This is a genomic window from Microbispora sp. ATCC PTA-5024, assembly GCF_000511135.2.
Taxonomy (GTDB): Bacteria; Actinomycetota; Actinomycetes; order Streptosporangiales; family Streptosporangiaceae; genus Microbispora; species Microbispora corallina.
This window is the reverse complement of sequence record NZ_KI866526.1, coordinates 634,433-691,289: the sequence shown is the minus strand read 5'-3', so window position 1 is coordinate 691,289 and position 56,857 is coordinate 634,433. Positions and strand designations below refer to the sequence as shown.

Annotated in this window: 47 protein-coding genes and 2 pseudogenes; 23 read left to right on the top strand and 26 right to left on the bottom strand. The window is 72.3% G+C overall.

Going from position 1 to position 56,857, the window contains the following annotated elements:
• Positions 1-4: 4 nt before the first annotated feature.
• The 4 genes from MPTA5024_RS33830 to MPTA5024_RS33815 are packed head-to-tail and all read left to right on the top strand — an operon-like array spanning position 5 to position 7,636.
• Positions 5-952 carry a carbohydrate ABC transporter permease gene (locus MPTA5024_RS33830; protein ID WP_036331815.1) on the top strand — a complete coding sequence of 316 codons (948 nt, stop codon included), beginning with the start codon at positions 5-7 and terminating at the stop codon, positions 950-952.
• A complete protein-coding gene (locus tag MPTA5024_RS33825; protein WP_036331814.1) occupies positions 949-1,806 on the top strand; it encodes a carbohydrate ABC transporter permease in 858 nt (285 codons plus the stop codon). The genes MPTA5024_RS33830 and MPTA5024_RS33825 overlap by 4 nt, the downstream gene beginning before the upstream one ends.
• A 50-nt stretch (positions 1,807-1,856) precedes the next feature.
• Positions 1,857-4,580, top strand: coding sequence for a glycosyl hydrolase-related protein (locus MPTA5024_RS33820; protein ID WP_036331807.1), 2,724 nt, complete (start codon positions 1,857-1,859; stop codon positions 4,578-4,580).
• A gap of 35 nt (positions 4,581-4,615) precedes the next feature.
• Positions 4,616-7,636: a glycoside hydrolase family 2 TIM barrel-domain containing protein gene (locus MPTA5024_RS33815; protein WP_442922110.1), complete on the top strand. Its 3,021-nt coding sequence runs from the start codon at positions 4,616-4,618 to the stop codon at positions 7,634-7,636.
• Here the strand turns inward: MPTA5024_RS33815 and MPTA5024_RS33810 are convergent.
• The 10 genes from MPTA5024_RS33810 to MPTA5024_RS33770 form a co-directional block, all read right to left on the bottom strand.
• A complete protein-coding gene (locus MPTA5024_RS33810) occupies positions 7,633-9,345 on the bottom strand; it encodes a right-handed parallel beta-helix repeat-containing protein (protein WP_051458983.1) in 1,713 nt (570 codons plus the stop codon). The two genes, MPTA5024_RS33815 and MPTA5024_RS33810, sit on opposite strands and share 4 nt — an antisense overlap.
• Positions 9,346-9,419: 74 nt before the next feature.
• Complete coding sequence (locus tag MPTA5024_RS33805) at positions 9,420-11,084, bottom strand: extracellular solute-binding protein (RefSeq protein WP_036331806.1); 1,665 nt, start codon at positions 11,082-11,084, stop codon at positions 9,420-9,422.
• Between the two features lie 64 nt (positions 11,085-11,148).
• Positions 11,149-12,090, bottom strand: coding sequence for a carbohydrate ABC transporter permease (locus tag MPTA5024_RS33800; protein ID WP_051459040.1), 942 nt, complete (start codon positions 12,088-12,090; stop codon positions 11,149-11,151).
• Positions 12,087-13,022, bottom strand: a complete 936-nt coding sequence (locus tag MPTA5024_RS33795) for an ABC transporter permease (RefSeq protein WP_051459039.1) — start codon at positions 13,020-13,022, stop codon at positions 12,087-12,089. The genes MPTA5024_RS33800 and MPTA5024_RS33795 overlap by 4 nt, the downstream gene beginning before the upstream one ends.
• 74 nt (positions 13,023-13,096) lie before the next feature.
• Entirely contained in the window at positions 13,097-13,252 is a 156-nt protein-coding gene (locus MPTA5024_RS41570; RefSeq protein ID WP_157099867.1) for a hypothetical protein, read from the bottom strand.
• A gap of 432 nt (positions 13,253-13,684) precedes the next feature.
• Positions 13,685-14,755: a vanadium-dependent haloperoxidase gene (locus tag MPTA5024_RS33790; protein ID WP_198167545.1), complete on the bottom strand. Its 1,071-nt coding sequence runs from the start codon at positions 14,753-14,755 to the stop codon at positions 13,685-13,687.
• Between the two features lie 463 nt (positions 14,756-15,218).
• Entirely contained in the window at positions 15,219-15,704 is a 486-nt protein-coding gene (locus MPTA5024_RS33785; RefSeq protein WP_036331803.1) for a hypothetical protein, read from the bottom strand.
• An 85-nt stretch (positions 15,705-15,789) separates the two neighbouring features.
• Positions 15,790-16,386 (bottom strand): GNAT family N-acetyltransferase, encoded by a 597-nt coding sequence (locus MPTA5024_RS33780; protein WP_051458981.1) that lies wholly within the window; start codon positions 16,384-16,386, stop codon positions 15,790-15,792.
• Positions 16,383-17,855: an APC family permease gene (locus MPTA5024_RS33775; RefSeq protein ID WP_036331801.1), complete on the bottom strand. Its 1,473-nt coding sequence runs from the start codon at positions 17,853-17,855 to the stop codon at positions 16,383-16,385. Before MPTA5024_RS33775 ends, MPTA5024_RS33780 begins: the two co-directional genes overlap by 4 nt.
• Before the next feature lie 34 nt (positions 17,856-17,889).
• Entirely contained in the window at positions 17,890-18,531 is a 642-nt protein-coding gene (locus tag MPTA5024_RS33770) for a GOLPH3/VPS74 family protein (RefSeq protein WP_084370209.1), read from the bottom strand.
• Positions 18,532-18,963: 432 nt separating this feature from the next.
• On the opposite strand from MPTA5024_RS33770, the gene MPTA5024_RS33765 reads away from it, so the two are divergent.
• The gene (locus MPTA5024_RS33765) at positions 18,964-19,536 is read left to right on the top strand and encodes a DUF6461 domain-containing protein (RefSeq protein ID WP_051458980.1); all 573 of its coding nucleotides are present in this window, start codon (positions 18,964-18,966) and stop codon (positions 19,534-19,536) included.
• Positions 19,537-19,555: 19 nt separating this feature from the next.
• Here MPTA5024_RS33765 and MPTA5024_RS33760 read toward each other — a convergent pair whose 3' ends face one another.
• The 4 genes from MPTA5024_RS33760 to MPTA5024_RS33745 form a co-directional block, all read right to left on the bottom strand.
• Positions 19,556-19,936, bottom strand: a complete 381-nt coding sequence (locus MPTA5024_RS33760; RefSeq protein WP_036331797.1) for a barstar family protein — start codon at positions 19,934-19,936, stop codon at positions 19,556-19,558.
• A gap of 8 nt (positions 19,937-19,944) precedes the next feature.
• Positions 19,945-20,358, bottom strand: a complete 414-nt coding sequence (locus MPTA5024_RS33755; RefSeq protein WP_036331794.1) for a ribonuclease domain-containing protein — start codon at positions 20,356-20,358, stop codon at positions 19,945-19,947.
• Positions 20,359-20,566: 208 nt separating this feature from the next.
• The gene (locus MPTA5024_RS33750) at positions 20,567-20,902 is read right to left on the bottom strand and encodes a YnfA family protein (protein ID WP_036331792.1); all 336 of its coding nucleotides are present in this window, start codon (positions 20,900-20,902) and stop codon (positions 20,567-20,569) included.
• Positions 20,903-21,118: 216 nt separating this feature from the next.
• A complete protein-coding gene (locus tag MPTA5024_RS33745) occupies positions 21,119-21,889 on the bottom strand; it encodes a pirin family protein (protein WP_036331790.1) in 771 nt (256 codons plus the stop codon).
• 154 nt (positions 21,890-22,043) lie between these two features.
• Here MPTA5024_RS33745 and MPTA5024_RS33740 point away from each other — a divergent pair, with 154 nt between their 5' ends.
• Positions 22,044-22,559, top strand: coding sequence for a MarR family winged helix-turn-helix transcriptional regulator (locus MPTA5024_RS33740; protein WP_051458979.1), 516 nt, complete (start codon positions 22,044-22,046; stop codon positions 22,557-22,559).
• A 22-nt stretch (positions 22,560-22,581) separates the two neighbouring features.
• On the opposite strand, the gene MPTA5024_RS33735 is transcribed toward MPTA5024_RS33740, so the two are convergent.
• Entirely contained in the window at positions 22,582-23,907 is a 1,326-nt protein-coding gene (locus MPTA5024_RS33735; protein WP_051458978.1) for an MFS transporter, read from the bottom strand.
• Positions 23,908-24,081: 174 nt separating this feature from the next.
• Between MPTA5024_RS33735 and MPTA5024_RS42955 the strand changes: the two genes are divergently transcribed.
• The 3 genes from MPTA5024_RS42955 (at position 24,082) to MPTA5024_RS33720 (ending at position 26,239) form a co-directional block, all read left to right on the top strand.
• Positions 24,082-24,594, top strand: coding sequence for a VOC family protein (locus tag MPTA5024_RS42955; protein ID WP_051458977.1), 513 nt, complete (start codon positions 24,082-24,084; stop codon positions 24,592-24,594).
• A gap of 92 nt (positions 24,595-24,686) precedes the next feature.
• On the top strand, positions 24,687-25,115 hold the full coding sequence (locus MPTA5024_RS33725) for a Zn-ribbon domain-containing OB-fold protein (protein WP_036331789.1): 429 nt from the start codon (positions 24,687-24,689) through the stop codon (positions 25,113-25,115).
• Positions 25,112-26,239: a thiolase C-terminal domain-containing protein gene (locus MPTA5024_RS33720; RefSeq protein WP_036331788.1), complete on the top strand. Its 1,128-nt coding sequence runs from the start codon at positions 25,112-25,114 to the stop codon at positions 26,237-26,239. Before MPTA5024_RS33725 ends, MPTA5024_RS33720 begins: the two co-directional genes overlap by 4 nt.
• 66 nt (positions 26,240-26,305) lie before the next feature.
• On the opposite strand, the gene MPTA5024_RS33715 is transcribed toward MPTA5024_RS33720, so the two are convergent.
• Both MPTA5024_RS33715 and MPTA5024_RS33710 read right to left on the bottom strand, forming a co-directional pair.
• Positions 26,306-28,420, bottom strand: coding sequence for an acetate--CoA ligase family protein (locus MPTA5024_RS33715; protein ID WP_036331787.1), 2,115 nt, complete (start codon positions 28,418-28,420; stop codon positions 26,306-26,308).
• Between the two features lies 1 nt (position 28,421).
• A complete protein-coding gene (locus MPTA5024_RS33710) occupies positions 28,422-29,591 on the bottom strand; it encodes an acyl-CoA dehydrogenase family protein (RefSeq protein WP_036331786.1) in 1,170 nt (389 codons plus the stop codon).
• A gap of 139 nt (positions 29,592-29,730) precedes the next feature.
• On the opposite strand from MPTA5024_RS33710, the gene MPTA5024_RS33705 reads away from it, so the two are divergent.
• On the top strand, positions 29,731-30,360 hold the full coding sequence (locus MPTA5024_RS33705; RefSeq protein ID WP_036332156.1) for a TetR/AcrR family transcriptional regulator: 630 nt from the start codon (positions 29,731-29,733) through the stop codon (positions 30,358-30,360).
• A 9-nt stretch (positions 30,361-30,369) separates the two neighbouring features.
• Here the strand turns inward: MPTA5024_RS33705 and MPTA5024_RS33700 are convergent, their stop codons facing one another.
• Complete coding sequence (locus MPTA5024_RS33700) at positions 30,370-31,209, bottom strand: MaoC family dehydratase (RefSeq protein ID WP_036331785.1); 840 nt, start codon at positions 31,207-31,209, stop codon at positions 30,370-30,372.
• Position 31,210: 1 nt separating this feature from the next.
• Positions 31,211-32,134, bottom strand: a complete 924-nt coding sequence (locus MPTA5024_RS33695) for an SDR family oxidoreductase (RefSeq protein ID WP_036331784.1) — start codon at positions 32,132-32,134, stop codon at positions 31,211-31,213.
• Between the two features lie 121 nt (positions 32,135-32,255).
• Between MPTA5024_RS33695 and MPTA5024_RS33690 the strand changes: the two genes are divergently transcribed.
• On the top strand, positions 32,256-33,695 hold the full coding sequence (locus MPTA5024_RS33690) for an MFS transporter (RefSeq protein WP_232326755.1): 1,440 nt from the start codon (positions 32,256-32,258) through the stop codon (positions 33,693-33,695).
• 18 nt (positions 33,696-33,713) lie between these two features.
• Here the strand turns inward: MPTA5024_RS33690 and MPTA5024_RS42950 are convergent, their stop codons facing one another.
• Both MPTA5024_RS42950 and MPTA5024_RS33680 read right to left on the bottom strand, forming a co-directional pair.
• Entirely contained in the window at positions 33,714-35,369 is a 1,656-nt protein-coding gene (locus MPTA5024_RS42950) for a cellulose binding domain-containing protein (protein WP_051458976.1), read from the bottom strand.
• A 190-nt stretch (positions 35,370-35,559) separates the two neighbouring features.
• Positions 35,560-36,266 (bottom strand): annotated as a pseudogene (locus tag MPTA5024_RS33680) (RraA family protein).
• Between the two features lie 116 nt (positions 36,267-36,382).
• Here MPTA5024_RS33680 and MPTA5024_RS33675 point away from each other — a divergent pair.
• The 4 genes from MPTA5024_RS33675 (at position 36,383) to MPTA5024_RS33660 (ending at position 40,585) form a co-directional block, all read left to right on the top strand.
• The gene (locus MPTA5024_RS33675; RefSeq protein WP_036331782.1) at positions 36,383-37,150 is read left to right on the top strand and encodes a thioesterase family protein; all 768 of its coding nucleotides are present in this window, start codon (positions 36,383-36,385) and stop codon (positions 37,148-37,150) included.
• A gap of 39 nt (positions 37,151-37,189) precedes the next feature.
• Complete coding sequence (locus MPTA5024_RS33670) at positions 37,190-37,912, top strand: VOC family protein (RefSeq protein WP_036331781.1); 723 nt, start codon at positions 37,190-37,192, stop codon at positions 37,910-37,912.
• Positions 37,913-38,070: 158 nt separating this feature from the next.
• Entirely contained in the window at positions 38,071-39,390 is a 1,320-nt protein-coding gene (locus tag MPTA5024_RS33665) for an FAD-binding oxidoreductase (protein WP_036331780.1), read from the top strand.
• Positions 39,391-39,475: 85 nt separating this feature from the next.
• Entirely contained in the window at positions 39,476-40,585 is a 1,110-nt protein-coding gene (locus MPTA5024_RS33660) for an FUSC family protein (RefSeq protein WP_232326754.1), read from the top strand.
• Positions 40,586-40,734: 149 nt separating this feature from the next.
• On the opposite strand, the gene MPTA5024_RS33655 is transcribed toward MPTA5024_RS33660, so the two are convergent.
• Positions 40,735-41,595 carry an aldo/keto reductase gene (locus MPTA5024_RS33655; RefSeq protein WP_036331779.1) on the bottom strand — a complete coding sequence of 287 codons (861 nt, stop codon included), beginning with the start codon at positions 41,593-41,595 and terminating at the stop codon, positions 40,735-40,737.
• A gap of 174 nt (positions 41,596-41,769) precedes the next feature.
• On the opposite strand from MPTA5024_RS33655, the gene MPTA5024_RS33650 reads away from it, so the two are divergent.
• The 7 genes from MPTA5024_RS33650 to MPTA5024_RS33625 all read left to right on the top strand — a co-directional run bounded on the left by MPTA5024_RS33650 (position 41,770) and on the right by MPTA5024_RS33625 (position 49,907).
• Positions 41,770-42,969 (top strand): FAD-dependent monooxygenase, encoded by a 1,200-nt coding sequence (locus MPTA5024_RS33650; RefSeq protein WP_036331778.1) that lies wholly within the window; start codon positions 41,770-41,772, stop codon positions 42,967-42,969.
• A 64-nt stretch (positions 42,970-43,033) separates the two neighbouring features.
• Entirely contained in the window at positions 43,034-43,174 is a 141-nt protein-coding gene (locus MPTA5024_RS42945; RefSeq protein WP_198167544.1) for a hypothetical protein, read from the top strand.
• A gap of 82 nt (positions 43,175-43,256) precedes the next feature.
• Positions 43,257-44,387 (top strand): carboxylate-amine ligase, encoded by a 1,131-nt coding sequence (locus tag MPTA5024_RS33645; RefSeq protein ID WP_051458975.1) that lies wholly within the window; start codon positions 43,257-43,259, stop codon positions 44,385-44,387.
• Between the two features lie 3 nt (positions 44,388-44,390).
• Positions 44,391-46,178, top strand: a complete 1,788-nt coding sequence (locus tag MPTA5024_RS33640) for an N-acetylglutaminylglutamine amidotransferase (protein ID WP_036331777.1) — start codon at positions 44,391-44,393, stop codon at positions 46,176-46,178.
• The gene (locus tag MPTA5024_RS33635; protein ID WP_036331776.1) at positions 46,178-47,968 is read left to right on the top strand and encodes a S9 family peptidase; all 1,791 of its coding nucleotides are present in this window, start codon (positions 46,178-46,180) and stop codon (positions 47,966-47,968) included. Before MPTA5024_RS33640 ends, MPTA5024_RS33635 begins: the two co-directional genes overlap by 1 nt.
• A gap of 104 nt (positions 47,969-48,072) precedes the next feature.
• The gene (locus MPTA5024_RS33630; protein ID WP_036331775.1) at positions 48,073-49,269 is read left to right on the top strand and encodes a cytochrome P450; all 1,197 of its coding nucleotides are present in this window, start codon (positions 48,073-48,075) and stop codon (positions 49,267-49,269) included.
• On the top strand, positions 49,269-49,907 hold the full coding sequence (locus tag MPTA5024_RS33625) for a TetR/AcrR family transcriptional regulator (protein WP_051458974.1): 639 nt from the start codon (positions 49,269-49,271) through the stop codon (positions 49,905-49,907). The genes MPTA5024_RS33630 and MPTA5024_RS33625 overlap by 1 nt, the downstream gene beginning before the upstream one ends.
• 4 nt (positions 49,908-49,911) lie before the next feature.
• On the opposite strand, the gene MPTA5024_RS33620 is transcribed toward MPTA5024_RS33625, so the two are convergent.
• From MPTA5024_RS33620 to MPTA5024_RS33610, 3 genes are read right to left on the bottom strand one after another with little or no spacing between them, the layout of a single operon-like run.
• Positions 49,912-50,748, bottom strand: coding sequence for a transglutaminase family protein (locus MPTA5024_RS33620; RefSeq protein WP_036331774.1), 837 nt, complete (start codon positions 50,746-50,748; stop codon positions 49,912-49,914).
• Positions 50,733-51,686 carry an alpha-E domain-containing protein gene (locus MPTA5024_RS33615; RefSeq protein WP_036331773.1) on the bottom strand — a complete coding sequence of 318 codons (954 nt, stop codon included), beginning with the start codon at positions 51,684-51,686 and terminating at the stop codon, positions 50,733-50,735. The genes MPTA5024_RS33620 and MPTA5024_RS33615 overlap by 16 nt, the downstream gene beginning before the upstream one ends.
• Before the next feature lie 37 nt (positions 51,687-51,723).
• A complete protein-coding gene (locus tag MPTA5024_RS33610) occupies positions 51,724-53,247 on the bottom strand; it encodes a circularly permuted type 2 ATP-grasp protein (RefSeq protein ID WP_051458973.1) in 1,524 nt (507 codons plus the stop codon).
• 166 nt (positions 53,248-53,413) lie between these two features.
• Between MPTA5024_RS33610 and MPTA5024_RS33605 the strand changes: the two genes are divergently transcribed.
• Positions 53,414-56,314: a beta-galactosidase gene (locus MPTA5024_RS33605; RefSeq protein WP_036331771.1), complete on the top strand. Its 2,901-nt coding sequence runs from the start codon at positions 53,414-53,416 to the stop codon at positions 56,312-56,314.
• A gap of 9 nt (positions 56,315-56,323) precedes the next feature.
• Here MPTA5024_RS33605 and MPTA5024_RS42940 read toward each other — a convergent pair.
• Positions 56,324-56,857 (bottom strand): annotated as a pseudogene (locus tag MPTA5024_RS42940) (hypothetical protein); the annotation flags it as partial.

The window sequence follows — 56,857 nt, the reverse complement described above, 5'->3', positions numbered from 1 at the left end:
CGGCATGACCGACATCGCGACCGGCACGACCGAAGCGGTGGCCGCGCCCGGGGACCTCCGCCGTCACAACGGCGGCGGCCCCCGGGCGAGCACCATCGTCGCGTTCCTCCTCCCGTTCTTCCTCCCGTTCGTGCTGTTCTACCTGGTGCCGATCGCCTACGCGGTCTGGCAGAGCCTCCTCGTCGTGCGCCGCACAGCCGGCCAGTACGGCACGTCGTACACGGCCTTCGGCGGTGTCACGCAGTACGCGCAGGTGTTCCAGAACGGCGAGCTCTGGGCCAGCATCGGGCGCATCGCCCTGTTCGGCATCGTGCAGGTGCCGGTCATGCTGTTCGTCGCGCTGACCATGGCGCTGCTGCTCGACACCCCCCTCCTGAAGCTGAAGGCGTTCTTCCGCGTCTCGGCGTTCATGCCGTACGCCGTGCCCGGCGTCATCGCCGCGATCATGTGGTCGTTCCTCTACTCGCCGCAGCTCAGCCCCGTGGTCGACGTGCTGAAAGGCATCGGCCTCCAGGCCGACTTCCTCGGCCCGGGCGCCGTGCTGTGGTCGGCGGCGAACGTCTCCACCTGGCTCTGGACCGGCTACAACATGCTGATCATGTTCTCGGCCCTGCAGTCGATCCCGCAGGAGCTCTACGAGGCCGCCAAGATCGACGGCGCGAGCAACTGGGCGATCGCGTGGCGGATCAAGGTCCCGATCATCGCCCCCTCGATCATCCTCACCACGGTGTTCTCGATCATCGGCACCCTGCAGCTCTACGCCGAGCCGGCCGTGCTGCGCCAGATCTCCTCGAACATCTCGAGCACGTTCACGCCGAACATGCTCGCGTACGCCGTGGCCTCCGGGAACAACTACCAGCAGGCGGCGGCGATCTCCGTGGTCATCGCCGTCATCACCTTCGTCTTGAGCTTCGGGTTCATGCGACTGACCGCGAAGAGGGCCGGACTGTGAGCACCCAGACCGCGATCCGGGAGAGCCGCGTCAGCCGCACGGCCGCCACGGCCCTGATGCTCGTCCTGGCGGTGTACTTCCTGCTCCCGATCTACTTCCTGCTCGTCGCGGCGACGAAACCGCAGGGCGACCTCGCCTCCACCTTCGGGCTGGCGTTCTCGCACTTCGACCTGGCCGAGAACCTGGGCACCCTGTTCACCCGCAGCGACGGCGTCTTCGGGCGGTGGGCGCTGAACAGCGTGATCTACGCGGTGCTGGGCGCCGCCGTCGGGACGCTGATCTCCGCGCTGTGCGGCTACGCGCTCGCCACGTTCACGTTCCGGGGCCGCGAGTTCCTGTTCAACGTCATCCTCGGCGGCGTCCTCGTCCCCACCACCGCGTTGGCGCTCCCGCTGTTCCTCCTGTTCTCCGCGACCGGGATCGTCAACACCTATCTCGCGGTGTTCCTGCCCAGCATCGTGAGCCCGTTCGGGGTCTACCTCGCCCGCATCTTCACCGTCGCCGCCGTCCCCCGGGAGATCGTCGAGTCGGCCCGGCTGGACGGCGCCGGGGAGTTCCGCACGTTCTTCTCGGTGGCGTTCAAGCTGCTGACGCCGTCGCTGGTGACCATCTTCCTGTTCCAGTTCGTGGGCATCTGGAACAACTTCTTCCTGCCGATGGTGATGCTGCAGAAGGAGTCGCTCTTCCCGATCACGCTCGGCCTCTACGAGTGGAACGGCCAGACCGCCCGCGTCTCCCTCCTCCAGGAATCCGTGATCACCGGCGCGCTGGTCTCGATCGTCCCCGTGATCATCGTGTTCGTCCTCCTCCAGCGGTTCTGGCGCACCGGGCTCGCCTCCGGCGCCCTCAAGTGACCCCGCCTCCCCGCTCCCCCGTCTCCCACCAGCAGAAGGTCCCTCTCCTCATGCAGAACTCCGCCGTCTTCGTGCCCCATTTCCACTGGGACCGGGAATGGTATGAGCCGTTCCAGGTGTTCCGGCACCGGCTCGTCACCGCTCTCGACACCGTGCTGGAGACGGCCGAGGCGGATCCGGACTTCCGGTTCACCGTCGACGGGCAGATGGCCGCGATCGAGGACTACCTGGAGATGCGGCCGGAGAACCGCGACCGGGTGGCGGCCCTGGTCGCCGGCGGCCGGCTCGCCATCGGGCCGTGGCTCATCCTGCTGGACGAGTTCCTCTGCTCGGGCGAGACCATCGTGCGCAACCTGCAGATGGGATGGGCGGCGGCGGCGGACCTCGGCGGCTCGATGCCCATCGGCTACCTGCCGGACATGTTCGGCCACGTCGCGCAGATGCCGCAGATCCTGGCGCGCGCCGGGTTCGAGCACGCGGCTCTGTGGCGCGGCGTTCCCGGCTCCGTCGGCGGTCACGCCTTCCGCTGGCGCGCCCCCGACGGATCCGAGGTGCGCACCGAGTTCCTCTTCGACGGCTACGACAACGGTCTCGACGTGCTGCTGGTGCCCGACCAGATCGGGCGGGCCCTGCGCGAGTACGCGGAGATGACGGCCGAGCGGTGGGGCGGCGACCCGGTGCTCGCGATGGCCGGCACCGACCACAGCGCGCCCGACCCGCGGCTCGCGACCTGGCTGCGGCGCGCGGCCGGCGAGGGGCGCGCCATCACCATCGCGACGCTCGACGAGTACATCCGCGAGCACGTGCGCGACGAGGTCTCCACCGTCGTCACGGGCGAGCTGCGCAGCCACGTGCGCGGCAACATCCTCCCGGGCGTGCTCTCCGTGCGGCTCCGGCTCAAGCAGCGGATGGCCGTGGCCGAGCGCACCGTCGACCACGCCGAGCGGGTGAACGCCCTGTGGTCACGGCGCGACGACTCGCCGTTCCTCTCGCTCGCCTGGCACAAGATCATCGAGTCGAGCGCGCACGACTCGGTCGTCGGCTCCGGCACCGACGAGACCGCCGACCAGGTCGAGGCGCGTCTCGCCGAGGCCACGCACGCGGCCCGGGCGGTGCGGGACGCGGCCCTCGCCGAGCCCGCAGCTCTGGTGCCGAGCGACGGCTACCTGGTCGTCAACCCGCTGCCGTTCCCGCGTACGGCGCTGGTCGAGGTGGACGTCGCGGCCGCGCCCGAGGGAACGGTCCTGGTGGCGACCGCCGGCGACGGCTCCGCGCGTCCCGTGCAGCCGACCGCTCAGGCCCCCACCGTGCTCGGCGACGAGCGCGTGGACGCCTCCCAGCTCGAACGCGTGCTGCGCCGCATCCACCGCCGGGAGCTCTTCGGCCGCCTGATCGACCACTACGAGCTGACCCCGGGGTCGCTCGTCTTCCACCTGGCCGAGGTGCCGTCCGGCGGACCGTTCGACCTGCTGATCCTGCGCCGGGAGGTAGCCGCCGCGGCCGCCGCGCATCCGGGTGAGTGGAGGGTGCTGACGCTCCAGGAGGCCCGCGCGACCGCGCTGGTGCCCGTCGACGTCCCCGCCTCCGGGCTCGCGAGCGTCCGGGTCGCGCCGGGCGACCGCGCCGCCGCCCTCTCGACGACGCCCGCGACGGCGACGGCCCGGACGCTCACCAACGGACTGGTCCAGGTCGAGATCGCCGCTGACGGCACCCTGGACGTGACCGGCGCCGACGGCACCGTGCTGCGCGGAGCCGGCCGGCTCGTCGACGGCGGCGACCGCGGCGACAGTTACAACTACGCTCCGCCGGGACAGGACGTCTTGGTGTCGGAGCCCGTGGAGGTCTCCGTCGAGCTCCTCGAGGACGGCCCGCTGCGATCGCGGACGCGCGTCACCCGCGTCTACGAATGGCCCGCCGCGCTCTCCTCCGACCGCGACCGGCGCAGCGGCCGGACCGTGACGACCCCGGTGGAGACGCTCGTGGAGGTGCGCGCGGGCGAGCCCTTCGTCCGGGTCTCCACGTCGTTCCTGAACCACTCCGCCGACCACCGGCTGCGCTTCCACGTGCCGCTGCCCGAGCCGGTCGCCGTGTCCGCGTCCGCCGGGCAGTTCGCCGTCACCGAGCGCGGGCTCACGGCCGAGGGCGGCTGGGGCGAGTACCCGATCCCGACCTTCCCGGCGAGCGCGTTCGTGTCGGCCGGGGCCGCCACCGTGCTGCTCGACCACGCCACCGAGTACGAACTCGTCGGCGACGGCTCGGAACTGGCGGTCACCCTGCTGCGGGCGATCGGCTCGATCAGCGTCAACATCCATCCCCTCCGCGACGAGCCGGCGGCGGCCGAGATCCCCGCGCCGGGCGCGCAGGACCTCGGCGTGCGCGTGGAGAGCCGTTTCGCCATCCTGCCCTCGGCGGCCGGCTGGAGGGGCGCGAACGCCGTGGCCCTCGCCGAGGTCTTCCGCAACGACGTGCTGGTCACCCGCGGCACCGCGCCGGCCGGAGGTCACCTCCCGCCGGACGCGGCCGGGCTCCGGGTCGAGGGCACGGACGTCCTCGTCTCGAGCATCCGCCGGGTCGGCGACGCCGAGCGCGGCGCCGGGATCGAGGTGCGGGTGGCGGCGATGAGCGACACGGGATCGACCGTACGGGTGACCGGCGCGTTCACGGAGGCCACCACGGTCGACCTGCTCGGCCGGCCGCTGTCCGCGACGCCGGTGGCGGACGGGCTCGAACTCGCGCTGGGCCCGTGGGAGATCCGCACGGTCGTGGTCCGGTAGACGACGGCATCCGTACGGAAGGGATGATGACGCTCGTGGCATCTCACGTTCCCCCCTATGTCGCGGACCCCGCGCCGTGGCACGGCGCGCTGCGGCCGGCGCGCTCCTGGCTGCGCTCCGACGCCCCCGCTCGATCACTGAACGGGCAGTGGCGGTTCCGCCTGTCGCCGACGGCCCGGGTGCCGGAGGACTTCGCGGCCGAGGGCTTCGACGACAGCGGGTGGGACCTCATCCCGGTGCCCTCCCACTGGGTGCTCCAGGGGGACGGCGCCTACGGACGGCCGATCTACACGAACGTGCGGTACCCGTTCCCGATCGACCCGCCCCACGTGCCGGACGAGAACCCCACCGGCGACTACCGCCGCCACTTCGACGTGCCGGTCGACTGGTCGGGAGCCGAGCGCGTCGTGCTGCGGTTCGACGGCGTCGAGTCGCTCTTCAGGGTGTGGGTGAACGACGACGAGATCGGCGGCGCCGCCGGCAGCCGGCTCGCCCACGAGTTCGACGTGACATCGTCCGTACGCCCGGGGGACAACGTCGTCGCCGTGCGCGTCCACCAGTGGTCGGCGGCCGGCTACGTCGAGGACCAGGACCAGTGGTGGCTGCCCGGCGTCTTCCGCGACGTCACCCTGATCGCACGGCCGGCCGGGGGCATCGAGGACGTCTGGCTGCGGACCGGGTTCGACAACGGGCGCGGACGCGTCGAGACGGAGGTCGTCGCCGACGCGGCGGCGTTCCCCGTCACCCTGCGCCTGCCCGAGCTCGGCGTCGAGCGGGTCTGGGCGACACCGGACGACGTGGCGCCGTTCGACGTGGACGGCGTGGAGCCCTGGTCGGCCGAGCGGCCCCGTCTGTACGACGTCACCGTGTCGTCGGTGGCGGAGAGCGTCGCCCTGCGGGCGGGGTTCCGCACGGTCGAGATCCGCGGCGACCGGTTCCTGGTCAACGGCCGCCGCGTCGTGTTCCACGGGATGAACCGCCACGAGACCCACCCCGAGCGCGGCCGCGTCTTCGACGAGCGGCACGCCCGCGAGGATCTGGCCCGCATGAAGCGGTTCAACGTGAACGCGATCCGCACCAGCCACTACCCGCCGCATCCGCGGCTGCTCGACCTCGCCGACGAGCTGGGGTTCTGGGTCGTCCTCGAATGCGATCTCGAGACCCACGGCTTCGCCCAGCTCGACTGGGCCGGCAATCCCAGCGACGACCCCGCGTGGCGGGACGCGTACCTCGACCGGATCCGGCGCACGGTCGAACGGGACAAGAACCATCCCAGCGTCGTCATCTGGTCGCTCGGCAACGAGGCGGGGACCGGCGCCAACCTCGCCGCGATGTCGGCCTGGGTCCGCGCGCGCGACCCCGGACGGCCCGTGCACTACGAGGGCGACCACGCCGGCGACTACACCGACGTCTACTCCCGCATGTACGCGTCGGTGCCCGAGACCGAGCAGATCGGCACCGACGGCTCGCGCTCCCCGCTGCCGGGCTGCACTCCCGCCCAGGCGGCCCGGCAGCGCGCCAAGCCGTTCCTGCTGTGCGAGTACGCCCACGCGATGGGCAACGGGCCGGGGGCGCTCGACCAGTACGAGGCGCTCGTGCACCGGCATCCGCGGCTGCACGGCGGCTTCGTGTGGGAATGGCGCGATCACGGCATCCTGACGACCACCCCCGACGGCACGCCCTACTTCGCGTACGGCGGCGACTTCGGCGAGGTCGTCCACGACGGCAACTTCGTCATGGACGGCATGCTGTTGAGCGACGACGTCCCGACCCCCGGCCTCCACGAGTACAAGGCGGTCGTGCAGCCGATCCGGTTCGCGTTCGAGGACGGCGACGTCGCGATCGCGAACCTGCGGCATTTGGCCGACACCTCCGACCTGCGCTTCCGCTGGCGCGTCGAGCACGACGGCACGGTGGTGGACTCCGGTGACCTGGAGGTTCCCGTCGTCACGGCGGGCGGGTCGGCGCGGGTGCCGCTCCCGCCGATCACGATCGCGGCGGACGCGGAGACGTGGCTCACCGTGGACGCGGTGCTGGCCGCGCCCACGGCCTGGGCGCCGGAGGGCCATGTGGTCGCGACGGCCCAGCTGGACCGCTCCGCGCGCCGTCCCGTGCCCGCCGTCCGGCACAGAACCGGGTGGCGGCCGGGCGACGGAACGACGACCCTCGGCATCGCCGAGTTCGCCGAGGGGTCTCTCGTGCGCCTCGCCGGCCGCGCCGTGACGGGCCCGCGGCTGGAGCTGTTCCGCGCCCCGACCGACAACGACGAGGGCGCGTCCGAGGACGTCGAGGGAAGCGACGCCAGTGTGGCCGGGGTCTCCAACGCCGGCCTGTGGCGTCGCGACGGTCTCGACCGGCTGACCACGCGGCTGCTGTCGGTGGAGCAGGCCCCGGACGCCCTGCGGACCGTCTCCAAGGTCTCCGCGGCGAACTCCGCCCTGTCGGTGATCGTGGAGTCCGTCTGGTCGCTGGAGGGCGGCTCGCTGGAAGGCGGCTCACTTCAAGGCGGACCACTGCAAGGCGGCGAACTCGAGCTGCGGGTGGAGATCGAGCCGTCGCGCGGCTGGCGGACGGTGTGGCCGCGGATCGGGATCCGCTTCGAGCTGCCCGACGGCACGGCTCCCGTGGACGGCGCCGAATGGTTCGGCCTCGGCCCGTTCGAGTCCTACCCCGACAGCCTCCGCGCGGCGCGAACCGGCCGCTTCTCCTCCGCGATCCGCGACCTCTCGGCCGAGTACGCGCGCCCCCAGGAGACCGGGCACCGGTCCCAGCTCCGTGAGCTGACGCTGACGAGTGCCGGCACCGCGGTGCTGCGCGTCGTGGCGATCCCGGACACGCGCGGCCGTCGCCCCGGCTTCACGCTCAGCCGCCACACGCCGCAGCAGATCGCCCAGGCGAGGCACCCGTACGAGCTGCCGGACTCGGCGACGAGCCATCTCATCGTCGACGCGGCCCAGCACGGGCTCGGCTCCCGGGCCTGCGGGCCGGACGTGTGGCCGGAGTTCTCGCTCCGCCCGGAGGCGCGCACGATCAGGCTCCGCATCGCGGCGGGCTAGGTCTCGCTCCCGGCGTCGTCCTGGTCGATGCGCACATCGGAGCAGGACCGCAGGACGACGTCGGGTGTGTCCTGCCCGCGCCGCACGATGCGGTTGCCCCGGAGGCGGATGCCGTGCGTGCTCCGCGCGTCGAGCGCGGGCACGCCGTCGAGCGTGAACCGGTTGCCCGCCACGACCACCCCGCGGTGGACCGGACGGCCCTCGTCGCACCGGGTGGTCCCCGGATCGAGCAGGATCGCCGGTCCGCCGGGGTCGAGGAACTCGTTGCCGCGGATCGTCAGGTCGCGCACCGGCCCGGACTCCCACCACTCCTGGGCGTCGCAGGAGACGTAGATCGCGGCCATCGCCGTCCGTTCGAAGCGGTTGTCCTCGATGAGCACCGGGCGCCGCGTGGTCACGAGGACGCCGCGCGTGGGCACGTTGCGGAAGACGTTGCCCGCGATCCGCACGCTCGGCGTCCGGGTGACGTTCTCCACCGCGGTCCAGCCGGCGAGGCCCTCCGCGAGCTCGGCGTCGACGGTGACGACGAGGGTGCGCAGCGGCCCGTCGTGGTCGCGGCCGCTCGGCTGCAGCGCGCTGCGCACCGTGGCGGAGCCGACCGCCCGGAGCGTGGCGCGGTCGACGAGCTCGACCTCGTCGCCCGGCGAGAACTGGGGGAACCCCGCCGTCTCCCGGTGCGGGTACTCGAGTTCGAGCGTGCGGCGGTCCGGCTGACCGGTCACCCGCAGGTACGTGCCGTGCACGTTGATCGGGTCGTCGTGCGGGCCGTCGAAGAGGCAGTCGCGCACCACCACCTGTCCTGAGCAGCCGGAGAACTGGAGGAAGTCGGCGAAGCCGGCGCTGTGCCGCCCGCTGTCCGGCGGCGGCCGGAACTCGCACTCCTCGACGGCGACGTCCCGGCTCGTCTGCGCGACCACGCCGAATCCGTGCAGGAAGCGGAACCGCAGCCGCGACAGCGTCACCTCGGAGCTGTCGAGCACGAGCCCGCCCGGGTGGTCGCGGGTGGTCGGCCGCATCGAGTAGACCAGCCCCAGGTCGGCCGGTTCGCCGTCGTGCTCGTAGTCGATCCGGATGTCACGCTCCCCCACCCGCTCGAGCGACCGTACGCGGTCGAAGAGGGGGTTGGGGCCGCGCCACGTCCGCCCGGCGGCGGGGTCGTGGATCTGGGTGTACTCCAGGCCGTCGCGCCCCGACCAGTCGATCGCGCCCGAGCCGAGCGCCTCCCCCTGCCAGCGGATCGAGGCGCCCTCGGCGGAGAAGAGCGTGGCCGCGGGCACCCGGATCACCCGGTAGGCCCGGCCCGCCGCGACGCCTGCGGCCACCACGGTGGCGTCGACGACCGTCGGCACCGCCATGTCGAACTCCAGCCCCTCGACGCGTACCCGCCGCGAGTCGACGACGGCGAAGGTCGTCTGACGCCCGTGCAGGACGAGACGGGCGCCCTCCCCCGCGATGACGAGGTCGTCCGCGGCCTCCACGAGAAGCGCGATCGACTTGTCGCGGTGTCGCGGGTCGTCCCCCACCGTGTTGGAGACGTACAGCTCGCGGCGCTGCGCGCCGTCCCGCCACAGGTGGTAGTCGCCGGGCGGGAAGCGGAGCAGCACCGGGCCGGCGGCGGCGCCCGCCGCGCGCAGCGCCGCCCGGACCGCGGGCGCGGCGTCGAGGTCGGGCCGGCCGGGGACCGCCCCGAAGCCGGTGACGTCGAGCACTGCCGGCGGACGCGGTGACGCCCAGCCGGCCGGACGCGGCGGCTCCGCCCCACGACGGCCGGCTGGGCGCGGGGTCACTGCCCGGCCTTGTACTTGTCGTAGGCCTGCTGGTTCAGCTCCAGGTACCGCTTCATGCCGACGCCGTCGAGGCCGCCGACGTACGCGTCCCAGTCGGTGTCGATGTTCTTCGACCCCGTGATGAAGGCCAGCTCACCCTGGGTGACGTAGCTGTCGATGTTCGTCTTCAGCGTCGCCATCTCGGAGCTGACGCTCGGATCGATCCAGACGGAGACCGTCGGGAAGAACTGCGCCTTGTCCTCGTGGCCCTCGTACAGCTTCGTCGCCTGGAACAGCCGCCGCTCGTACCCGTCCTCCGAGTAGATGTCCTCCGGCGTCACCTGGGCGTTGCGGTAGGCGAGCGTCAGGTTGTACTGCGCCATGGCGTCCCAGGAGAGGTTCTTGGGCGCCTGCGAGCCGGGCGTGCGCTTGTAGAGCGGCTGGACGCCGGTGTCGAGCGCGACGTCGCCGGGCCCCGGCTTGGTCCAGCCCACGCCCTCCGGACCCATGACCGCGGTCTCGGTGCCCTCGGTCGTGTAGATGTAGTCGAGCATCTTGATCGCCGCGACCTGAGCCTCCTTGCTGGCCTTGTTGGTCAGCATGAAGGTGAAGGTGCTGGAGCTCGGGTAGTTCATGCCGCTGTAGCTCTTACCGGACGGCCCGGTCAGCGGCGGCGCGGCGTCGTACTGCTTGTCGCGGCCGTCCTTGGAGCCCAGCTGCACGAAGATGGCCGGGTGCAGGAGCGGCGACGAGCCGATCATGACGGCGTCGGGGTTGTTGCCGGTCGCCTGCAGCGCCTCCGCGTTCTGCGTGAACGAGGCCGGGTCGATCAGCCCCTCCTGGAACAGCGAGTGGATGTACTTCAGGCCTTCGCGCCACTCCGGCTTGTCCACCGGGGTGGTGACCTTGTCGCCGTTGAGGGTGAGCAGCCCGATCCCGCCGTTGTTCGCACCGGCGGGCGGATAGGCGAACGCGCCCATCAGGTAGTCGATCAGGTGGCCGTCCTGCACGTCGGCGGTCATCGGGATCTCGTCGGCCTTGCCGTTGCCGTTCGGGTCCTTCGTCTTGAACGCCCGCAGGACCGTGCGCAGCTCCTCCGTGGTCTTCGGCATCTGCAGGTGCAGCTTCTTCAACCAGGCGGTGTTGATCCAGAGCTTGTTCGGATACGTGCAGTGGAAGCAGTCCGACCACTGCGGCAGGGCGTAGATGTGCCCGTCGGGCGCGGTCGACATCTCCTTGAGCGTCTTGTTGGAGTCCAGCGCCTTCTGGATGTTGGGCGCGTTCTCCTTGATCAGGTTCTCCAGCGGCACCGCGACGCCCTGCTTGCCCAGCTTCAGCACCTCGGCCTGCGAGAACCCGTCAACCCAGGGGATCAGCAGGAACAGGTCGGGGTAGTCGCCGCTGGCGAGCGCGATCTGCCTCTTCTCCTTGGCCGGGCCCGCGTCGAAGGTGGTGGTCTGCCAGCGGAACTGGATCTTGAACTTGTCGCTCATCAGCTTCGTGACCGGGTTCGTGGCCAGATCCAGGTCGGCGTTGGCGGGCGCGAACGTGTCGATGACGACCTTGCCGCCGGAGAACTCGGGCTTGACGCCGTCGCCGTCCCCGGAGCCGGAACTGCATCCCGCCACAGCCAGCGTCGTGGCGCTCGTCAGTACGGCGACCGTTTTCTTGATGGAACGCATGTGCACTGTTCCCTTTTCCTTGGTGGAGCCCGTTTCCGGAGGTGATTTCAATCGAGAGGTGCTGCTAGCCCTTGACGGCGCCGACCATCACGCCCTTGGTGAAGTGGCGTGCGATGAACGGATAGATGATCAGCACGGGCACGCTCGAGACGACGATGAGGGCGTACTTCAGGACGTTGGCGAGCTGCTGCTGGGCCATCTGCTGGGCCATGTTCGTGGCGCCGACGCCGCGCGTGTTCAGGACGAGCATGTTCCTGAGCACGATCTGCAGCGGATAGAGATCGGGGTCCTTGAGGTAGACCAGGGCGTCGAAGTAGGTGTTCCACTGCCAGATGACGTACATCAGCGTGAGGACGGCCAGCAGCGGCTTCGACAGCGGCAGCACCACCGACCGGAGGTAGCGCAGTTCGCTCGCCCCGTCGAGCATCGCCGCCTCGTGCAGTTCCTCGGGGATGGAGTTGGCGAAGAACGTGCGCGCGATGATCACCTGCCAGACGCCGATGGCGTTGGGGATCAGCAGCGCCCAGCGGGTGTTCAGCATGCCGAGGTCCTGGACCACCATGTACGTCGGGATCAGGCCGCCCGAGAACAACATCGTGAAGATCAGGCCGGTCATCAGCACGTTGCGCCCGAAGAACCGCTTGCGCGACAGCGGGTAGGCGATGGCCACGGTCAGCGTGACGCTGATCAGCGTGCCGGCCGTGGCGTAGAACAGCGAGTTGTAGTACCCGCGGAGGACCTGCGGGTTGCTCAGAGCCTCCTTGTAGGCCCGCAGGGAGAACTCCACCGGCCAGAAGCTCACCCGGCCCGCCGACACGGCGCTCGCGCTGCTGAACGAGCTGGCGACGATGTAGATCAACGGCAGCAGCACCAGCGCCAGGATCACCACCAGCATGATCGTGACGACGATCAGGAACACGCGGTCGCGGAACGGCTCGCGGACCCTCTTCACCACGGGGGTGTCCGGCCGCAGCCTCGACAGCACCGACGACGTCAGCGCGCTCATCCCCACAGTCCCTTCCCGGTGACCCGCTTGGCGGCGACGTTGACGAAAAGCAGCAGGCAGAGGTTGACCACCGAGTTGAACAGGCCGACGGCGGTCGCCGTGCTGAAGTCCGCGTTGATCAGGCCGGTCTTGTAGACGTAGGTCGGGATGATCTCCGACTGCGCCAGGTTGAGGTCGTTCTGCAGCAGGTAGGCCTTCTCGAACCCGATCGCCATCATGTTCCCCACGCCGAGCACGAGGATGATCACGGCGGTGGGCATGATCCCCGGAATGTCGACGTGCCGGATCCTTTGCAGCCGGGTGGCGCCGTCGATCTTGGCGGCCTCGTGCAGCGCCGGATCGATGCCCGCGAGCGCGGCCATGTAGATGACGGCCGAGTAGCCCGTCGTCTGCCAGACATCCGACCACACGTAGATGTGGCGGAAGTAGTGCGGGTCTCCGAGGAAGTCGACGGCCGGGATCCCGAACAGGCCGAGCGTGTCGTTCACGAGCCCGATCCGCGGCGACAGGATGAGGATCGTCATCGAGACGACGACGACCGTGGAGATGAAGTAGGGTGCGTAAGTGATCATCTGCACGGACCGCTTGAACCAGCCGTCGCGGATCTCGTTCAGCGCGATCGCCAGGATGATCGGGATCGGGAAACTCGCCAGGACCAGGTAGAACGCCAGGATGAAGGTGTTCTTCAGCAGGGTCCCGAAGACCGGGTTGGCGAAGAACATCTCGAAGTTCTTGAACCCGACCCAGTCGCTGCCCCAGGGCCCCTTGATGACGTTGTAGTCCTTGAACGCGATGACGGCGTTGCTGATCGGGACGTACTTGAACACGACGAAGTACAGGACCGGCAGGATCACCAGCAGGTAGAGCTGCCAGTACAGCCGCCAGGACCGCCGCGCCTCCGTCCAGCGGCTGTGCCAGTAGCGCGCGAACACGTTCCGATCCTGGGGGGACCCGGCGGGTTCGGCCGCGCCGGCCGGCGGGCCCGGACGCCGTGTGGTGACCGCCATCAGCCCACCCGCAGGTCGCGGGCGGTGAGGCCCGGCTCGCCTTCGACGCCGGGCGCCCGGTGGTTCCCGGCAACCGCTCCCCGCCGGGTGACCGCGCCCGGCCCCGGGGTGCGCTCGACGTGGCAGCCGTCCGGTACTGCACGGGCCGGGCTCACGTGCGGCTCCGTCAGCGAAAGCGGTGACCTCAAGTCACACCTCCTGGTCGAGGGGGTTGGTGATGCCTGTTGCGATGTGACCGGCCGATGCCGGATTGAGGCCTCTGGGGCCGCCGGTGCCACGGCCGCGAGGCCGCGCCGTGGCGTGAAACATAGGCGAAACGTAGGATCAATATTTAACTTCGTCAAGTATTGATTTGGTCTCGGACGAGTCCTACGCTCAGCGGCACCCATGGGCCGCGCTCCGCAGAACCGAGGACCTCATGCCCCCGTGCCGTTCGACCCCGATCCCCGAACCTGACCGCCGCCCGGCCCCGCCACCGTCTCCGTACGGCTTCGCCACTCACGACGAAGGCCCGGGTCCGGAGGGAGATCCGGACCCGGGCCCATGCGCCAGGGGTGCGTTCGTCGGTTATGCGCGGTGCGGGACCGTCACCGCCTGGGCTTGAAGTAGTGCGTCACCATGTAGGCGGTGACCTGCGCGCCGATCTTCGCGCCCTGCAGGTCGGCCGTGCGCGTGTGGATGCCGCCCCAGACGCGGGCGTTCACGACCTCGGCGAGCGCCTGCGAGAACCCGCGGAAGTACCTCGTGGTGCCGGAGTCGGCGCTGTACCCGCTGAACGGAATGTCGTCCCGGCCGAAGAAGTACGCCAGTGCCGACATGCTCGCCGCGGTGAAGCAGGTGTGCCCGGACGTGAAGTCGGGGTGCGGCGGCGTGACGAGCAGCGGCATCCACGCGGGGTCGGCCACCGTCTTCGGGTTGCCGTCGGTGTCGGCGAGCTGGATCGCGGTGACGGGGCGCCAGAAGTTCCACGCCGCCTTCTCGTTGTAGCAGGCCGTCGTCGCGTCGGCCTCGGCCAGGTCGACCATCGCGAACATGCGGGCCGCCTGGAGGGGGTTCAGCCGCCGCGTCGTCGCGAGCTGCCGCTTGATCTCCCATTCGGCCAGGTGCCTGTCGTGCCACCAGATCGCGGCCTGCGTCTGGTCGGCCGTCCTGATCGTGCTGGTCGCCGAGCCGATCGCCTTGACCTCGTTGATGTCCCTGGCGTACTGGGCGCTGGTGAGCGCCGGCGGACCCGACGTGCGGAACATGGACGCGCTCGGGATGAGGAACGGCTTGAGGTGGGCGACCCACGCCCCGTCCGAGGCGAACGTCGGAGGTGTCGGCCGCCACTGGCCGGGCTGCGTGCCGACGGGCCAGGTCTGGCTGCCGAACGCCCCGTCGTCCCGCCGCGCGGCGATCATCGCGTCGGCCGCCTGCGTGCCCACGGTGATTCCGCGCTGCTCGGCGGTGCCGTCGGGAATCGCGGCCAGCGCGTCGTCGTACTGCGTCCGCAGCCTCGCCTGCTGGTCGGGGAACAGCGCGTTCAGCACGAGGAAGCTCGCGGTCGCGACGGCCGCGTCCACCGACTCGGTCCCGTCGGCGGCCGGCGCGACCAGGTACGGCTGGTAGGGCCTGCCGGCGATCGCGTTCACCGCGTCGTAGACGGCTCCGTGCACCATCGCGAAACTGCGTGCCTGGACCTGTGGCTGCTGATGGGCGTTGTCCCAAATAGCCGTCTGGGCGTTGCGGTCCCACACGACGACGGCGTTCTCGGGCGTGCCCGAATCCGACGCGAATGACGAGCCTTCGAGCGCGACCGGGGACCCTACCGTGACGATTGCGGCGACGGCCAGAAAAACGGCCTTCCGCCGGAGGACGGTTGCCCGGCCCGTTTCACCTGAAGCAAGCATGCCAGCAAACTACTCAACAGATCACAACCGTCACAGTGGCCCACAATCGGCAGGGCGATAATGCCCTGGCCGAAAACGAGCCCCTCTGCCGGCGCGAGGTCCGGTCATATCCTCCGGCCACGCGGCCGACGTCACACGATCACCGGAACGCCACCGTCAGGCGGCTTTCCTGGACCGATCCACAGTGCGAATCGCCCGATGCCCGGACGGCGAAACGAGCCGCGGGGCGAATTCACATGCAGCGGAAATCCCAGAGGGAGCCGAGGTCGCGGTCCTGGATCTCGACGATGACCCGCTGTCGGCCGAACACGTCGAGCGAGGCCGGCGTTTGCGGGAGCGTCCACACCATGACCGTGAAGGAGTCACTTCCTCCCGCGACCGGTGGTATCGCCGCCGTCTCGTAGTAATGAGTGATCTCGTCGGCCGAGAGCTTCGTCGTCATGTCGAAGCGGAGCCGGTAGGTGCAGGTGTCCTTCATGCCGTACGCCGCGACCGAGGCGGAGAACTCGTCCGTGGCGAAGCCGGTGGACGGGGGCGGGGGATAGCTCAGGATCCGGCCGGCGAGGTCGTCCATCTGCCGGTTGTGCATCCACTCCGGCAGTTTGGCGAACGCGTACAGCAGGGGCAGGACCAGCACGACCGCCACCGCACGGGCCCACCGCCGCCGCCCCCGCGTCGCGGATTCCGGCACCGCGTCCAGGTCACCGGCCGTCGACATGAGCTCCGTCCTTGTGCCGTCTCGCACGCGAGACCTCCGATGAGACGGGCGCCCGCCGGAGCGGCTCTCCGGCGGGCGCCCCGGCTCACGACGACGACGCCGAGCGGGGCTCGCGCCACATGGGATACATGACGGGGCCGCCCGGGAGCCGGACCAGTTCGAGCATGTCCACGTACCCGTGCCGCAGGTAGAGCCGGCGGCTCGCCTCGCTGCTGGCCTCCAGGTAGGCGGGCATCCCTTCGGCGTCGAGCTTGCGGTGGTGCTCCTCCAGCAGGAGGGTGCCGAGCCCCCGGCCGGTCCTGCCCCGGACCAGGGCGATGAACGCAAGGTAGTGATGGGGCTCGTGCGGGTGGAGCTTGTCCATCAGCTCGCCCAGGATGCCGTAGCGCTCGGCGTTCTCCCCCGCGAAGGAGGCGATCGCCTCCTCCTGGCCGGGGATCTCGGGGAACGGCGCGGTGAACCAGACCGCGACCCCGGAGAGCTCGCCCGACTCGTGGATCCCGTAGACGGTGCCGTGCTCGAGCGCGTGCGCCACCTGCATGGTGAAGAACCGCCTCTGCATCGGCAGGCGGTCCTCCACCGCCGGGACCAGCCAGGCCGTGATCTCGTCCGTGCCGAACGTGTCGGCGATGACGCCGCCGGCCACGGCGGCGTCCGTCATGAAGGTGATCTCGGCGCTCACTTGCGGCCTCCGCCGACCGCCTGGGCGCCGAGGCCGATGTTGGCGTACACCTCGGGCCTGGTCGCCTGCAGCACCCGCGCCCACACGACGCCGAAGACGATCGCCACGACGAAGAGGCTGGGCAGGATCCAGCGGAGGACGGAGTCGGGCGCGACCCCGAGCACGGTGTCGAAGTTCATCAGGGTGAGACCGATGATGACGAACAGCGCCAGGGTCGCCAGGGCCGGCGCGACACGCGTCCGCCACGCCGTCTCGCCCCGGGAGTCGCGGGCGAAGTAGGCGATGACCGCGATCGAGGTCGCCGCGAGCAGGGTCAGCAGCCCGAGGCCGCCGAAGGCGCCGAAGGTGAAGAACAGCTTCGTGACGGGATCGAGGCCGAGGGCCGCGTAGACGACGATCACGATCAGTCCGAGCGCCGTCTGCAGCACCGATCCGGCCACCGGGGCGGCCGTGCGGGCCGAGGTGCGCCCGAACACCGAGGGCAGCACGTTCTCCCTGCCCAGGGCGAAGATATAACGGGCCGTGGTGTTGTGGAAGGCGATCATGCAGGCGATGCTGCTCGTCATGAACAGGACGGAGCCGAGCGTCGCGACCGTGGAGCCCAGGTGGTCGGCCGCCTGGGCGAAGACGAACCCGGTCCCCTGGTCGGTCGCCGCCTTGACGACGCCTTCCGGACCGGTCGGCACCGCCTGCGCCCAGGCCGAGATCGCGTACAGGATCGCGATGATGGCGATGCCGAGGTAGGTGGCCACCGGCACGGTCCTGTCGCGGTCCTTGGACTCCTCGGCGAAGACCACCGACGACTCGAACCCGGCGAAGCCCGCGACGACCGTGGCCAGCGCGGCGCCCACGCCGGGCACGAACAGGGAGCCGGGGCTGAAGCCGGTGAAGCTGACGCCGCTCGGAGCCGCGTTGAGCAGGTCGCCGAGGTCGAACAGCAGGACGACGGCGATCTCGCTGACCAGCAGGACCGACAGGACCTTGCCGTTGACGTCCACCCGCAGCAGGCCCAGCACACCGGTCAGCGCCCACGCCACCAGCGCGATCACCCACCACGCGGGCGACAGGCCGAACCAGTCGCGCAGCAGCGGCTCGGCTGCCGACCCGATGATGCCGTACAGGCCGAGTTGGAGCGCGTTGTAGGCGAGCAGCGCCACCCATGCGGTCGCCACCCCCGCCGTACGGCCGAGTCCCTGGGTGGCGTAGGCGTAGAAGGCGCCCGCGTTCACCACGTGCCGCGCCATCGTCACGTAGCCGACGGCGAAGAGCGCGAAGATCGCGCCCAGCAGCAGGAACGCGAACGGCACGCCGAGGACGCCGGTCACCGCGTACGCCGTGGGGACCGAGCCCGCGACGACCATGAGCGGCGCCGCGGCGGAGATGACGAAGAACACGACCGATGGGACGCCGAGCCGATCCTCGGCCAGGGCTGCGGACACGGCGCTGGGCCGTTGCTCTGTGAGTGACATACCGGGACTCCGTGAGAGGGGGGCGGGAAAGGGGTCAACGACGGCTGATGACGACTTCGCCGATGGCGACCTCGGTCTGGACGACGAGTCTCCGAAAGGGCACGGGGAGGGTGGCGGTCGCGGCGGCCTGGAACTCGCGGTCGTGCTCCCACAGCGCCTGCTGGTCGCATCCGGTGGCCACGCAGAGCCCGTAGAGGACGCAGTCCCTCAGCGCGGGCGGCCTGCGCCGCTGGATGGCGAGGGTGAGACGGGCCCGGGGCCAGGCGGCCGTGTTCGAGTCCACGGGGGCCGGCGGCTGCTGTTTCAACAGGGACCGTCCCGGCGGGTGGAGCAGGTTCGCGGCGATCATCCTGCTCCTGAGATCGGCGTAGATCGTGCGGGCGAAGAACAGCAGCCAGGTGTGGAGGGGGTGCTGCGGCTCGGCGACGATCTGGTCCAGCACGTTCTGCGTGAGGGGCTCGCCGGTGGCGTCCGGGGCGAGGACGTGGAGGCGGTCCTGGCCCGAGGCGAGCTCGACCGTGACGCGTTCGGCGAGCATCAGCTCACCGAGGACGGCGCCCGCCAGCCCGATGCTCGCGAGCCGGGGATGCAACCGCGGCTGACCTGTTCCGTTGTCGTGCATGACGAAGTACAGATCGTCGGCCAGCGACGGGCTCGAAAGATCACCTTCAGCCACGAACGGCGATGATATAGGCGAATTGTTAAATCTGTCATCGAGGAAAGACGGCAGTGCCGGATTACCTATGACCAGGCATGTACAGTCGCCACGCTCCTTACGGATTTCTGCACTCCGCTATTTCGGCTAACCATTTCCCGCCGAGCAGAACAGAACGCCTTTCGGAACGATCCAAAGCCGCGCGTTACGCGCCGACGCCGCCGCGGACCTGTTCCCGCCGGTACGGCCCGCCGTTCCGGCCTCGCAGCGATTCCCCCGTCTTCGGCACGTTCCATGAATGGTTTCCGGCAGCCGAAACAACGCCTTCATGAGTGACACGAAATGGCGATGCGCTGGATCGCCCTTCGCCGCGCATAGGCGGGGACGCGGTTTTGTCGGAGGCGTCGGGCACGATCGTCCCTGCCGGTGCCCCCCACCCGAGAGGAGACGTCGATGAGCGGCGCGACGGCCGACGACTACGCCTGGTTCGACGAGCACGACGAGGGGCTGACGGTGGCCTTCTGCGTCACCTTCGTCGGCGGCCTGACACCCCGGCAGGCCTTCGAACGCCTGGGGATCGCGGCCATCGCGGACGTGGACGACCTCTACTTCGACGGAGCCATCGCGGCCGCCGAGGTGGACGGAGGCACGATCCTCGTCGAGCCCAACGGGTTCGCGTGCACGCTCGACGACGTCGCCAAGAGGCTCTCGGCCGGCGCCGTGACCGCGTCGGTCTTCCTGAACGTCAACGCCGACCAGCAGTTCGTCCACGCCGCGGACGGCCGGATCGTGACCCGTTTCGAGCCCGACTACCCCATGGACCGCGCGGGCGGCGACGAGGATCGCCTCCTGCCGCACATGATCGAGCTCGGCATGCCCACGGAGGATGACGGCGACGAGGACGACGACTGGGGGGACCCGATCCACACGGCGTTCGCGCTGGCCGAGAGGGTGACCGGGGTGCGGATGACGCCCGAGGCGCTCGACGAGCCCGTGCTCGTCGGCTCCACCCGCGGTCTGCTCTAGAGCGGCCGCCGGTCGGAGGTCAGGGAAGGGCGTCCGACAGCCGTTCGCGGAGCGGGGACTCGTGGGCGGGGCCGGTGCAGAGGGTCACCGTCAGCCCGGAGTCGGCCGCCGCCGCGCCCAGGACGGCCAGCAGCGTGGCGAACTGCTCCGCGGGCTCCTCGATGAGCAGGTCCTCGGCGTGCCGTACGACCAGGGCGACGCCGCCGGCCCCGGTCGTGTCACGCAGCGCGTCGGTGAGCGCGTCCCAGTTGCGGCCGAAGTAGTCCGGGAGGGCCAGGGCCCGCGCCACCTCCTCGAAGAAGGCGGCGCGGGTCCGGCAGGCGCGCCCGTCGACGACCGCCGGAGCCGGTCCGGCGGACACGGTCAGCCACTGCGGCAGCGGTCGTTCGGCGGATGCCATGGGAGTCCTCAGAGCCTGTAGAAGTCGGTGTAGTGGTTCGGCGAGAACCAGACGGCGCCGGTGCTGCGGTTCACGACGATCCGGTAGGCGTCGCGGGCGGCGCCCTTCGCCCGGGAGTACACGTCGTACTCGTAGTACGTGGCGCCGCTCGGAAGCTCGCCTTCGCGGTTGTAGAAGCGCCCGCCCGTGTAGTTGTACCTGCCGTCGGGCCAGGAGTACCAGCCGCTGCTGGTGGGGTAGCCCTTGGAGGCCCACACCGAGTTCGCGTAGCGCGCGTCGGAGCACCGGGAGATGGTGCAGGAGCTGTAGACCGAGGCGCCGGCGGGAGCGACGCCGACCAGGACGGTCATGGACGTGATGGCGGCGATCAGGACGGCCAGTCGGGCCGGCCAGGAAGGACGACGGCGGGGCGGAGTGTGCACGAAGCCTCCTTGCGGGGGTGCCAGGCGGACACCAGTAAGGATCACCGTCAGAACGGGTCAAATAAAGCCATAGATCGCCAAAGGTACGGTGAACTCTTCCGCCCACTCTCCCGGACGCGCGGATCGCGACGGCACCGCCCGCGTGAGCCGGCACTGATGCACACGCTGGAGGAGTACGCGACGACACAACGGTCACTACGAGGGGCTCTCAGTGGCCGCGGGGCACGTACATGATGACCGCGACCCCGGCGAGGCACACGAGGGCCCCGAGCACGTCGTACCGGTCGGGCCGGTAACCGTCCATCACCATGCCCCAAGCCAGCGAGCCGGCGACGAACACCCCGCCGTACGCCGCGAGGATGCGCCCGAAGTGCGGGTCCTGCTGCAGGGTCGCGACGAACCCGTACGCGCCGAGGGTGAGCACGCCGAACCCGATCCACGCCCAGCCACGGTGCTCGCGCACACCCTGCCACACGAGCCACGCGCCCCCGATCTCGAGGACGGCGGCCAGGACGAACAACACGACGGAACGCACGACGGTCATGCAGGCGAGGCTATTGGTCGGGGACCCGAGCGCCGAGTTCGTGCCCCTGGTCGAAGCCCCGCGGGCTCCAGCGCTCGGCGAGCAGCGGGTGGACGGGGACCGAGGTGGTGGCGGTCTTGACGGAGTTCATCGGGGCTTTCCTCTCCCGTCCGCGGGGCGGTCGCCCTCGCGGACGTCGTCGCCGGTTATGGCCGCGGACGCTGCCGCGGGGGGTGCTCAGGCGGCGATGGTGGCGTGCATCTCCCAGACGAGGATCTCGGCGGGCTCGGTGGCGGTGACCCGCTGCCCGCCGGTGGCCGTGAAGCGGACGGCGTCGCCGGTGTTCAGCGGGCCGGCTCCTTCGAGGGTCACCGCGCCGCGCGGCACGAACAGGTGGAGGAACGGCGCCTCCGGCAGTTCGACGCTCTCGCCGGCCTGCAGGCGGGCGGCGTGGAGCGCGGCGTACCTGTTCTTGATCCGGATGGCCGAGACGCCGTCGTGCTTGTCCATGCCGCTCGCCACGGGCACCAGACCGCCGGCCAGGAGGTCGCCCTCGATCTCGAGCTGCTCGTACCCCGGAGTGATGCCGGCCTCGTCCGGGACGACCCACATCTGCACGAAGTGAACGGGCTCGTCGTGCTCCGCGCCCCCCTGCAGCCGCCAGGAGTCGTTCTTCTCGGAGTGCAGGATGCCGGTGCCCGCGCTCATCCGCTGGGCGAGGCCCGGGTAGATGACGCCGGAGTGGCCGGTCGAGTCCTGGTGCACCAGAGATCCGCGCATGACCCAGGTCACAATCTCCATGTCCCGGTGCGGGTGGGTGTCGAACCCGGTGCCGGGCCGGACGATGTCGTCGTTGTTGACGAGCAGGACGCCGTGGTGGGTGTTGCGCGGGTCGTGGTGCCCGCCAAAGGAGAACGAGTGCTTGGAGTCCAGCCAGGCGATCCTGGTGGTGAAGCGGTCCTCGGCACGGCGGACGTCCACCTTCGGGGCCGGCATCGTGGCGGTCATGGCACTCCCCTTCGTCGAGATCGGTCGCCTCCGGGACGGACCCGGCGGCGCCTCTGGTAGATGACCCATCATCTACGCGCCTCACAACATAGATGATGCATCATGCATTCCGCCATATCCATGATGCGTCATCGAAGGACGTAGGCTCGGGTACATGAGCACTCCCCGGTGGCTCGACGAGGACGAGCAGCGAGCCTGGCGGGCCTACATGCGGATGCAGGGCCGGTTGACGGCCCACCTCAACCACCGGCTGCAGGCCGACTCCGGTCTGTCCCTCGCCGACTACGAGGTGCTCGTGCTGCTGACCGACGTGCCGGACGGGCGGCTGCGGCCGTTCGAGATCCAGCGCGGCCTCGACTGGGAGCAGAGCCGCCTGTCCCACCACCTGAGCCGGATGCAGCGCCGGGGCCTGATCGCCCGGGAGGAGTGCGCCGAGGACGGCCGGGGCGCGCTGGTCGTGCTGACGGACGAGGGCCGCCGCGCGATCGGCGCGGCGGCCCCCGCTCATGTCGAGACGGTACGGCGGGTGGTCTTCGACGGGCTCTCCGAGGAGGAGGTCACGGCGCTCGAACGGCTGTCGTCGCGGGTGCTCGACCGGATCGAGGCAACCGGCACCCCGGCTCCCCCGGCGGCCGGCCACACGTCCCGCGACCACGGGCGGGACGGCTGACGGCCGCCTGGAACGGCGCCCGTCATTCGGCCTCGGCCATGGCGACGGGGGCGGCCCGGCCCACCGAGCCGGTCCGCTCGCGCCGCCACGGCCCCTGGAAGAGGAAGACGGCGGGGGCGAACAGGACGAGGCAGACGAGGCTGACGATCAGCCACACCTGCCAGCTCGTGGCCTCGACCACCTGCGGGATGACCAGCAGCCCGATCACGGCGATGGCCTTGGTGAGGAACCCGAACAGCCCCCACGCCGTGCCCTGCAGGCGCGGGTCCACGTCCTCGGCGTCCTCGGAGTAGTTGGCCATCCAGGGCGCGTACGCCACGCCGAGCGAGCCGCCGAGCAGGGCGCCGGTGATCATGAGCGTGCCCGTGGAGACGTTCTCCTGGCCGAGGCAGTACGCGAGGTAGGCGGTGATGACCACGGCGGCGACCGTCCCGCCGAGCGCGAACGGCTTGCGCAGGCCGGTGCGGTCCGAGACTCGGCCGGCGGCGATCACGGTGATCAGGTTCAGACTCCAGAAGACCGCCATGATCGTGGACGCCTCGGCGGCGGAGATCCCGAGGGCGCCCACGAGCATCGTCTGGCCGAACAGGGAGAGCGTGATGTAGAGCACGAGCCACAGCGAGATGCCGACCACGTGGGCCCAGATCGTGCGGCGGGCGAACAGCGCGGAGACCCGGGCGGGCCGGATCAGGTCGACGACGCGGGCCGCCCTGCGCTCGGTGAGCTGGATCCGGGCCCGCAACTCCGGCGACAGGTCGGCGATGTTGAGGGCGATGACGATGGAGATGACGAGCGAGAAGCAGCCCATGATGACGAACTGCGACCGCCAGGACTCGTGGAAGATCGGCAGCGTCCAGCCGGCGACGGCCGCGGCGAGGAAGTTCGCCCCCACGGGCCCCCACGTCCAGAAGCCGAAGGCCTGCGCGCGGCCCACGCGAGGCGAGAAGTCGCGCACGAGGGGCGCGGTGCTCGCCATCGCCACACCGTCGACGAACGCCAGCAGGATCCGGGCGATCAGCAGGTCGCGCGGGCTGTGCACGAGCGTCATGACGAAACAGCAGACGGCCGTGAGCATCATCAGCGGGACCAGCAGGCGGACCCTCCCCACCTGGTCGGTGAGCCTGCCCCCGACGGCCGAGGCGAGGGCGCCGGAGACGGCGGCCACCCCGGAGACCGCGCCGTACGTCGCCAGGGACATGTGGAGGTCCTTCAGGAGCAGGGGGACCACAGGGGCGATCTGCGCCTCGTAGGAGCCGATGAGGATGGCCAGGACGGCCATCGTGAGGATCTTCATGCGGCGGGCACCGGTCGGGTACTCGTCCAGTTCGCGTACGTAGGACAGGCTCATCGAACGCCTTTCTCCTCAGTCCCCCCGCCGGGCAGTCGAGTTCTAGAAGTTAGCTCTAGAATTCATTTCCACGAATGCTCCGCCCTCTCACCGTCCACGTCAAGGGGTCGTGAGCAGGTCCCGCGGCCCGGCCGGTCGCTAGAATGGCGTTCTAGGATTACGACGAGGAGTGCCGTGGACATCACCCAGGAGCTCGCCGGACTGAACGCCGCCTTCGACCACACGGCCGTCGCCGCACCCCGCATCAGGGACCTGCTGCCCGTCTACCTGGACCTGCTGGGAGGGGCGTATGTCGGCGGGGGCGACAACACGGCCAACGGCTACCGCACGCTGCAGCTCCGGTACGCGAACGGAAGCAAGATCGAGCTGATGGAGCCGCTCGCGGGGTCGTCCTTCTTCGACAGCTTCTTCGAGCTCACCCGGGGCAGGGGCGGCGTCCACCACCTCAACTTCCACGTGTCCGACATCCACGCGGCCGTGGACCTGCTGCGCGAACGGGGCTACCGGCTGTTCGGCCTCAACCTGGCCGAGCCGCGCTGGCGCGAGGTGTTCCTCCACCCGAAGGAGGCGCACGGCGTGCTGATCCAGCTGGCCCAGCCGGGTCCGCGCAACCCCGAGCCGCTGCCGTCGCTGGCCGACCTGCTGGCCGGGCACGGCCGGCGCGGCACCGGCATCCCCAGCCCCTGACCCCGGGCAGCCGGGGACGGTCGCGTCTCGCCAAACTCTAGATTCGGGTTCTAGAATCTAACTCTAAAAGCTGCCGCGCCGGAGGAGAACGCATGGCCGCCCCGTCGAAGCCCGTACCGAGACCGACCCCGGACACCCAGCCGTTCTGGGACGGCACGGCCGCGGGCGAGCTCCGCGTCCAGCGCTGCCGCGCGTGCTCGCGGCACTACTTCTATCCCCGGCCCGGCTGCCCCCACTGCGGGTCGGGCGACGTCGAGTGGGTGACGGCGAGCGGCCGGGCGACGCTGTACTCGTACGTGATCAGTCACCGCCCCGCGCCCGGGTTCGAGGACGACGGGCCGTACGCCATCGCCGTCGTGGAGCTGGAGGAGGGGGTGCGGATGATGACCAACATCGTCGGCACCGAGATCACGCCGGCGAACCTGCCGCTCGACATGGGCCTCCGGGTGGTCTTCGAACGCCGAGGGGACGTGCACGTCCCGCTGTTCCAGCCCGAGGAGCCCGAGGAGGCCGCCCGATGACCGTCGTGATCGCCGGAGCGGCCGAGACGGACGAGGTCGGCAGGCTGCCCCACCTCTCCACGACCCAGCTCCACCTGGAGGCCGCCCGCAACGCGCTCGCCGACGCCGGGATGACCAAGGATGACATCGACGGCGTCGCGACCGTGGGGGTCCCCGGGCCCGTCCAGATCGCCCACGCCCTCGGCATCACCCCGTCGTGGCTCGACGGCACCGGCGTCGGCGGCTCGTCGTTCCTCTTCCACGTGCGGCACGCCGCGGCGGCCGTCCGCGCCGGGCTGTGCACCACCGTCCTGATCACGCACGGCGAGTCGGGCCGGTCCCGCGTCGGCGCGGCCCGCCCCGCGCTCGGCCCCGACAGCCTCGCCGGCCAGTTCGAGCTGCCGTACGGCGTGCTGGGGCCGGCCACGATGTTCACGCTGACCGCGCTGCGCTACATGAAGGAGACCGGCCTCACCCACGAGCAGCTCGCCGAGGTCGCCGTCGCCCAGCGGCGCTGGGCCCACCGCAACCCGCGGGCGATGTACCAGGACCTCGTCACGGTCGAGGACGTCCTCGCCTCGCGGATGGTCGCCTACCCCTTCCACCTGCTGGAGTGCTGCCTCGTCACCGACGGGGGCGGGGCCCTGATCGTCACCTCGGAGGAGCGCGCCCGGCGGTCGCCGGTGTACCTGCTCGGGTCCGGCGAGTCGGCCGAGTCGCCGATCATCTCCCAGATGGCCGACTTCACCACCTCGCGGGCCTTCCGGGTGTCGGGAGAGGCGGCGTTCGCCGAGGCGGGGATCGCACACGACGACGTCGACCACCTCATGATCTACGACGCCTTCGCCCACGTCCCGCTCTACGGGCTGGAGGACCTCGGCTTCGTCAAGCGCGGCGAGGCCGGCCCCTTCGTCGCCGAGGGGCACACGTCCCCCGGCGGCCGCCTGCCCATGAACACCAACGGCGGCGGGCTGTCCTACACCCACACGGGGATGTACGGCATGTTCGCCATCCAGGAGTCGGTGCGGCAGCTCCGCGGGGAGGCCGCGGCGCAGGTGCCCGGCGCCGAGGTGAGCGTCGTGCTCGGCAACGGCGGGATGTTCGCCTCGGCCGCCACCCTCGTCCTGTCCGGCCACCGGCCCTGACCCACGCGGAACGCCCCGGGGTCGTACGGCCCCGGGGCGCTCGGCCTGGACGCGGCGATCGGCCGGTCAGGCGCGCCAGGTGACCAGGGCGTCCAGCGCCTCCACGCGGGATCCGGCCACCAGCAGGGGGTTGATCTCCAGGGACTCCAGACGGTCGCCGAGGCTCTCGGCGACGGCGGCGACGCGGGCCACCACGTCGGCGACGGCGTCCAGATTGGCCGGTTCGGTGCCCCGGGCGCCCTCGAGGAGACGGCGGCCGCGCAGCTCGCCGAGGGCCCGGCGGACCTCCGCCGCGTCCACCGGCAGGACGCGCAGCGCGGTGTCGCGCAGCACCTCGACCCAGACCCCGCCCAGGCCGACGGCGAGGGTGAGGCCCCAGGCGGGGTCCCGCACGACGCCGACGAGCAGCTCGACGCCGCCGCTCCGCTGGGGCTGGACCAGCGTGGCGCCCGCGGCCACCCCGGCGGACTCCAGGGCGCCCATGACGGCCCGGAAGGCCGCCCGGACGTCCTCGGGACCACGCAGGCCGAGCCGTACGCCGCCGATGTCGCTCTTGTGCCCCAGCCCCTCGGCCGCGGCCTTGAGGACCACCGGGTACCCGAACTCGCCGGCCGCGGCCACGGCGGACTCCTCGTCGTCCACGAGCCGGGACGGCACCACGGGCAGCCCGGCCGACGAGAGCAGGGCGGCGGCGCGGTGCTCGGCCCAGACGCCGCTCGCCCCCTCGACACCGGCTCCCGGGGGCGCGGGCGCCGCGGCGGGCTCCGGCCCGGCGGCGCGGGCGAGTGCCTCCCGGTGCCACCGCGACCACCGCACCGCCGCGCCGATGGCGTGCATCCCGTGCTCGATGCCGCCCACGACGTACGGGAAGCCGGTCCTCTCCTGGACGGTCCGGCCGAACTCGGTGACGTCGGTCAGCACGTTGCTCACCACGACGACGGGCACGGGGGACGCGGCGATGCGCCTGGCGCTGGCCGTGAACAGGGTGAAGGTCGGCTCCGGGTCGGGCGGGGCCAGGCGCGGCGGCTCCGACAGCAGCATGACCGCGTCGACGCCCGGGTCGGCGGTCACCGCCTCCAGCGCCCGTCCCAGCAACGTCCTGTCGATCAGGATGTACCCGGTGACGTCGAGCGGGTTCTGCACGGTGCCGAAGGACGGCACGATCGTCTCCAGCCGGGCGACCGTCTCCGGCGCGAACGGCGGCAGTTCGAGCCCCTCGTCCTCGGCCCGGTCGGCGATGATCTCCGAGGCGCCGCCCGAGGGTGTGACGACCCCGATCCGCGGGCCCGGCAGCGGACCCGACGCGGCCAGCAGCCCGGCCGTGATGATGAGGTCCTCCAGCGAGCGCACCCGGACGATCCCGAGCTGACGGAAGACGGCGTCGATGACGGCGTCGTCGCCCACGAGCGCCCCGGTGTGGGCCTGCGCGGTGCGCGAGGCCAGCCCGCTGCGCCCGATCTTCAGCGCCACGATGGGCTTGCCCGCGAGCAGCGCCCTGCGCGCCACCCGGGAGAACTCGGCGGGGTCGCGGACCGACTCCAGGAACAGGGCGATGGCCCGGGTCGCCGGGTCGTCCACCAGGTGGTCGACGACGTCGGTGACCGTGACGAGCGACTCGTTGCCCATCGAGGTGAGCAGGCTGACGCCGACGTTGCGGGCCTGCGCGAAGCCGAGGACGGAGCTGGCCAGGGCGCCGCTCTGCAGCACCACGCCCACCGACCCGCGCAGCAGCGGCGAGGGGATGGGCAGGCCGTACGGGGTGATGCCGGCGGCGGCGTTGATGAAGCCGTTGCCGTTCGGCCCGAGCACGGTCAGGTGGTTCTCCCGGGCGAAGTCGACGACCTCCCGCTCCAGCTCCGCGCCCTCCGGGCCGGCCTCGGCGAAGCCGGCCGTGAGGATGACGTACCCGGTGATGCCCAGCTTGGCGCCCTCGCGGAGCACCGACAGCACCGCGGCGGTGGGAACCATCACGTACGCGAGGTCGACCATGCCGGGGATGTCGGACAGGCTCCGGTACGCCGGTTCCCCGTGCACCACCCCGCCGCGCGGGTTCACCAGGTGGACGGGGCCGGAGAAGCCGTGCGTGCGCAGGTTCGCCAGCGTGCTGATCGACCAGCCCGACTTGTCGGTCGCGCCCACCAGCGCGATGGAACGCGGGTTGAACAGCGTGTCGAGCGACATCTCACTCTCCGATGGTGCCGAGACGGGCGTGACCCCTGATCAGGTTGCGGGCGATCGTGCGCCGCTGGATCTCGTCGGTGCCCTCGAAGATGCGCAGCAGCCGGAGCTCCCGGTACCAGCGCTCGATCGGGAGCTCCTTGGTGTAGCCCATCCCCCCGTGGATCTGCAGCACACGGTCGACGACCTGGTTGGCCATGACCGCGCCGTTCAGCTTCGCGATCGACGAGGCGTGCCGGGCGTCCATGCCTTGCTGCACGCGCCAGGCGGCGTGGAGCGTCAGCCACTTGGCCGCCTCGATCTCCACCTGCGAGTCGGCGATCATCCACTGGATCGCCTGGTACTCGGCGATGGGCCGGCCCATCGACGTACGGATCTTGGCGTAGTCGACGGCCATCTGGAGCATCCGCTCGGCCGAGCCGACGGCCCTGGCGGGGATCATGTACCGGCCCTGGCCGATCCACTGCATGGCGAGGTCGAACCCCTTGCCCAGTTCGCCGAGGATGTTCGCCTCGGGCACCCGGACGTCCTCGAACACCAGCGAGGCCGGGCCCCACTGCCCCATCGTCGGGATCGGCTCGGACTTCCAGCCCATGTCGCGGTCGACGAGGAAGCAGGTGACGCCGCCGTTCGCCCCCTTCTCGGGGTCGGTGACGGCGAACACCATGACGAAGTCGGCCTCGTTGCCGCCGGTGATGAAGGTCTTCTCGCCGTTGACGACCCACTCGGCGCCGTCCTTGACCGCCCGGGTCCGGATGTTGCGCGCGTCGGATCCGGCGCCGGGCTCGGTGATGGCGAAGCAGGACCGGCGCTCGCCCTCGATGGTGGGGATGAGGTAGCGCCGCTTCTGCTCCTCGTTGCCGCCGTAGAGGATGTTGTCGGCCGAGCCGCCGAAGCTGAACGGCACGAAGGTGCGCCCCACCTCCATGGCGATGATCGCCGACATGACGGGCCCGAGGGCCGCCCCGCCGTACTCCTCGGGGGTGTTGATCCCCCAGAAGCCCATCTTCTTCGCCTTGAGCCGCAGGTCCCGCAGGATCTCGGGGTCGAGAGCGGGACGGCCGGCGCGCTCGTTGCGCAGCACCTCGGCTTCGAACGGCATGACCTCCCTCTCGACGAAGGAGCGGATGGTGTCGCGGATCTGCCGTTCCTCCGGGCTGAGGGAGAAATCCATACCGCACTCTTTTCTAGAATGAGCCTCTAGTATTGCGGCTTCCAGCGTCGGCTTTCGTGGCGGTGCTGTCAACCCTGCCGCCGAACACAATTCTAGAATTCGAAGGATTAGGATGAGGGGCGTCGACCCGAGGAGCGAGATGGCACGCAAGGCAGGCGGGAGGGGCGGATCCTGGGAGTGGAGCCGCACCGCCGAGACCCGCAGGAGCATGCTCCAGGCGGCTCGCGAGGTCTTCTCCGAGCACGGCTTCGCCGACGCGAACGTGTCCGACGTCGTCGAGCGCGCCGGCTCCAGCGTGGGAAGCCTCTACCACCACTTCGGCGGCAAGACGGAGCTGTTCCTCGCCCTGTGGGAGGAGCACCAGGCCGCGCACGAGGAGGCCGCCGCCTCGACCGTCGCCGCCGCCAGGCAGGCGGGCGTCAAGGACCCGGTCGAGCTGTTCATCGCCGGGGCGAAGGCCTTCCTCGAAGGGTCCTGGAAGCGCCGCGACCTGGTCCGCCTGTTCATGGACGGCCACGGCCCGCCGGGGTTCGAGCTCATGCGCCGCACCCGGGGCAGGGCGTGGGTGCGGCAGAACGCCGTGCTGCTCGGGGCGGGCAGCACCCCGGCCGACCGTCTCATGGTCTCGGTGCTCACCAGCGTGATCGGCGAGGCGGGCCGCGAGGTCGCCACCAGCGAGACCGAGGAGGAGGCCCTGGAGGTCGTCGACGCGGCGGTCGAGCTCATCCGCCGCTTCGGCGCCCCCTGGCCGGCCGCCTCACCGTCGTGACAGCGGGGATCACACGGGGCGGACGGTGGCCCTGCCCCGGTCGATCACCACGGTCCCGTCGTCCTTCGCCGTCCGGAACAGGACGGACGGCCCGTCCACCCAGATCGACACCGTCAGCGGCTCGCCCGGCAGGACCGGGCGGCTGAACCGGCCCGACATCGCCACGAGCCGGGCGGGGTCGGAGCCCGCCACCGCGTGGAGGAGCGCCCGCCCGGTCACGCCGTACGTGCACAGGCCGTGCAGGATGGGCCGGTCGAAACCCGCCCGCGCGGCGAACGCGGGGTCGGAGTGGAGCGGGTTGCGGTCGCCGGACAGCCGGTAGAGCAGCGCCTGGTCGGGATGTGTGGGGTAGGTGACCTTGTGGTCGGGCGGCCCCTGCGGCTCGGCCCACTCGTCGCGCGGTCCGCGACCGCCGCCGAAGCCGCCCTCGCCGCGGATGAAGACCGCGCTGCGGGAGGTGACCATCGGCTCTCCCGTCTCGGCGTCGACGGCGCGGGCCTCACTGGTCACGAGCGCGCCCGACCCCTTGTCGTAAACGCCGGTCACCGTCGAGGTGGTCCTGACCCTGCCCTCGGGCGGGATCTCGCGGTGCGCCTCGAAGCTCTGCTCGGCGTGCACCAGCATGGCCGGGTCGAAGTCACCCAGGCGGCGGCCGGCCGGGGCCTGGGCGACCAGCACCGCGAAGGTGGGCAGCACGCGCTGCCGGAGCCCGGCGCTGTTCTCGGTGGTGAAGGCGAGCTCGGCGGTTCCGGCTCCGACGCCCAGCGCGTACAGCAGCGTGTCCTTCGACGTCCACGACCGCTCGTACGGCGGGCTCTCCAGGCCGATCACCCCGTGGTCGAGGGGCATGTCAGTCCTCCCCGTTCGGGATCCGGCCGCTGGTGAGGGCGTTCGGGGCGGCCTTGTCCACCAGGGCGGGGACGACCTCGCCCAGCTCGGCCGGGTCCCATCGGGCGCCCTTGTCGACACCGGGGCCCGCGTGCCAGCCCTCGGCCACGCTGATCATGCCGCCGCGCACGTTGAACACCCGTCCGGTGATGCCCCGGGACTGCGCGCTGCCCAGCCACACGACCAGCGGTGCGATGTTGTCCGGCGCCGAGGGGTCGAACCCGTCCTCAGAGGAGGGCCGGCGGCCCGGGACGAGGTTCTCCGTCATCCGGGTGAGCGCGGCCGGGGCGACGGCGTTGACCGTCACGCCGTACCGGGCGAGCTCCTTGGCCGCGATGATCGTCAGCGCGGCGATGCCGGCCTTGGCGGCGCCGTAGTTGGCCTGGCCGGCGTTGCCGTAGATGCCGGACGACGACGTGGTGTTGACGACGCGCGCGTCGACCGGCTCGCCGTCCTTCGCCCGGGCCCGCCAGTACGCGGCCGCGTGCCGCAGCGGGGCGAACGTGCCGCGCAGGTGCACGCCGATCACGGCGTCCCACTCCTCCGGCGTCATGTTCACGATCATGCGGTCGCGCAGGATGCCCGCGTTGTTGACCAGGACGTGCAGGTCGCCGAAGCGCTCGATCGCGGTCCTGACCAGCCGCCCGGCGCCCTCGAAGTCGGAGACGTCCTCCCCGTCGACGACGGCCTCGCCGCCCATGGCCCTGATCTCCTCGACGACCTCTCCGGCCGCCCCGGTGGAGGAGCCCGTGCCGTCGACCTCGGCGCCGAGGTCGTTGACCACGACCCTGGCGCCCTGGCGCGCGAACTCCAGGGCGTGCCCGCGCCCGATGCCCCGCGCCGCTCCCGTGACGATCACCACGCGGCCTTCCATGATCCCGCCCATGCGCCCCTCCCTTGACCCGACCTCGGTGTGAATATGATTCTAGTATTGAAGTCTAAAAATTGACCAGGGAGGGGCCGGTCATGATCCAGCTCGCCGGGCGATGACGACCACGTCGGGAACGGTGACGACACAGATCGGCGAGCGGGAACGGCTCCGCCACGCCTGGCGGACGCTGTCAGTGGTGAGCATGGCGAGCGTGCTCACCGCGCTCGGCGGCAGCGCGCTCAACGTCGCCCTTCCCCAGGTCGTACGGCAGACGCACGCGAGCGCCGACGCGGCGAGCTGGATCCTGCTCGCCTTCCAGCTCACGACCACCGTGCTCATGGTGGTGTTCGGGCGGCTCGCCGACCTGTTCGGACGGCGCGCCATGTACCTGGGCGGGCTGGCCACCTACACCGCGGCCAGCCTGCTGGCCGGGTTCGCGCCGGACGCGTGGCTCATCGTGGGGCTCCGGGTGGTCCAGGCCGCCGGGGGCGCGATGCTCCTCACCAACAGCGCGGCGCTGGTCACCGACGCCTTCCCGAGGTCGCGGCTCGGCGAGGGCATGGGCGTCTACACCGCCTCGTTCTCCATCGCCCAGCTCGCCGGGCCCACGCTCGGCGGCCTGTTCAGCGAGCACCTCGGCTGGCGCTGGGTGTTCTGGTACAACGTGCCGATCGGCGTCGCCTGCCTGGTCTGGGGAGCGGTCGCGCTGCACCCCGGCCGCCCGGCCGTTCGGGACAGGGGTCTCGATCTGCCCGGCAACGCGCTCATCCTGGCCTGCCTCGGCGGCCTGCTGCTCGCGCTGTCGGAGGTCACCAGGCTCGGCTGGGACCACCCCCTGGTGGTCTCGGGCCTCGCCGTCTTCGCCGTGACGCTCCCGCTCTTCGCCGTACGTGAGCTGCGCGCCCGCCATCCGGTCGTGGACCTGCGCATGTTCCGCGACGCGCCGTTCGCGCTCGGCACGCTCGCGTCCTTCCTCAACTCGGTCGCCCGGGTCGGGGTGGTGTTCCTCGTGTCGCTGTTCTTCCAGGCGGTGCACGGCGAGGACCCGGTGCGGGCGGCGCTGAAGGTGCTCCCGCTGTCCGTCGCCGCCATGGGCGCGTCGGTGGCGTCCGGCTTCCTGCAGCGCCGGCTGAGCGCGCGGACCGCCGCCATGATCGGCACCGCGCTGACCACGACAGGCCTGCTCGCCCTCCTCGCCGTGGTCTCCCCGGACGCCTCGTACGTCCCGATCTCGGCCGCCCTCGTGCTGGTGGGGGTGGGCTCGGGGCTGTTCCTCCCGTCCAACACCACGGCGATCCTGCACGGGCTGCCCTCGAACCGGCTGGGGATCGTCAACGCCATGCGGCTCATGCTCCAGAACACCGGCGTCGTGGTCGGCACGGCCCTGGTCCTGTCGATCATCACGGTGCCGCTGCCGGCCGCCCTGCACGAGTACGTCTTCGCGGGCACGCTCTCGCACGTCTCGCCGGCCGGGGTCGCGCAGCTCGTGACCGGCTACCGATGGGCACTCGGGTGCATGACCGCCATCTCCGCCCTGGCCGTGCTCACCTGCGTGACGCGGAGGCGGGCGGGCTGACCCCGCCCGCCCGCCGGGTCACCGGCGCACGCAGGGGGCGCCGTTGAGGGTGAACGCCGCAGGGGCCGGATTGGAGCCGCTGTAGCTCGCCTGGAAGCCGACGCTCACCGTGCCGCCGTTGGCCCCGATCACGCCGTTCCAGCTCGCGTTCCTCACCGTGACCTGCGAGCCCGACTGGGTGGCGACGCCGTTCCAGGCATTGGTGATCTTCTGGTTACCGGCGAAGGCGAACGCCAGGGTCCAGCCGTCGACCGGGCCGCCCAGGCCGTTGGCGATCGTCACGTCCGCGGTGAACCCGCTCCCCCAGTCGTTGGTCTGGTACGTCACCGTGCACGGCGGGGACGTCGGGCTGGGCGACGGCGACGGCGACGGGCTCGGGCTGCGGGTCGGCGAGGGAGACGGCGACGGGCTGGGGCTGCGGGTCGGCGAGGGAGACGGCGACGGGCTCGGGCTGCGGGTCGGCGAGGGGGACGGGCTCGGGGTGCCGCCGCTCTTGGCCGCCATCCGGGCGGAGTGGGCGCGGAACACGGCCAGCGCCGGGTCACCGCTCTTCACACTGTGCTGGTCACCTCCGGCGTTCTTGTCGGGGTACCACCAGAACGCCGACCCGTCGCCGTCCCTCGCCTCGAAGTCGGCGTAGAGCTGGGTCCACCAGGTGACCCGGTCGGCGTTCCCCTCGGTGTTGAACTCGCCCATGAAGAACGGCTTGCCGACGACGTCGTGGGAGTCGGAGATCCACCGGCCGATGAGCGCCTTGGTCTGGTCGAGCGTGAGGTTGGCCCAGCCGGCGTTCGGATAGGGGTGGGCCGAGGTGAAGTCGACGTACGGCGACTGGTGGATGTAGACGAACGGGTTGCCCTCGTCGCCGCCGAAGCCGTACCGGGACTCGTGGCCCTCCATGCCGGTGCCGAGCAGGTGGTTGGGGTCGATGCCCTTGACGTACGCCCCCATCTCGTCGACCCACTTGCGCAGCGTGGCGCCGCTCTTGTTCTCGTCGGCGCTGACGTCCTGGTAGCGCGGCTCGTTCATGAGCTCCCAGGCGAAGATGGCCGGCTCGTCCTTGTACTTGACGCCGCTGTAGTGGTTGGTCCGGTTGAGGGCGTAGCTGACGTAGTTCTTGTACTGGGTGAAGCAGCCCGGGCACTTCGTCTTGTCGAAGAAGACGGCGCGGCCGGGGTGCCCGCCGCTCAGTCCCTCCCACGCCAGCCGGGTGTCGATGCCGCCGTACGCCTCCCAGTAGTTCTCGAACACCGGGATGAGCCGGATGTCGTGCGCCTTGGCCGACTCGATGACGTAGTCGAACAGGGCGAACTGCTGGTCGTTGTACACGCCCTTCGCGGGCTCGAAGCCGTGCCAGCTCTCGTGGCTGAACATCCACAGCCGCAGCACGCTCACCTTGTCGGCCTGCAACTCGGCCATGTGGGCGTCGATGCGCGCCTTGTCCATGTACTGCGTCTCGGTGTCCCCGTAGCTGCCGCCGTAGGTGAACACGTCGTAGGTGTTGGCCCCGGCGAAGTAGTAGGTCCTGCCGTTCAGGCAGAAGTGGACGCCGCAGCGTTGCACGAAGCCCGAGATCGCCGCCTGCGCGGCCGAGTGGGACAGCGCCACCGTGCCGGCCGCGAGGGCCAGAACCAGCGACACCAGCAGATGGACCGGCCGGAAGCGTCGTCTCATGGGACTTCCTCATCGCGCGGCGGCGTACGGGAGCGGTTCGCACGAAATACGCCGCGCGCCCCCTCCCGCAACCACCCCCGCCGCCGGCGCGTCCCGCGCCCGCTCCGACCTGCGTGAAGGCGGTCGCGAGCGGGGACGGCCGGTGAAAGTTACACCCGCGCTTTACCGGTCAAGCCGCGCGGGAACGGGGTCACTCCTCGATGGCGCCGCCCACCGCGCGCAGGTGGTCGCGGAAGGTGAGGGACGGCTCCTGTCGCCGCCGTTCGAGGTAGGCGCCGAACCCGACCTGGTCGCGCAGTGTGCCGCCCTCGCGGATCCGCTCGGCCTGGCGGCGCTCGGTGTCGCGGATCGCCTCCGCCCGCGTGAGCACCTCGCCGGCGCGGTCGGCCGGCACGAAGAGCACGCCGTCGTCGTCGCCCAGCACCAGATCCCCGGCGCTCACGGTCCAGTCACCCACGACGGCGGACTCCAGGGCGCCGGGACCCCGCGGGTCCAGGCGGAGCGGTCCGGTGGGGAGCGCGCCGAGGCTGAAGACCGGCAGCCCGATCGCCAGGATGTCGGCGGTGTCGCGATGGAGGCCCCAGATCACACGCCCTCCAGGCCGGCCGCGCGCGCCTCCAGGACGACCAGGTCGCCGACGCACGCCTCGTCGAGCCGTCCGCCGTTGTCGACCACGAGCACGTCCCCCGGCGCCGCCCCCTCGAACGCCTCTAGGAAGACGTCGACGCTGCCGGCGTGCCGCGCCGGGCACACCCGGCCCGCCACCCGGCCGCCCGTCACCACCGGCCGGACGCCCGCGGGAGCGCAGCGCACCGGGACGCCGCAGCGGACGCACCCGTCCGCCACGTGCGCCGTCGTCAGGCCCGCGAACCGCTTCCGGAGCTCACCGTGATCCATGCCGTGCCGCCTCTCGCTCGACTCCTCCGCGCGTGCGACGTCGCGCGCGTCGCCGACACCGAGGCTCGCACGAAGGGATCCGTCCGGCGGCGGGAGGGCCTCTAGAATGATGTTCTATGGCGATGTACGTCCCCCTCGGCCCGGGGCGCTACCGGGCGACCGAGCACACCCAGGGCCCCTGGGATCCCCGGCAGCAGCACATGGGACCGGTGACCGCGCTCATCGCGCACGAGCTCGAACGCGCCCCCGGCCTGCCGCCGGCGAAGCTCGCCGTGGAGATCCTCGCCCCCGTCCCGGTCGGCGACCTGGAGGTCCGTACGGAGACCATCAGGGACGGCCGGCGCGTCCGGTGTGAGGGCGCGACCGTGACCGCCGGCGGTCGGGAGGTGGTCCGGGCCACGGCCTGGCGGATCAGGGAGGACGCGACGCCGGCCGCCGGCGTCTCGCCCCTGCCCGCGCCGGTCCCGCCGCCCGGGCAGGGCGACGGCTCGTGGCTGTCGCGCGGGTTCGGGTACGGCAGGGCGATGGACTGGCGCTTCGTCAAGGGCGGCCCGGACGAGACCGGGCCCGCCCTGGTCTGGGGGCGCTGCCGCGTCCCGCTGGTGGAGGGCGAGGAGATCACGCCGCTGGAGCGGCTGGCGGTCTTCGCCGACAGCGGCAACGGTGTGAGCGGCGCGCTCGATTTCGCGACGCACCTGTTCGTCAACGTCGACCTCACGATCTCGCTGTTCCGGGCGCCCGCCGGCGAGTGGTTCTGCCTGGACGCGAGCACGACGATCGGGCCCTCCGGCCGGGGGCTGACCCGCTCCACGCTTTTCGACGAGGACGGGGAGGTCGGCGCGGCGTCCCAGACGCTGTTCGTCGCCCCGCGGTCCGCAGGCTGAGCCGGCCCTCGCCGCGGGCGCTCGGGTAGCTTGCCGTCCATGGTGCGTTGGATCTGGGTGTTCGTCGACCGGCCGCGGGAGAGCTTCGCGGAGAGCGCGGCGTTCTGGACGGCGGTCACCGGAACCCGGCTGTCGGCCCGCCGGGGGGACGACCGGGAGGTCGCGACGCTGCTGCCGCCGGAGGGCGACGCGTGCGTGAAGCTCCAGGGGGTCCGCGAGGGGGGCGGGGCCCATCTCGACCTGGAAGTGGACGACGTCCGCGCGGCCGTGGCGGGCGCCCTCGACGCGGGCGCCGCCGTCGTCGCCGACCACGGGGAGTGGGCGGTCCTGCGCTCCCCCGGCGGCCAGGCGTTCTGCCTCGGGCCGTGGTCGGGAGCCGCCCGGCGGCCCTCCCCGGTGGAGGCGAGCCGGCTCGACCAGATCTGCCTCGACATCCCGCCCGCCGCGTACGACGACGAGGTCGCGTTCTGGACGGCGGTGACCGGATGGCCGGTCCTCACAGGCGCGCATCCCGAGTTCAGGGCGCTCAGGGGGCCCGGCATGCCGGCGCGCGTCCTGCTCCAGCGGCTCGGGGACGACCGGCCCGCCTCGGCCCACGTCGACGTCGCCTGCGCCGACCCGGAGGCCGCCCGCCTGCGGCACGAGGCCCACGGGGCGAAGCGGGTGGCCGGCGGGCCGTCCTGGATCGTCATGCGCGACCCGGCCGGCGGCCTCTACTGCCTCACCCACCGCGACCCCGTGACCGGCTCCCGGCCCTCCTGACGAGGCCCCGGCGCGCGGGCGAAGAGCCCCTGTGGCCTCACCCGCCGCGACCTCCTGAAGATTTTCCCCGGGGCCTGTCGAGAATCCGTGCACCTCTCCGACCTTTCTGTGAACGCCGCCAACGGCGGCGCCCCACACGGACTGGAAGGACGCGAACCATGACGCTCGACCACGCACCCGCCCTGACCGGTGAGGTCGTCCAGCCGGGCGACGACGCATACGAAGGGCTCCGCCGCACCCTCATCCGAGTCGGCAGCCCCGCCTATGTCGTGCGCTGCCGCGACGCCGCCGAGGTCGCGGCGGCGGTCCGCTTCGCCCGGCGGGAGGGGCTGACGCTGTCGGTGCGCAGCGGCGGCCACAGCACGGCCGGTTTCGGCACCAACGACGGCGGCCTGGTCGTCGACGTCTCCCCCATCGACGGCGTCGAGGTGATCGGCGGCCCGGACGACCTGGTGCGGATCGGCACCGGCGCCCGGTGGGGCGAGGTGGCCCGGGCCCTCGCGCCGTACGGGCTCGTCCTGTCCTCCGGCGACACCGCCTCCGTGGGGGTGGGCGGGCTGCTGCTGGGCGGCGGGATCGGCTGGCTGGTCCGCAAGCACGGCCTCGCGCTCGACCACCTGGTTGCCGCCGAGGTGGTCACGGCCGACGGGCGGATCCTGCGCGCGTCGGCCGACGAGAACGCCGACCTGTTCTGGGCCCTCCGCGGAGGCGGCGGCAACTTCGGGGTGGTCACCTCGTTCGAGGTGTCCGCCCGGCGCCAGGGCGACGTCACGGTCGCCCGCGTCGCCTACCCCGCGAGCGAGGCGGCGGAGGTGCTCCGGGCCTGGCGCGACGTCGTGCGTTCCGTGGGCGACGACCTCACCTCCACGGCCCACCTGTTCCCCGCGTTCGGCGACGACGCCCCGGCCACCCTCATGATCACCTCCTGCTACGCGGGCGACGACCCAGCGGCGGTCGAGCCGCTCACCCGCCTCGGCACGGCGCTGAGCAAGGACGTCGCCACCGTCCCGTACGCCGAGGTGCTGGAGGAGATCTCGGAGCTGCCGCCGGGGTGGCGGCCGATCGTGCGCAACCGGTTCGCCCGGTCGCTCGGCGACGCGCTGATCGACACGGTGACGGCCCACGCCGGCGACGTGCCGATGACGGTCTTCGAGTTCCGGATGATCGGCGGCGCCATGAACCGCGTCCCGTCCGGCGCGACGGCCTTCGCCCACCGCGACGCCGAGATCATGCTGACCACGGTCGTCCTCGGCGGGCCGGCGGAGCACGCCCCGATCCTCGGCGACTTCGAGGCGCTGTGGCGCAGGCTCGCGCCGCACACCTCCGGCGCGTACGTCAACTTCCTCAGCGACATCGCCCCCGGCGACCTCGCCGCCGTCTACCCGCCCGGCACGTACGAGCGGCTCGTCGCCGTCAAGCGCGCCTACGACCCCGGCAACGTCTTCGACCAGAACCTCAACGTATCGCCGGACGCCTGAGAAGGGACCTCCGTCTCTGGTCATCACGGCCCCGATAATGGACACTCGACACGTAAAGCCAGAAAGGAGCACTCGCGTCGAGGTCATGAGGTGGCGTAAGGGCTGGGGACGCGAGGAGTTCCACACGAGACGGCGGCGGCTGGCCGCCATGGCCCCCACGATCGCCCAGTGCGCGATCGGCGCGGCCCTCGCCTGGCTGGTGGCGCGGCACGCCCTGGGGCACCCCCGCCCGTTCTTCGCCCCCATCGCGGTCGTGATCTGCATCGGCGTGTCGCTCGGGCAGCGGCTGCGCCGCCTGGGGGAGCTCGTGGCGGGCGTCAGCCTCGGCGTCGGCGTCGGTGACCTGCTCGTCTCCCGGATCGGCTCCGGCGCGTGGCAGATCGCGCTCGTCGTCGCCCTGGCCCTGGCGGCGGCGGTGATCCTCGACACGGGCTCGCTGATCCTGATCCAGGCCGGCTCGTCGGCCGTCCTCGTCGCGACCCTGCTGCCGCCCACGGGCAGCGGCGGCTTCGACCGCATGATCGACGCGCTCACGGGAGGGCTCGTGGGCATCGCGATGGTCGCCCTGCTTCCTCCGGACCCGCTCGCCCTCGCCCGGCAGCACGCCGCGGCGATCTTCGACGCGCTGGCCGGGGCGCTGGAGGCCACGGCCGAGGCGATCGAGAGCAGCGACCCCGCCCACGCCGCCGACGCCCTGGAGTCGGTCCGGGGCAGCCAGGGCTCGGTCGAGGCGTTCCAGCAGGCGCTCGAGACCGGGCGGGAGGTGGCGGCCATCTCACCGCTGCGCTGGCGCCGCCGCCGGTCGCTCGACCGCTACCTGTCCGCCGGCACGCCGCTCGACCACGCCCTGCGGAACGCGCGGGTGCTGGCCCGCCGCACCCTGGCGGCCCTCCGGGACGGCGAGCGGATCCCGCCGGAGGTGGTCGAGGGGCTGCGCCTCATGACGGGCGCGGTGCGGCTGCTGGAGGAGGAGCTCGCCGGGACGCGGCCCCCCGGCGAGTCCCGGCGGGTCGCGCTGGCCGCCGCAGAGGCCGTGGGCCCCGTCCTGACCGGCGGCGCGGGGCTGTCCACCCACGTGGTGGCCGCCCAGGTGCGGTCGATGAGCGTCGACTTCCTCAGGGCCACCGGAACGGACACCGCCGCCGCCACGGCCGCCCTGCCCCCGGTCTCGGCGGCCGGCGCCCCCGACGCCTGAACGCGTACGCTCCGCTCTGGTTCGGCAGCCCCGGCGCGCTGCCGGCGCCGCTGCTCACGGCCCGCGCGGCGGCTCCGCGTCCCGGCGGGCCGGGGCGAGCGGCGCCGCCGGGACGGACGTGACGACGCGGCAGGGTGTCCCGTCGCCCGTCAGGCGGCGTCGAGGCGGGCGAGTTCCTCGGCCGAGAGCTCCAGGTCCACGGCCTTGACCGAGTCGCGGATGGTCTCCGGACGCGAGGAGCCCGGAATGGGGATCACGACGGGCGCCTTGGCCAGCATCCAGGCCAGGCACACCTGCTGCGGGCTGACCCCGTGGTCGCGGGCCACCTCCGCGAACGGCGCGAACCGGGAGCCCAGCTCGCCCGCCTGGGAGATGCCGCCCAGCGGGCTCCACGGCAGGAACGCGACGTCCATCTCCGCGCACAGCTCCAGCTCCGGCTCGCTGGAGCGGAAGGCCGGCGAGAACTGGTTCTGCACACTCACCAGGCGGCCGCCGAGGATCTCGTTCGCCTGCCTGATCTGGTCGGGGTTCGCGTTGGAGATGCCGGCGAACCGGATCTTGCCGGCGTCCAGCAGGTCACGGATCGCCCCGACCGACTCGCCGTACGGCACCCGGGGGTCGGGCCGGTGGAACTGGTAGAGCCCGATGGCGTCCACGCCCAGCCGCTTGAGCGACTCCTCGCACGCCTCCTTCAGGTGCTCGGGTGAGCCGTCGAGCGTCCAGGAGCCGTCGCCGGGCCGCAGGTGGCCGCCCTTGGTCGCCACCAGGACGTCCGAGGTGTCCCCGCCGTAACTCGCGAGCGCCCGCGCGATGAGCGCTTCGTTGTGGCCGACCTCGTCGGCGTGAAGGTGGTAGGCGTCCGCCGTGTCGATCAGCGTGACCCCTTCGTCCAGGGCCGCGTGGATCGTCGCGATGGACCGCTGCTCGTCGGGCCGCCCCTCGATGGACATCGGCATTCCCCCGAGGCCGATCGCCCCGACCTGCACGTCGCCGATACGCCGCGTCCGCATGAGTTCCTCCCACTTACAGGACATAGTTCGGTTTCCATCCTCGGAGCCACCCCTTCAGCCCGTCCAACACCGCCTGATGATCGGCGCCAGCACGGTTCGTGATAGCTCCTATAGTTGACATCAACTATTCAGGAATGGATAGTCAGGAGCAACCACGACGAAGGGGACAAGAACATGGCTGCTGTCCGAACGGCTCTGGTCATCGGCGGCGGGATCGCCGGCCCCGTCACGGCGCTCGCCCTGCGCCGGGCCGGCATCGAGGCGACCGTCCACGAGGCGTACACGGGGACGGCGGACGGCGTGGGCGGCCAGCTCACGATCGCCCCGAACGGGCTCGCCGCGCTCGCGGCCATCGGAGCCGACGAGCCCGTGTGGGCGGCCGGGCAGCCGATGGACCGCACGGTCATGGCCGACGGCCGGGGCAGGCCGATCGGGGAGTTCCCCGGACTGCCGGGCCTGCCGCCCAGCCGCGCGATGTGGCGGTCGGACCTCTACCGCGCGCTCCGCGACCACGCCACGGCGCACGGCGTCCCGATCGAGCACGGCAGGCGGCTCGTCGGCGTCGACGAGGACGCGGACGGCGTCACCGCGCGCTTCGCGGACGGCGGCACGGCCAGGGCCGACGTGCTCGTGGGGGCGGACGGGGTCGCCTCGACCGTGCGCACGCTGATCGACCCCGCGGCTCCCGCGCCCCGCCACGTGCCACTGCTGAACTTCGCGGGGGCTGCCGACGTCGCCGTGCCCGCCGAGCCCGGCACGGCGTACTTCACGTTCGGACGGCGCGGGTTCCTCGGCTACTGGCTCGAGCCCGGCGGCCGGACGTCCTGGTTCGGCAACCTGCCGCACCGCGAGCCCATGACGATCGCCGAGGCCCGCCGGGTGCCGCCGGCGGAGTGGCTGCGCCGCCTGCGCGAGGCCTACGGGGACGACGTGCCGGCACGCGACCTGCTGCGGCACACCCCGCCCGAGCGGCTGGCCGCCCTCGGGACGCTGCAGATCATGCAGAGCGTCCCCCGTTGGCACCGCGGCCGCATGGTGCTCGTCGGCGACTCGGCGCACGCGCCGTCCCCGAGCTCGGGCCAGGGGGCGTCCCTCGCCATGGAGAGCGCGGTCGAGCTGGCCCGGTGCCTGCGCGACCTCCCCGACGCGCCCTCGGCGTTCGCGGCCTACGAGCGGCTGCGCCGGGCCCGGGTGGAGAAGGTCGCGGCCCGGGCCGCGAGGACCAACGCGGGCAAGACGATGGGGCCCGCGGCCGTCGCGATGATGCGCCTGCTGATGCCGCTGGCGACGCGGACGCTTCTCACGCCGGAGCGGACGCTCGGCGCCGAGCAGCGCCACCGGGTCGACTGGGACTCCCCCGTGGCCGTGCCCTGACCTGCGGACGGACGCACGTAGGGTGAACGCGTCCACCCCGCTCGACCCCCGGAGGACGACCCCCATGAGCACGCACGTCCACGTCCGCCTCGCCGACGGCCTGGCCGTCACCGAGGACGGCGACCTCGTCGAGCGGTACCGCTGCGGGTGCGGCGCCACCTGGACCCGCGTCTACCGCGCCGAGGAGGGCCGTCCGGAAGGCTGACCGGCGACCTGAGGTGCGAAAGCCGACTTTTGGGGCAGAGGGCCAAAAATCCCACTAGCGGCGCACGTGATGGAGCGGCCAGATGACGGACCTCGGGGAAGCGATGGCGGTCGGCGTCGAGGAGGAGTTCCACATCGTCGACCTGAGCACCCGGCAGCTCGTCCCCCGTGCCGGCGTCCTGCTCGAACAGTTACCCGCCGACCGCTACAGCCAGGAGCTCCAGCGTTCGGTGGTGGAGGCCAACAGCCGGCCGTTCGCCCGGCTGGAGGACCTCGCGGCGGACCTCCGCGGGCTGCGCCGGGGGGTGATCGAGGCCGCGGACGGCCTGGGCCTCGGCGTCGTGGCCGCCGGGACCGTGCCGCTGGTCGACCCCGAGACCATGAAGATCTCCCCGGATCCCCGGTACGAGCAGATGCTGGGCGACTACCAGGCGCTCGCCCGGGAGCAGCTGATCTGCGGGACGCAGGTGCACGCCGAGGTGCGGGACCGGGACCTGGCGGTGGCCGTCGCGCACCGCCTCACCCCCTGGCTGCCCCCGCTGCTCGCGCTCAGCTGCAGCTCGCCGTACTGGACGGGGTCCGACACCGGCTACGCCAGTTACCGGTCGCTCGTGTGGCAGCGCTGGCCCACCGTGGGCCCGTTCGGCCGGTTCGCGTCCGCCGCCGAGTACGACGCGCTGGTCGACGAGCTGGTCGGCTCGGGGGTGATCGGCGACCCCGGCATGCTCTACTTCGACGTCCGGCCGTCCGCCCACGTCCCGACCCTGGAGCTGCGGGTGTGCGACGCCTGCCCCCGGATCGGCGACATCGTGCTGATCGCCGGGCTGTTCCGCGCGCTGGTCGCCCGGGAGATCGAGGCCGCGGCGGGCGGACGGGGACCGGAGATCCGGCCCGAGATGGTGCGGGCCGCCTCGTGGCGGGCGGCGCGGTCGGGCCTGAAGGGGGACCTCGTCGACCCGGCCGACGGCGTGCCGCGGCCGGCCGCGGCGGTGGTGCGCGGCCTGCTGGACGGCCTGCGGCCGTACCTGGAGCGGTACGGCGACTGGGAGCTCGTCTCCGCCCTCGCCGCCGAGGCGCTGGCCTGCGGCGGCGCGGCCGCCCGACAGCGCGAGGCGTTCGGCCACGGCGGGCGGTTGACCGACGTCGTGGACCTGCTCCTCGCGGAGACGCGCGACGCGGACCCGCTCACCGGCACCCGGCGTCCGAGGGGGTAGGACATGTGCGGACTGAGCGGGGAGATGCGCTTCGACGGGCGCGCCGCGGACATCGGAGCGGTGGGCCGGATGACCGACGCGATGCACGACCGCGGCCCGGACGGGTCGGGGCTGTGGTCGCAGGGACCGGTCGCCCTCGGCCACCGCCGGCTGAAGATCATCGACCTGAGCGACAAGGCGGCGCAGCCGATGGTGGACGGCTCGCTCGGCCTGGCCGCGGTCTTCAACGGCTGCCTGTACAACTACCGGGAGCTGCGCGAGGACCTGCGGGCGGACGGGTACCGCTTCTTCTCCGACTCCGACACCGAGGTGCTGGTCAAGGCGTTCCACCGCTGGGGCGCCGGCTGCGTGGAGCGCTTCAAGGGCATGTTCGCCTTCGCCGTCGTCGACCAGGCGACGGGCCGGCTCACCCTCGGCCGCGACCGGCTCGGCATCAAGCCCCTGTATGTCTCGGGCGACGGCGCCCGGCTGCGGTTCGCCTCGACGCTGCCCGCGCTGCTGGCCGGCGGCGGGGTGCGCACCGACATCGACCCGGTCGCCCTGCACCACTACATGACCTTCCACTCGCTGGTGCCGGCCGAGCGCACGATCCTCTCGGGGGTGCGCAGGCTGCCCCCGGCCACCGTCCGCACGGTGGAGCCCGACGGCACGACCGCCGACCACCGCTACTGGCGGCCCGAGTTCACCCGCTCGGCCCTGCCGGAGTACGCCGGGCTGGGCCCGGACGAGTGGCGGGAGGCCGTCCTCGACCGGCTGCGGGCCGCCGTGCGCCGCCGGATGGTGGCGGACGTGCCGGTCGGCGTGCTGCTGTCCGGCGGGCTCGACTCCAGCGTGATCGTGGCGCTGCTGGCCGAGCAGGGCCAGGAGGACCTGTCGACGTTCAGCATCGGGTTCCACCCGGCGGGCGGGGAGCCGGGTGACGAGTTCCGCTACTCCGACCTGGTGGCCGAGCGCTTCGGCACCGACCACCACCGCATCCTCATCGAGGACACCCGGCTGCTGTCGGGGCTGGAGGACGCGGTGCGGGCGATGAGCGAGCCGATGGTGAGCCACGACTGCGTGGCCTTCCACCTGCTGTCGGCGGAGGTGGCCAGGCACGTGAAGGTCGTCCAGTCCGGCCAGGGCGCCGACGAGGTGTTCGCGGGCTACTCGTGGTTCCCGCCGCTCGCGGGCGTGGCGCGGCAGGACGCCTTCGCGACGTACGCCGGGGAGTTCTTCGACCGGCCGCACGAGGCGCTGGCCGGGATCGTCGCGCCGGAGTACCTGATCGGCGACGACGCCAGCGGCGACTTCGTGCGCCGCCACCTCGCCGGGCCGGGGGCCGACACCGCGCTCGACGCGGTGCTGCGCCTGGAGACCGAGGTCATGCTGGTCGACGACCCGGTCAAGCGGGTGGACAACATGACCATGGCCCACGGCCTGGAGGCGCGCACGCCGTTCCTCGACCACGAACTGGTGGAGCTGGCCGCCGCCTGCCCGCCGGAGCTGAAGCTGGCCTCCGGCGGCAAGGGGGTGCTCAAGGAGGCGAGCCGCGCCCTGCTGCCCGCCGAGATCGTCGACCGGCCGAAGGGCTACTTCCCGGTGCCCGCGATCCGCCACATCGACGGGCCGTTCCTCGACCTGGTCCGCGACGCCCTCACCGCGCCGGCCGCCCGGTCCCGCGGGCTGTTCGACAAGGCGTACGTCGACGAGGTGCTGGAGTCCCCCGGCGGCCACCGGACCACGACGGGCGTCGACGTGCTGTGGCAGCTCGGCCTCCTGGAGCTGTGGCTGCAGGCGCAAGGAGTCTGATGGCGGAGATCCTCGGCGCATCCTTCTCTCCCACCGAGGACATCGGTCTCACCGCCTGGACCTGCCGGTCCCCGGCCCTCGCGCCGGACGGGAGCGCCGTGGCGTACGTCTGCGACAGGGACGGCGTGCCGCGGGTGTGGGTCCGGCCGCTGGAGGGTGACCGGGACGCGTGGCCGGTCGCCACGGGGCCGGAGCCGGTCGACGAGGTGAGCTGGTCGCCGGCGGGCGGCCGGCTCGCCGTGCGCGTCGTGCCGGGCGGCGGCGAGCACACGCAGGTCTGGACGGTCCGCCCGGACGGCGGCGACCTGCGCCCGCTGGCGACCCCATCCGGCGGCTCCGCCTGGTTCGTCCGGTGGACCGGCCGCGGCGACGTCCTGCTCGTGGCGGAGGTGTCCGCCGCCGGGCTCACCGAGGCGCTGCTGGTGGACGCCGCGACCGGCGGCCGCGAGGTGGTCGCCGCCGGGCCGCTCATGCACCCGGAGGCCGTGAGCCGCGACCACGCCCGGCTGCTGCTGCGCCGCGGCCCCCGCGGGGTCCGCCGGATGTACCTCGCCGACCTGGGCCCGGTCGGCGGCGAGCGGCCGCTGCTCCCCGCGGCGCCCGGCTCGACCGACTACGGCGTCCTGTCCCCGGACGGGACGACGGCCTACCTGCTGACCGACGCCGGGCGCGACCGCGCCGCCCTCGTGGCCGTGCGCGGCGACGGCGAGCCGGAGGTCCTGGCGGAGCGGCCGGACGCCGAGCTGGACCTGTTCGCCCTCGGCGCCGACGGCGCCCGCGCGGTGCTCGTGTGGAACGCCGGCGGCCGGTCGGAGCTCGAGGTCCTCGACACGGCGAGCCGGACGGCCCGTCCCCTGCCGCCTCCCCCGGCCGAGGTGGTGACGTCGATCAGGATCTCGCTCGACGGCACGTCGGCCGTCCTGGCGGCCGAGGGACCGGCGCAGGCCTCCCACGTGGTGCTGTGCGACCTGGAGACCGGACGGCACCAGCCGGTGGCGGGCGCCCCGCCGCTGACCGGCGCGGCGGCCGCAGAGCCGATCGCCTTCCCCGCCCGCGACGGGCTCGAACTGACCGGCTGGCTCCACCGGCCGCCGGGGGCCCGCGGGCCGGCGCCGTACGTCGTCTTCCTGCACGGCGGGCCGGAGGACCAGGAGCGGCCCACGTTCAACCCGCTCTACCAGTCCCTCCTGGCCTCTGGGATCGGGGTCTTCGCCCCCAACGTCCGGGGGTCGAGCGGCTTCGGCCGGGCCTTCCGCAGCGCCGACGACCGCGCGCTGCGGTTCCGTGCGATCGACGACGTGGCCGACTGCGCCGCGCTGCTGTCCCGGCTGGGCCTCGCCGACCCGGGCCGCCTCGGCTGCATGGGCTGGTCGTACGGCGGCTACCTCACGCTGGCCGCGCTGGTGACCCATCCCGGCCTGTTCAGGACCGGCGTGGACGTGTGCGGGATGGCCGACTTCGCGACGTTCTACGCCCGTACGGAGCCGTGGATCGCCGCGGCGGCCGTCAGCGAGTACGGCCATCCGGAGGCCGACCGCGACCTGCTGCGCGCCCTGTCCCCCCTGCACGCCTTCGACCGGCTGACCGCCCCGCTGCTCGTCGTCCACGGCGCCCGGGACACCAACGTCCCCGTGTACGAGGCCGAGCAGACGGTGGCGGCGGCCCGCCGGCACGGCGTGCCCTGCGAGCTGCTGCTGTTCGATGACGAGGGCCACGAGATCCGGCGGCCGGCGAACCGCGCCGTCTTCGTGCGCCGGGTCGCCGGCTGGCTGGCCAGGCACCTCACCTGACCGCCGCCGGGGCGGTTGATCTTTTGCCCCTCCCGCACGGCGAACCGATAGGTTACTATCGTTTCGTCAGGCACGTCCGACACCGGGTCAAACCGGGAGGTTGCGTGAGCGAGACCACGGCGCCACCGATCTACATGCGGCGGCGGGAGTTCGACCCCGATCCCGAGCTCGCCCGGCTGCGGGACGAGGGCGGGGTCACGAAGACCAAGACGTTCCTGGGCGTGGACGTCTGGGTGGTGTCGCGGTACGCCGACGTCCGCGAGGTGCTGAGCGACCCCCAGCGGTTCCCCATCGCCGGGCCGCTCGCGTTCCGAGGCCCCGCCGCGCCGCCGATGAGCGACGCCGAGCTCGCCTACCTGCGGGCCGGCAACCTGCTCTCCTGGGACCCGCCCGAGCACACCCGCCTGCGCCGGATGCTGACCGGGGAGTTCACCGTCCGCCGGATGCGGCGCCTGGAGCCGCGTATCCGCGAGATCGTCGACGACCACCTCGACGCGATGGAGCGCCAGGGCCCGCCCGCCGACCTCGTGACGTCGTTCGCGCTGCCGATCCCCTCGCTGGTCATCTGCGAGCTGCTCGGCGTGCCGTACGAGGACAGGGACGGCTTCCAGCACCGCACGAGGCGGATGCTGGACCTGTCGGTGCCGCTCGACGAGCGCCGGGCGGTCCAGCTGGAGTCCCGGGCGTACATGGAGGAGCTGGTCGCCCGGAAGCGGGCGGAGCCGGACGACGCGCTCCTCGGCATGCTGGTGCGCGAGCACGGCGACGAGCTGACCGACGCCGAGCTCAGCGGGATCGGCACCCTGCTGCTGCTCGCCGGCCACGAGACCACCTCGAACATGCTCGCCCTCGGCACGCTCGCCCTGCTGCGCAACCCCGGCCAGCTCAAGCTCATGCGCGACGAGCCGGAGCGGGTGGACGGCGCGGTGGAGGAGATGCTCCGCTGGCTCAGCATCGTGCACAGCGGCACCGCGAAGATCACCACGACCGAGGTGACGATCGGCGGGCAGCGGATCGGGCCGGGCGAGGTCGTGGTGTGCGCGCTGCCGGCCGCCAACCGCGACCCGAGCCTGGTGAGCGACCCGGAGACCCTCGACCTGACCAGGGACGCGGCCGGCCACGTCGCCTTCGGGCACGGCGTGCACCACTGCCTGGGCGCGCCGCTCGCCCGGATGGAGATGCGGATCGCGTTCCCCGCGCTGCTGCGGCGCTTCCCCACGCTCAGGACCACCGGCGCCGATCCCGACTTCCGCTCCTTCACCATCGTCTACGGCCTGGCCGCCCTGCCCGTGGAGTGGTAGTGCGCCCCGCCGGCGGGCCGCGGACGGAGGCGCCGTGCGGCCGCGCGGACGCGCGGCGCAACTCCGACCGCATCGTGCGGGCGGCGATCGAGGCGTTCGAGGACGCCGGGATCGCCGTCCCGCTGGAGGAGATCGCGCGGCGCGCCGGGGTGGGAATTGCCACGGTCTACCGCCGGTTCGGCGACCGGGACGGCCTCGTCCGCACGGCCTTCCAGACGTACTTCGCCGAGGAGGTCGAGCCGCTCGCCCTCGCCGCGCCGGAGGAGCGCGACCCGTTCCGCGGCCTGGTCCGGGCGCTGACGGCCGCCGTCGACACGCTGGCCGCGCACCGCGTGCTGCTCGCGGCCGCCAAGGAGTCGGGCGCGCTGAGCGTGGACATCGCCGAGCGGTTCATGGGTCCTCTCGGCGAGGTGCTGGCGGCCGCGCAACGCGCCGGTCAGGTGCGCGGCGACCTCGTCGTGCGCGACCTGGCCGCCATCGTCGTGATGGCGCTGGCCACCGCGCGGGGCGGCGACCCGGGCCGGGACGACCGGCGCCGCTACCTCGCGCTGCTGCTCGCCGGCACCCGTCCCTCCGCCGAGCCGCTGCCCCGCCTCACCCGGCCGCTCGCCGTGGACCCGGCACCGGGGCGCGCATAGCCCGTCAGGCGAGGCGGGTGACCTCGACGCTCACCTCCTGGTGGCCGGTGGGCGGTCCCTGGTACACGCCCTTGATCGGCGGCACGTCGGCGTAGTCGCGGCCCCGGCCCACCACGACGTACGCCTCGCCCGCCCTCGTCCTGTTGGTGGGGTCGAGGGGGTTCCACTCGCCCGTCCAGTACTCGACCCACGCGTGGCTCTGCCCGACCACCGGCTCGCCGACGGCCGCGTCCCGCTGCGGATGGAGGTAGCCCGACACGTACCGGGCGGGGATGCCGGCCGCCCGCAGCAGCGCCACCGTGAGGTGGGCCATGTCCTGGCAGACGCCCTTGCCGTGCTCCCAGGCCTCCTGCGCGCTCGTGCTCACCCCGGTCGACCCCGGGACGTACGCGACCTCCTCGTTGACGCCCCACGCGATGGCCTCGGCCGCCTCGTGCGGGTCGCGTCCGGCCGCCCGCTCCCGCGCCCCGCGCGCCAGCTCCTCTGAGATCGTCGTGTACGGCGTGTGCCGCCGCATCTCCGCCACCGGCCCGTCGACCGTGCGCAGCTCGTCCCAGCCGAGCGGAGGGGCGAGGGGCGGCGGCGGGGACGTCTCCACCCGGCTGACCGCCTCGATCGTGAGCGACCCGTGCGGCTTCGGCACGTCGAAGACGCTCACCAGCGTCCCCCAGTGGTCCGTGTACGACCAGACGGGCGTGGCGGGCCGGACGAGGAGCCGCCGGTCCAGGGTGGTCTGGAAGCGGTCGTCGAGCGGGGACATCCGCACCTCGTTGAACGACGCCGCGGCCGACCCGTCGTAGTCGAAGCGGGTGACATGGACGATCTTCACACGCCAGCCCACGAGGAGCCTCCTCTCACCCAGCCGGCGGGGGCGGTGTGCTGGAAGAACCGGTCGGTGATCGCCAGCGTGGCGGCCTCGCCCGCCTCCTGGAGCGCGGCCAGCAGCCCGGGCAGCTCCTCCGGCAGCGAGGCGGTGTCGGCGTACTCCAGCGTCATCCGCACCCGGCCGATCGCGGCGCGCGCGGCGTCGGCCATCCCCGCCCGGCCGTGGTGGGGGGCCAGCTCCGCGAGACACTGCTCGGCCGTGGCCAGCGCGTGCGTGACCGACCGGGGGAACAGGCGGTCCAGCAGCAGGAACTCCAGCACCTTGCTCCGGTCGCCCCGGTGGGTCCGGGTGAACGACTCGTCGGCCCCGCACGCCTCCAGCAGCAGCCGCCACGTCGGGGAGGCCGGCGAGGGCGGCCCGGAGACGGACGCGTGGTAGACGGCCAGCAGCCGCGAGGTCATGTCGGCCCGCTCCAGGCTGCGGCCGAGCACGATGAACCGCCAGCCGTCGTCCCTGCTCATCGTCCCGTCGGCCAGGCCGAAGAACATCGCCGACCGCTCCCGGACGTACCGCAGATAGTGGTGCGGGCCCAGCCGCTCGGCCCCGGCGCGCATCGCGGGCAGCTCGTTCCACGTGACGTTGAGGCACTCCCACGTCTCGCTGGAGATGATCTCCCGCACACCCCGCGCGTTCTCCCTGGCCGCGCGGACGCAGCCGGAGATCGAGCCCGGGTCGGCGGCGTCGTACGCCAGGCGCCCGACCATGGTCTCGGCCGTCTGCGGCCCGGCGCCCTTGTGGCCGAGGATCGCGAACACGGCCGTGCCGTCCTCCTCGCCCGCCAGCGCCCGCCGCAGCGCCACGTCGAGCAGGCGGGCGATGTCGTCGGCCCGCTCGACGTACCGGCCGATCCAGTACAACGTCTCGGCGATCCGGCTGAGCAGTTCCCTCGTCATCGCGGCCTCCCCGTCGCTGCCCGCCTGCTGCTTCGCGTCACTGCTGCTCGGCGTCCCAGGCCGCGCTGCGGCTCGGCTCCCAGTGCGCCGGCGGCGCGGCCCCGGCGAGCGCGGGGGCGGGCCCGGGCCGGGCCGGGCCGTCGGGCAGCACCCAGGTGTCCTTCGACCCGCCGCCCTGGCTGGAGTTGACCACCAGCTCGCCCTCGGGCAGGGCGACGCGGGTGAGCCCGCCGGGCAGCAGCCACACGTCGTCCCCGTCGTTCACGGCGAACGGCCGCAGGTCGATGTGGCGGGGCCGCGGCCGGTCGCCGATGAGGCTGGGCGAGGTCGACAGCGCCACCGGCCGCTGCGCCACCCATCCCCGCGGGTCGGACCGCACCGCCTCGGCCAGCGAGGCCAGCGTCTCCTCCGGCGCCCGGGGGCCGATCACGATGCCCTTGCCGCCGGCGCCGTCCACCGGCTTCAGCACGAGCGCGCCGAGGTTGCCCAGCGCCCACTCCAGCGTGTCGGGGTCCTCCAGCCGGTACGACTCCACGTTGGCGATCAGGGGCTCCTCGCCCAGGTAGTACTTCATGAGGTCGGGGACGTAGGTGTAGACGAGCTTGTCGTCGGCCACGCCGTTGCCGACCGCGTTGGCGATCGTCACGTTGCCCGAGCGGGCCGAGTTGAGCAGGCCCGGGCAGCCGAGCGTGGAGTCCCAGCGGAAGTGCAGCGGGTCGAGGTACTCGTCGTCCACTCTCCGGTAGATGACGTGGACGGGCCGCTTGCCGTGCGTGGTGACCATGTAGACGCGGTTGTTCTCGCAGACCAGGTCGCGGCCCTCGACCAGTTCCACACCCATCAGGCGGGCCAGCAGGGCATGCTCGAAGTACGCGGCGTTGTAGACGCCGGGCGTGAGGACGACCACGGTCGGGTCGGTCACGTGGTCGGGGGCGGCCTTGCGCAGGGCGGCGAGCAGCCGGCCCGGGTACTCGTCCACCGGCCGCACCCGCTGCTCGGCGAACAGCGCGGGCAGCGTCCGGCTCATCGCCAGCCGGTTCTCCAATACGTAGCTCACCCCGCTCGGGGTGCGGACGTTGTCCTCCAGCACCCGGAAGTCGCCGTTCTCGTCCCGGATGATGTCGATGCCGGCGATGTGCACGCGCACCCGCGCCGGGATGCCGTCCGCCGCCCGGTGGAAGTGGGGCGAGGAGTGCAGCAGCCGCCAGGGCACCACGCCGTCGTGGAAGACCTGCCGCGTTCCGTACACGTCGTCGAGGAACGCCTCCAGTGTGCGCACGCGCTGCCGCACGGCCCTGGCGATCAGGTCCCATTCGGCCGCGTCGAGCACGCGCGGGATGAGGTCGAGGGGGAACGGGCGCTCCTCGCCGGCGTAGTCGAAGGTCACGCCCCTGTCGGTGAACACCCGGGCGAGCTGGTCGGCCCGGTAGCGCAGCTCGTCGGCCCCGAGGGGTTGCAGGGCGGCGAACAGGCCCTGGTAGGCGGGGCGGGGCACACCCGGCCTCTCGAACATCTCGTCCCACGCGTCGGCCAGGGCATATGAATCGAATATGTCGGCCATGTACGGAGCGTAGGAACCATATGTTTCGGGCGATGCGGAGCTTTGTATCAAGTCCGTGGCCCGGGTCTCCGCTTTCCCCCACTGATTGACGTTTGTTGGGTTGGTAGTCAAACTAATCGGGCGATCGACTGAGGCTCCCCGTTCTCCTGACGACCGGAAGGCCGAGATGAAGCCCAAGGCGCTGGCCGCCCTGCTCGCGGCGTCGCTCCTGCTCCTGTCCCTTGGAGGAGGGGCGAGGGCGGACGCCGCCCCCGAGGTCACCTACGACCACTACTCCTTGAAGATCGACGGGCGGCGGGTGCTCGTCCAGTCCGCCGAGGTCCACTACTTCCGCCTGCCGAGCCCGGATCTGTGGCGCGATGTCCTGGAGAAGCTCAAGGCCGGGGGCTTCAACGCGATCTCGGTGTACTTCGACTGGGCCTACCACTCCCCCAAGCCCGGCGTGTACGACTTCACGGGCGTCCGGGACGTGGACCGGTTCCTCCGCACGGCGGAGCGGGCCGGGCTGTACGTCATCGCCCGCCCGGGGCCGTACATCAACGCGGAGACCACCGGCGGCGGCTTCCCGGCGTGGCTGAAGAACGTCCCCGGCCGGGCCCGCTCGAGCGCGCCCGGCTACACCGAGGCCTACCGCGACTGGCTCCACCACATCGACCCGATCATCGCGCGGCACCAGGTCGGCCACGGCGGATCGGTGATCCTCTACAACGCGGAGAACGAGTACGCCGTCGGCACCGACGCCGCGTACATGCAGGACATCCAGGACCAGGCCCGCGCGGACGGCATCGACGTGCCGATCACGACGAACGACTGCTGCGACGCGGCAAGCTGGAGTTCGACCTGGGCCACCGGGCCCGGGGCCGTCCAGATCCCCGGCGTGGACGACTATCCGCAGTCCTTCGACTGCGCCAACGCGGAGACGACCTGGGGCCCCTGGGGCGAGGGCGTCACCGAGCGGCTGCGCGACGACAGCCCGGTCTTCGCCGCGGAGTACCAGGGCGGCGCGATCGACTCCGGCGGCGCCGGCTACGACAGGTGCCGCGAGCTCACCGGGCCCGCGTTCATGAAGTTCTTCCACAAGTCGAACCTCCTCGTCAGCGGCGCGACGCTGTTCAACTACTACATGGGGTACGGCGGCACCAACTGGGGCTGGCTGGCCCAGCCCAACGACGTCTACAGCTCCTACGACTACGGCGCGGCCATCACGGAGGCGCGTCAGCTCACCCCCAAGTACGACGAGTTCAAGCGGCAGGGCTACTTCCTGCAGGCCGTCGCCCCGCTCACGATGACCGACCCGGCCACGGCCCCGGTCACGGACGACGCCGCGGTACAGGCGTCGGCGCGGGCCAACCCCGAGACGCACACCCAGTTCGCGCTGGTGCGGCACGCCGACCGCGCCGCCACGGCCACCGACACGGCGACGCTGACCTGGACGCTGCCCGACGGGACCTACTCCCTGCCGGTCCAGGTGGCGGGCCACGACGCCCATGTGCTGGTCGGGGGCTACGACCTCGGCGGCCAGCGCCTGGCCGCGTCCAGCTCCGAGATCCTGACGCACGCGTACGTCGGCGGGCGCGACGTCGCCGTCCTGTACGGGACCGAGGGCTCCCCGGGCGCCACGATCCTGCGCTACGCCTCCCGCCCGCAGGTCCGCGTCCTGTACGGCGACGCCCGCTCCTCCTACTCGCCTGGCGGCGACCTGCGCCTGGAGTACACGCACAGCGGCCTGGCCCGGGTGCTGGTCTCGGGCGGCGGGCGGCGCCCGCTGCTGCTCCTGCTCGGCACCGACGCGACCGCCGCGCAGTTCTGGCGCGCCGACTCCGCCGCCGGGCCGGTGCTGGTCCGCGGCACCTCGCTCGTCCGCTCCGCCGAGGTGAGCGGCGGCACGGTGCGGCTGGCCGCGGACACCGCGAAGGCCGGCGAGGTCGAGGTGTTCGGCCCAGCCGGCGCCGCCCGGCTCGTCGTCGGCGGGGCCGGCGTCCCGGTGAGCCGCACCCCGAGCGGATCCCTGCTCGGGCGGGTCCCCGGCCCCCGCGATGTCCGCCTGCCCGCGCTCGGCGGGTGGCGTGCCCACGCCGAGTCGCCGGAGGCGGCCCCCGGCTTCGACGACTCGGCGTGGAAGGCGGCCGACAAGACCACGACCGAGAGCCCGCTCAAGCCCGCGGCCCCGCCCGTCCTGTACGCCGACGACTACGGGTTCCACTACGGCGACGTGTGGTACCGGGGGCGCTTCACGGCGACCGGCGCCGAGACCGGCGTGTCGCTCAACGCGATCACCGGCAAGCGGGGGAACTACCTGGTGTGGCTGAACGGCCGCTATCTCGGCGCGGCCGCCGGAGGCGTGGAGGCCGACGCCGACGGCCCCAACCCGGCGCCCGGCCCGGGGCACTTCGCCGTCCCCTCCGGCCTGCTGAAGCCCGGGCAGACCGCCACGCTCGCCGTGCTCGTGCAGAACATGGGCCACAACGACGACTGGACCGCCGACGACAACCGGTTCAAGCAGCCCCGTGGGCTCGTCGCCGCCTCGGTCGACGGGTCCACCGCCCCGATCTCGTGGAAAATCCAGGGCGCCGAGGGCGGCGAGGACCTGACGGACGTCGCCCGGGGCCCGCTCAACACGGGCGGCCTGTACGGCGAGCGCACCGGGTGGCACCTGCCCGGCTACCCCGACCGCTCCTGGCCCGCGGTCGGCTCCCCGGCGGAGCGGCCGCTCGCGCCGGGGGTGACGTGGTACCGCACCGGCTTCCGGCTCGACCTGCCCAAGGGCCAGGACACGCCGGCCGGGCTCCGCTTCGGCGGCGACGTCCCTCGGGCGTACCGGGTGGTGATCTACCTCAACGGCTGGAACATCGGGCAGTACGGCGGCGACATCGGCCCGCAGAAGGAGTTCCCCTTGCCCGCGGGGCTCCTGCGCGAGCACGGCGACAACACGCTCGCCCTCGCCGTCACCGCCAAGGAGCAGACCGGGGCCGGGCCCGGCCCGGTGAGCCTGTTCGCCTACTCCACCGTGAGGGGAGGGGTTCCGGTGTCCGACGTCCCAGCGCCGGGCTACGACCCGCGACGCTGACCCGCACGGTCAGCGGTAGGCGTAGCAGTAGTTCGACTTGCCCTTGAACCGGTGGAAGGCCTGGGGGTCGTGGTAACGCCAGCGGCACCCGGCGTCCAGGCGGCTCTGCGTCAGGTACATGGTGTCGCCCTTCCGCTTGACGCAGTAGGCCCCGGGCGCCGGCGACTCCCGGTACTCGACCCACTCCCAGCCGAGCGAGACGCAGTAGGCCGTGAAGTGGCCCGGCCCGAGCTCCACCAGGCGCCGGGCCGGTGACGGCGTGGGAGTCCCAGGCCGGGAGGTCGTCCGTACGGCGTGGGCGGGGGCGGTCGTGGGCGGCCTGTGCGCGGTGGGCCCGGCCGCCGTCGGCCCGCCTCCCGCCGGCTCCGTCCTCGGGGGCGCGGGGGCCGAGGTGGCCGGGACCGGCGTGAGGTCCCCTCCCGGTGACGGCGACGGTGTGAGGGGCGGCGAGTCCGGCGTCGCGGCGGTGAGCGTGCCGCCGGTCGCGGTCGCCGTGCCGTCCGCCGCCCTGCCGTCCGCCGCTGCGTGTGCGGTGCCGGCGGC

Excerpts from the sequence above, each read along its gene's own strand:
- MPTA5024_RS33830 (WP_036331815.1), top strand. The coding sequence starts at position 5 with ATGACCGACATCGCGACCGGCACGACCGAAGCGGTGGCCGCGCCCGGG.
- MPTA5024_RS33820 (WP_036331807.1), top strand. The coding sequence starts at position 1,857 with ATGCAGAACTCCGCCGTCTTCGTGCCCCATTTCCACTGGGACCGGGAA.
- MPTA5024_RS33805 (WP_036331806.1), bottom strand. The coding sequence starts at position 11,084 with ATGCGTTCCATCAAGAAAACGGTCGCCGTACTGACGAGCGCCACGACG.
- MPTA5024_RS33800 (WP_051459040.1), bottom strand. The coding sequence starts at position 12,090 with ATGAGCGCGCTGACGTCGTCGGTGCTGTCGAGGCTGCGGCCGGACACC.
- MPTA5024_RS33790 (WP_198167545.1), bottom strand. The coding sequence starts at position 14,755 with ATGGTGCACGGAGCCGTCTACGACGCGGTGAACGCGATCGCCGGCAGG.
- MPTA5024_RS33785 (WP_036331803.1), bottom strand. The coding sequence starts at position 15,704 with ATGTCGACGGCCGGTGACCTGGACGCGGTGCCGGAATCCGCGACGCGG.
- MPTA5024_RS33775 (WP_036331801.1), bottom strand. The coding sequence starts at position 17,855 with ATGTCACTCACAGAGCAACGGCCCAGCGCCGTGTCCGCAGCCCTGGCC.
- MPTA5024_RS33765 (WP_051458980.1), top strand. The coding sequence starts at position 18,964 with ATGAGCGGCGCGACGGCCGACGACTACGCCTGGTTCGACGAGCACGAC.
- MPTA5024_RS33760 (WP_036331797.1), bottom strand. The coding sequence starts at position 19,936 with ATGGCATCCGCCGAACGACCGCTGCCGCAGTGGCTGACCGTGTCCGCC.
- MPTA5024_RS33750 (WP_036331792.1), bottom strand. The coding sequence starts at position 20,902 with ATGACCGTCGTGCGTTCCGTCGTGTTGTTCGTCCTGGCCGCCGTCCTC.
- MPTA5024_RS33745 (WP_036331790.1), bottom strand. The coding sequence starts at position 21,889 with ATGACCGCCACGATGCCGGCCCCGAAGGTGGACGTCCGCCGTGCCGAG.
- MPTA5024_RS33740 (WP_051458979.1), top strand. The coding sequence starts at position 22,044 with ATGAGCACTCCCCGGTGGCTCGACGAGGACGAGCAGCGAGCCTGGCGG.
- MPTA5024_RS33735 (WP_051458978.1), bottom strand. The coding sequence starts at position 23,907 with ATGAGCCTGTCCTACGTACGCGAACTGGACGAGTACCCGACCGGTGCC.
- MPTA5024_RS33725 (WP_036331789.1), top strand. The coding sequence starts at position 24,687 with ATGGCCGCCCCGTCGAAGCCCGTACCGAGACCGACCCCGGACACCCAG.
- MPTA5024_RS33720 (WP_036331788.1), top strand. The coding sequence starts at position 25,112 with ATGACCGTCGTGATCGCCGGAGCGGCCGAGACGGACGAGGTCGGCAGG.
- MPTA5024_RS33715 (WP_036331787.1), bottom strand. The coding sequence starts at position 28,420 with ATGTCGCTCGACACGCTGTTCAACCCGCGTTCCATCGCGCTGGTGGGC.
- MPTA5024_RS33710 (WP_036331786.1), bottom strand. The coding sequence starts at position 29,591 with ATGGATTTCTCCCTCAGCCCGGAGGAACGGCAGATCCGCGACACCATC.
- MPTA5024_RS33705 (WP_036332156.1), top strand. The coding sequence starts at position 29,731 with ATGGCACGCAAGGCAGGCGGGAGGGGCGGATCCTGGGAGTGGAGCCGC.
- MPTA5024_RS33700 (WP_036331785.1), bottom strand. The coding sequence starts at position 31,209 with ATGCCCCTCGACCACGGGGTGATCGGCCTGGAGAGCCCGCCGTACGAG.
- MPTA5024_RS33695 (WP_036331784.1), bottom strand. The coding sequence starts at position 32,134 with ATGGGCGGGATCATGGAAGGCCGCGTGGTGATCGTCACGGGAGCGGCG.
- MPTA5024_RS42950 (WP_051458976.1), bottom strand. The coding sequence starts at position 35,369 with ATGAGACGACGCTTCCGGCCGGTCCATCTGCTGGTGTCGCTGGTTCTG.
- MPTA5024_RS33675 (WP_036331782.1), top strand. The coding sequence starts at position 36,383 with ATGGCGATGTACGTCCCCCTCGGCCCGGGGCGCTACCGGGCGACCGAG.
- MPTA5024_RS33670 (WP_036331781.1), top strand. The coding sequence starts at position 37,190 with ATGGTGCGTTGGATCTGGGTGTTCGTCGACCGGCCGCGGGAGAGCTTC.
- MPTA5024_RS33665 (WP_036331780.1), top strand. The coding sequence starts at position 38,071 with ATGACGCTCGACCACGCACCCGCCCTGACCGGTGAGGTCGTCCAGCCG.
- MPTA5024_RS33660 (WP_232326754.1), top strand. The coding sequence starts at position 39,476 with ATGAGGTGGCGTAAGGGCTGGGGACGCGAGGAGTTCCACACGAGACGG.
- MPTA5024_RS33655 (WP_036331779.1), bottom strand. The coding sequence starts at position 41,595 with ATGCGGACGCGGCGTATCGGCGACGTGCAGGTCGGGGCGATCGGCCTC.
- MPTA5024_RS33650 (WP_036331778.1), top strand. The coding sequence starts at position 41,770 with ATGGCTGCTGTCCGAACGGCTCTGGTCATCGGCGGCGGGATCGCCGGC.
- MPTA5024_RS42945 (WP_198167544.1), top strand. The coding sequence starts at position 43,034 with ATGAGCACGCACGTCCACGTCCGCCTCGCCGACGGCCTGGCCGTCACC.
- MPTA5024_RS33645 (WP_051458975.1), top strand. The coding sequence starts at position 43,257 with ATGACGGACCTCGGGGAAGCGATGGCGGTCGGCGTCGAGGAGGAGTTC.
- MPTA5024_RS33640 (WP_036331777.1), top strand. The coding sequence starts at position 44,391 with ATGTGCGGACTGAGCGGGGAGATGCGCTTCGACGGGCGCGCCGCGGAC.
- MPTA5024_RS33635 (WP_036331776.1), top strand. The coding sequence starts at position 46,178 with ATGGCGGAGATCCTCGGCGCATCCTTCTCTCCCACCGAGGACATCGGT.
- MPTA5024_RS33615 (WP_036331773.1), bottom strand. The coding sequence starts at position 51,686 with ATGACGAGGGAACTGCTCAGCCGGATCGCCGAGACGTTGTACTGGATC.
- MPTA5024_RS33610 (WP_051458973.1), bottom strand. The coding sequence starts at position 53,247 with ATGGCCGACATATTCGATTCATATGCCCTGGCCGACGCGTGGGACGAG.
- MPTA5024_RS33605 (WP_036331771.1), top strand. The coding sequence starts at position 53,414 with ATGAAGCCCAAGGCGCTGGCCGCCCTGCTCGCGGCGTCGCTCCTGCTC.